The sequence below is a fragment of the Haloarcula argentinensis DSM 12282 genome (genome assembly GCA_000336895.1).
GTDB classification, from domain to species: Archaea; Halobacteriota; Halobacteria; order Halobacteriales; family Haloarculaceae; genus Haloarcula; species Haloarcula argentinensis.
Genome location: AOLX01000023.1, coordinates 1 through 56516 on the forward strand (window position 1 = coordinate 1; position 56516 = coordinate 56516).

A 56516-nucleotide genomic window follows, 5' to 3' on the forward strand; every position below is an offset into this window, starting at 1 on the left:
GTGTATAAGAGACAGCTCCTCGACAACGAGCGAGTAGTCGCCGGATTCGGGGAGCACTGCCGGTGCGGTCGCGCTGGCTTCGATCGGCTCGCTCTCTTCTGGCAGGATGCCACAGCCGGCCAGCACGGCCGTACAGGCGACGACAAAACCGCGGCGTGTCGGGGGCGTCATTTCCAGAACCGCTTGGCAAGCCGCGACAGCACTCCTTCCTCGGGCTGGGTCACGTCTTCCCAGAGGACGAACGCTTCGACCACGTCGGCAGCTTCGCCGGCGACAGCCTTCTGTGCGTCCGGAACGACGACGCCCAGATTGACCTCGTAGTGACCGTAGTAGCCGTACTTCAGCAGTGTGCGCTCGCGCTGGCCCTCAACGAACGATCGAACCTCGTCGGGTAGCTCGTCGGCGACGAGGACGAACGTGAAGTCAGTTCGGTAGTGCTCTTCGTTCGGCGTGACCCGTTTGTCGGCCAGGTCGTGGCCGAGTTCGACCAGCCGCTTCAGTTCGCCGACCGTCGGCCGGTCGACGCGGCGGGCGTAGAGGTACTCCTCGGACTCGTGGTCGCCGTAGGACAGCGCCGGGTGGAAGAACTGCTTCTGGTTGAGGACCCGCATCTCGCCGTAGAGGTCCCAGCGCTCGCCCCGGAGCTGGTGATCCCGCTCCAGCGTGTAGTTGTACATCAGGCGGTCGCTCACCCGGTCGAAGTAGGGATCATCTGTCCAGTGTGGCACCTCCTCGACAATGTCGTCGGGCAACTCAGATTTCGGGACCGCCCCAGTGACGGGGTCCTCCCAGTCATCCGCGCTGTAGTCCGGCGGCTCCTCGCCCGACGTGGACTTGGATTCCTCGCTCATCGTCGTGAGTTCTGTGGGCGTTCAGCTCGTACTGCTCGTCTGCCGCGGTAAGTCATATCATGGCGATGCCGTGTCGGCGTCTTAAGCCCGTCGGTCAGCCGACGGTCGTTCACGGGCCGTACACGAGCGCCGCGGCAGGTTTTTGATGCTGGCTTCCAAATAATCACTAACAATTATGAGTGAAGAAACTGAGGCCTGCGGGCGCTGCTCGATGACTGTCGTCGTCGACGCTGTCGACGAAACCGAAGGCGAGAAACCTCACGACCCGTTCGGCGATGACCGCATCGAGGTCGACCAGCGCGACATCGAGCGCGTCTCGCCCGAGGTCTGGATGGGCCGGCTCTCGACCAGAGTGAACGAGGCCGTCAGTCGCTACGTCTGGGGTCGCTGACCGATCAGAGCACCGCGTCGATAATCCAGAAGAGGCCGTAGCTCAGCCCGAACGCCAGTGCGAGCGACCCGACCCAGGCCAGCACCGTCTTGCCCATCTTCTCCCGGCTGACTTCGCCGCCGCCCGCGGCTGCGCCGGAACCGACGATAGCGGAGACGATGATCTCGTTGAACGACACCGGAATGCCGAAGAAGACGGCCGCTTGCGCGATGATGAAGCTCGGAATCAATGCGCCGATGGAGCGCCGCGGCCCGAGCGAGGAGTAGTCCTGTGCCAGCGCCTTTATCATCCGCGGTGCGCCCGTCCAGGACCCAATGAGGAGGCCGAGGCCGCCGAACAACAGAACGCCGGTGATGGGGATGGCCGCCGTCGGCCCCTCCCCGAGCAGGGGGACCAGCGGTCCCAGCGCCAGCCCGACCTGGCTCCCGCCGGCGGAGAAAGCCACGAGCCCGCCCATCACCAGCAAGAAGTGCCGCTGCCCGGCGGCTGCATCCGCTCTGATATCTAGATACAGCAGTCCACCCGCGATTACGCCCGCGAGTAGCGTCACGACTGCCATCGACGGGAGTACCGGCGTCCCGGCCGCTCGGGCGACGGCGCGGGCGACAGACGCCTGCTCACTGCCCGGTGCCAGTAGTACGAACTCGATGTTCGCCAGGATCACACCGACCAGCCCGCCCAGCAGCGGCACAAGCCGTTCCTCGGTCGTGGCCTCGTGCCGGAGCGACCACGCCGTCCCGAAGGCGATACCCCCGCCGACGAAGGGCGTCAGGACCCACAGCGAGACGATTTCGATGTACTTGGCCGTCGCCGGCTGGCCGCCTATCGCCAGTCCGACGCCGACCACCGCACCGGTGACTGTGAACGCCGTCGCGATGGGGTAGCCAGTGAAGATTCCGACGGCGACCAGCACCGCCGCAGTGAGGAGGGCGACGATAGCGGCGATCGCCGAGAGGCCGCCGCCGCTCGGGAACAGGACGAGTTCGCTCCCGACAGCTTCTGTGACGTTGGCTCCCTGCAGGACCGCGCCGGCCAGTCCGAGGATGCCGACAAAGAACCCGGCGCGCATCACCGAGATCGCATTCGCACCGACGGCCGGCGCGAACGGAGTGGACCCGGACGACCCGGCACCGATAGCCCAGGCCATGAACAGACTCGCGGCTGACGCGACAACAAGCGTCGCAATCGTACTCGTCGCGACCATCTGTCACGGCGTTTGCCCCGCCCTGCAATGAGCCTACCGTTCGCGCGCCTTTGTAAGGCCGATTCTCGACTTGGGCGCGGGCGTCACGGGCAAACGTTCAGGTGCCAGTGCGTAGTTCAATCTCGTATGTCCGCCACTGAAGAGAGTGTCCGCGTCTGGCTGGTCGAACGAACCTACTCCGACGACGAGCAGAACCTCATCATCCTCACGTACGCGACGCCCGACGGCGAACAGTACTTCCGCAAGGAGCGTGCCCTGACCTCGTTTTCCGACGTGCGAGAGACCACGGCCGCCGTCGATGCTGACCCGGACAACTTCGGGTCCGTCGACGACCCGGACCTGCAGGCACAGTACGAGGCTGAGGTGACACGGATGGCCGAAAAACACGATCCCGACGACGCTATCTGACCGTCTGTACGGCCGCGCTCGTGGTTAGTTAGTCTTCGCGTGGCGACGCTGGAAGCCGATGCCGCTCGCACGGCGGCGAGCTTAGTTCGTCTTCGCGTCGGTCTCTTCGCCCGGCTCCGTCGCGTCCACACCCTCGGCGGCCTCCACGGCTTCGGTGACCTTCTCGGTATCGACGTGCCAGCGGTCGACAGCCTGCTCGAAGTCGGCAAGCTTGTTCGAGACGCGCATCTTCAGGTCGTCGTCGTTGACGTTGACCTCGAAGACGTACTCGGGGCGGTCGCCGTCACCGACGCGGCGGAGGTTCGCGCTGATGAGGTCGTTGTCGAAGTAGTACGGGGCGATCTGGGTCATCACGTTGCGGTAGACGGTGTCCTCGACCTTCCGCAGGGCCTTCCGGCTGGCGGAGTCGGCCGCGCGGGCGACGTAGTCGACGGACTCGCTCCAGCGCTCCATCGCCTCGTCCGGTTCGTCGAGGTTCTCGTAGGACTCGCTGAGTTTCTCGCCAGCGGTCTGGAGGTCCTCGTCCGGCCCCTTGCCGGCCTGTTCCCCCTTGCCCTCGTCGACGCTCGCCTGGTCAGCGGTTTTCTCGTTGACGTCCTCGTCCAGTCGCTCGTGGCTCTTCGGTCGCCACTCGTCGAACTCACTGAGGGCGTCCTCGTCGACGGCTTCGTCCGAAGCGATGTCTTTCAGCGCCTGTGTGATGCGCTCGCCGTGCTCGACGATGTCGACCCAGCCGCCTTTCGTCTTGAATCCTGAAACGCTCTCTTCGATGTCTGCCATGGTATAATAGATCGGTCTATGACAGCCGCGGGACCTGCTGCAGTGGGCTGTCCATCTGTACACAGCGGATTGCTGCTCAGTGGGGTTAAACGTTTCCGCCATGACGACAGACGTGATACTCTCCCGCCAGTCTCCTCTCGGCCCTCGGTATCAACACGTAGACGACGTATTTCTACTGCATAGTGGCCTGCTTGTTCGCCCCACTTCGCTCAACACCGAACGGCCGCTTATAAGGATTGCACGCGAATAGTAGTTTGATGTCATCCGCACTATTCGTCGTAAGCGAACACGGGTACTGGGGCGAAGAATGTATCGAGCCGCTGACGACCCTCACAGACGCTGGCCTGGATATCACGGTAGCGACACCGACCGGCGAGCCGCCGGTGCTTGACGAGCGCTCCGTCGACCCCGAAGAAGTCGGCGAAGACCTCTCGGAGCACGTTCGAGAGGTCCACGAGACCGACGAGCGCCTGAACAACCCGATCCCACTGGCACAGGCCGACGCCGAGGACTACGACACCGTCGTATTCCCCGGCGGCCACGGCGCGGAGTGGGACGTCACGCAGGATGTCCACGCCCGTGAACTGCTGCGCGAGAGCGTCGCCGGCGACGACGGCAAGGCGCTCGTCGTCTGTCACACAGTCGGGATTCTGGCCTTCACCCGCAATAGGGACGGCGAGTTCCTCGCCGACGGCCGCTCGGTCACCGGTTTCCCGAACGCCTGGGAAGAAGGCATCGTCGACGAGAACGACCTGCTCCCTGACGGCCGCAAGCTCCCGTACTGGGTCGAAGATGAAGTGAGGGCCGTCGGTGCGGATTGGGACGCCGAACTCGATGCCGACACCAGCGTCACGATCGACGGTGACCTGATCACGGCTCGTGGCCCACCGTCGTCGGCTGCGGCCGCTCGGACGCTGCTCGACGAACTCGGTATCGAGACGTCGGCGTGACGACCGGACGCCCGCCGATCGCCGCAACTTATCAATTCAGCTGAATTCCTCGGAAGCGAGCACGTCCGGCCCGGATCCGTTTTCCCACGCAGTCGCCGTCTCGGGGAATACAGTGGCATACGCTATCGCACGATATAGTCAAATAACGACTGTGTACTAGCTAACCTTCTTGAAGCCTCCGTGCAACGTAGACATACGTATGACTAACAACTCCACGCGCAGGCGGTTCCTCAAGACAGCAGGCGTTGCAGGTGTCGCAGCTCTCGCCGGTTGTGGCGGCGGCGACGGCGGCGATGGCGGCGACGGCGAGACGACTGAAGGCGACGGCGAAATGACCGAAGGAGAGATGACCGAAGGAGAGATGACCGAAGGAGAGATGACTGAAGGCGAGACGGAGACTCGCCTCTCCTGGCACGCCGGCGGCACCGGTGGCACCTACTTCCCGCTCTCGAACGAGTTCAAGACGGTCGTAGAGGACAACACTGACTTCACGCTGAACGTCCAGTCGACCGGTGCGAGCGTCGAAAACGTCGGCAACCTCGCCAGCGGCGACGCCGACTTCGCGCTCATCCAGAACGACATCGCCTCGTTCGCGAAGAACGGTGAAGGGATCGATGCGTTCCAGGACAACGCCATCGAGAACCTCCGTGGCGTTGCGACCCTGTACCCGGAGACCATCACGGTCGTCACCCTCGCGGACACGGGCATCACGCAGCTCTCTGACCTCGAAGGGGCGACGATCAACACCGGCGACCTCGGGAGCGGGACCCAGGTCAACGCGCTCCAGATTCTGGAGTCAGTTGGCGTCTCCGATTACAACGAGCAGAACGCCTCGTTCTCCCAGGCTGCCGACCAGCTCCGGAACGGCGACATCGACGCCGCATTCGTCGTCGGTGGCTGGCCGGTCGGCGCTATTGAGGACCTCGCGAACACCAACGACCTCGTCATCGTCCCGATCTCCGGCGACAACCGTGCCGCAGCGAAGGAGGATGCCTCCTGGTTCGCTGACGACACCATCCCCGCCGACACCTACACCGGCGTCGACGAGGCCGTCGAAACAATCGCTGTGCAGGCAATGATCGCGACGAACGCCGAACAGCCCGAGGGGACGGTCGAGTCGGTCACCGGCGCTATCTTCGACAACGTTGACGACCTCTCGATCAAGACGGACTTCATCAGCGCGGACTCCGCACAGGACGGGATGTCCATCGAACTCCATCCCGGCGCAGCGGCATACTTCGACGCGTAACGTCGTCGGCTGACGCTATCCGTATCGTTAACTAACCACCTTCTATTACTCACCAACGGGAATGAGACGACGATACGTTGCCATCGCGGTGCTCGTTGCCCTCCTCCTCATCGGGACAGTAGCAGCGCTCCCCGGCGGACGTGCATTGGTCGTTGAAGACGTCGAGACCGGTGAGCAGTATCTAACGGCTCCGGTCGAAGACGGCACGATCGTCGCGCTGGAATATATGCACAGTGTCGAAAAAACGCGAGTCTACGACGAGTACACGGTCCGCGGTGACCACCTCGAAATGACTCGCATGGAGTTTGAATCGTTCGGCTGGGGGCTTCCAAGCCGGGCCAACGTCACCCGCGAGGACGGGATGTACGTGTTCGACCCGCCAGGCAACTACACGCGTATGACAGTCTCTCCCGGTGATGTTGCAGGACATAAACTTCACGTCGGAGCCGAAACCTACGATTTGGTAGCCCGCACCAACGGCCGCTCGGTCCACCTCTACGTGACCCAGCGCTCGGCGTTCGGTGCTGCGACAGACCAGCTCAACACATGACTGAAAGCACACGATCTGACGACGGTGGGGAGGCCGTATCGGACGAGGAAGTTGATGAAGTACTGCAGGAGATCGAGCGGAAACGCTCGCTGACAGGCTGGGCCGTTGTCCTCGTCGCGCTCATCGGCATCTCGTTTTCGGGGTTTCAGATGTGGATCGCGGCGAAAGGATTTGTCCTCTCGCTCTCGCTCCCCGGTGTCGGTGATGTCGTGTTCGCGTCACTGCAAGACCTCCAGATCCGTGCCGTTCACGTCGCCTTCGGCCTCATTTTGACATTCTTGCTGTATCCTAGCAGCACCGGCGATGGCCCGCTTTCCCGGCGTTGCATTGTGCTCGGGTCGCTGGTGGATCAAAAACTCGGTGAGGAGCATCCGGTGTCTCGTGTCGTTCACGCTATCGGGAATGCTCTCGCCTGGGCGTTCCTCGACGCCGAGATGGACCGTGTGACGCCTTCGGATTTCGTTTTCATGATCCTGTCAACGCTGTCGGCCGCGTACTTCATCACTGACTTCGACGAGATCCGTCGAATGCGCGCACTGGGCCTTGAGAGCGGCCGTCCCATTCAGGAAGTGTTCACTTTCTTGGAGCCGATAGCGGGCCTGCTCGGACCACTCGCTGACACCTCCTACGCATTCGTACTGGGTGTGGTCGGCATCTTGCTTGTCCTTGAAGCAACCCGTCGGGCGATCAGTCTCTGGCTGATGTTTATCGTCGCCGCCTTCGTTGTCTACGCCCGTTTCGGTGTCCTCATCCCGCAGGACGCCGCCTACGTCGGCGTACTTTCCATCCCGGAACTGTCCTGGCCCTCTATCATCCAGAACCTCTGGTACAACACGGAAAACGGGGTGTTCGGGGTTCCGGTCAGCGTCTCCGTGCAGTTCATCTACATCTTCATCCTGTTTGGCGCGTTCCTCGAAATGTCCGGCGCGGGGCAGTGGTTCATTGACCTCGCGTACGGCGCGACGGGCACGCGGAAGGGTGGCCCGGCGAAGGCGTCCATCCTCGCCAGCGGATTTATGGGGACCATCTCCGGGTCCTCCATCGCGAACACGGTGACGACGGGCGCGTTCACGATTCCGCTGATGAAGCGGTCGGGCTACTCGCCTGAGTTCTCCGGCGGTGTCGAGGCATCTGCCTCCTCGGGCGGTCAGATTCTCCCACCGGTGATGGGGGCCGCTGCGTTCCTCATCGTCCAGTACACGGGGACGTCGTTCGCTGACGTCATCGTTGCCGCGACGATTCCCGCTATTGTGTTCTTCTTCGGCGTCTGGGTGATGGTCCACTTCGAGGCGGTCAAGGAGAACATCGGTGGTCTTGACCCCTCCGAACTGGTCGACATCCGCAGCCACTTCCGTAGCGGCTGGTTCTACCTCGTCCCGATCGGGCTGTTGCTGTACTACCTCATCGTCGAGCGGTTGTCGGTTGCCCGCTCGGCGTGGTTCACGCTCATCGCCATCGGGGCGCTCATCACGCTCGTCGCGGCCTACAGCGATGAGACGCGTGCTCGACTCGGTGCGGTTTTCGGTGTGTTGTTCGGTGCATCGTTCCTCTCCCAGTATCTGTTCGGTGCCGGCGTTCTGAGTGCGCTGGCCGGCGACGGAACGGGGTCTCAGACCGTCGTCGGCGCGTTCTCGGCCACCGTCGGCGATCTCGGCACGCTGATCATCCTCGCCGGTGTCCTCACGTTGATTACCCGGCCCCGGCTCGACTCGCCGATACTGTCGTTCGATAGCGCCGTCGACGACACTGCCGAGACGACTGCCGACGCCGTTGGCCGGCCGGACCTGGCCTCGAACGGGCTGTACAGGCTCGGCGTCTTCCTCGGGAAATCTATGGAGAGCGGAGCCAGAACCGCGGTTCCGGTCGTCATCGCCGTCGCCGCCGCCGGTATCATTCCGGGCGTCATCAGCGTCTCAGGTCTCGGCCCGAACCTCGTCTCGCTTATCACGACCGTCGCCGGCGGCTCGCTGGTCTTGCTGTTGCTCGTCACTGCGTTCTCCTCGATTATCCTCGGGATGGGGATGCCGACGACGGTGACCTACATCATCCTCGTCTCACTGCTCGCGCCGGCGCTGACCGAGTTCGGCGTCCCGCTGCTCGCGGCGCACCTGTTTATCCTCTACTTCGGCGTCATCGCCGACATCACGCCGCCGGTCGCCGTGGCTGCCTACGCCGCTTCCGGCGTCGCGAAGTCCGACGCTTTCGAGACCGGTATCGAGGCGTTCTCCCTGTCGCTCAACAAGGCTATCGTGCCGTTCGCGTTCGTTGTCACGCCGGGTATTATCCTGTTGCGGCGCGTTCCCGAGGCCGACCTCGATGTCGGCAATCAGTACCGTGTTATCCAGCCGGCCGACCTGCTGGACCTCGGCTACTCTATTCCCGAGATCCTGATCCCCGTCATCGGCGTCTTCCTTGGCGTCGTCGCGCTGGCCGCGACGGTTATTGGGTTCGCGTACGCGCCGGTCTCCCGAAGCGAGCGCGCGGCGTTTGCGTTCAGTTCGCTACTCCTGATGGCACCCGGTCTTGCGGTGTCCGGTGTGTACGACCTCCTCGGACTCGTCGGTATCGCCGGTGGTGAGGTGACGGTGCTGCTCGACGTTGTGCTCCGCGGTGTCGGCCTGGCTTTGTTCCTCTTCCTCATGGCCAAGAACCGCCAGCGCGGCGGTGACCCTGCGGTACGGTCAAGCACGGCTGAGCCGGCGTGAGTGAGAACCGTTTAACCCATCGGGGGTCAACGGGCACGATATGCCAATTGAGCAGCGCGGCGACGCCTCCGTCGTCACGCACGCGCTGGCGCGAGACGAACTGACACGCATACGAAACGTCGAGACTGAACAGGTCGCGTTCCGGAAGGGGCTGGTCCGCCTCGGCCGTATCTGTGGCTACGAGATCATCGACGGCCGGATGGAGACCGAATATACGGAAATCCAGACGCCGCTGACCACGACGATGGGCGAGCGCGTCAAAGGACTCGAAGACGTGGTCATCGTCAACGTCCTTCGCGCTGCGACGCCGTTTGTCGAGGGACTGCTCAAAGCGTTCCCCCGCGCCAGACAGGGCGTCATCTCCGCCAGCCGCGACGAGGACGCCGGGATGAACGACGACGGCGAGTTCCCAATCTCGGTCGAGTACGTCAAACTGCCCGAAATCACCGAGGACGACACCGTCATCATCGCGGACCCGATGCTTGCGACCGGGTCGACGATGGCTACGGTACTGGACTACATCACCTCAGAGAAGACGGAGCCGGAGAACTTGCTTGTCTTGGCCGCGGTTTCCGCACCCGAGGGGATCGTCCGGGTCTCGGAGGCGCAGCCGGATGCTGACATCATCAGCGTCGCTATTGACGACGAACTCGACGAGGACGGGTTCATCGTTCCGGGGCTCGGCGACGCCGGCGACCGCGCCTTCCGGACGACGTAAGCCGTCCCGGCCCGCTCGACCTGTCGACGGAGGGACGAAATATTTTTATATCCGGGCCGAATCAGCCGATGATGTCGCGATTTTCCATCCTTCCACAGCTGCTGTACCCCCTTGCTTCACCTGGAAACCGAGAGACGGCGGCATATTTTCCGTCCAGTTGAAACGAGAACGACGGCCGTGAACCGCCACGCGGGACTGGACGTGGTTCCTGTTGGGCAGTGGCGGACCGGGAGGCTTTCCTGCTGACGGGACAGCAACCCAGTATGGTTCGACGCCGATACCGGGTCGCGGACACCGCCCAGCAACTCGTCGGCGGGTTCCTGCTCGCGGGACCGTTCGTCGTGACCGAGGAGGTGTGGGTGCTGGCCGAGAACATGTCCTGGTATCACGCGGTTCTCGTCGTGGGTATCGTGTTCGCTATCGGTTACGGGGCGCTGTACAAGGCTGACGCGGGCCGGGACGTGGACACTGAGGCGGAGGTGGCCGGTATCCCGATCCGGTTCGTCTCGCTGATGGGTGTCGCGTTCGGGTCGGTCGCCATCCTCGCGGTGGCGCTGACCGCCCCTGACACGTTCCTCATCAACGGTGGCATTCTCCCGGACCCGACGCCGATGGCCGTCTTCCTGACGACACTGAAGGCCATCACTGTCGGTGCTATCTTCAGCGTCGTCGGGGCTGCGACGGCAGACAGCGTATTCTGACCGTGACCCGCACACTTAATTGGGTGCCACCCTCCTTGATGTGCATATGGAGTACACGCTGGCTATCGACAACGCGCCGGAGACTGTTCCGGGTGGCACAGGGATACTGCTCCTGCACCCGAGTACCGGCGAAACGGACCGACTGGACACGGATTTCCTTGCGACCGACACGGACTCGATGCTCGTCATCTCGACCCGGACCACTGCTCGGGAGGTCAAGCAGAAACTGGAGTACTACGAGGTCGACGAGTCGAAGGCGACCATCCTCGACACGCTGTCGGTTGAGCGCGGCTATACCCGCCGCCAATCCGAAAGCGTCCGATACGTCTCCGCGCCGGACGACCTCTCCGGTATTGTCTCGGAGGCCGAGACGTTCCTGCAGGAACACGACGGGAAACTCCGCGTGACCTTCGACTCGCTGACGGAACTCATCTACTACGCTGACGAGGACGGCGCGCTCTCGGCCGTCGAAGACATCCTCGACCTGCTAGACGAGTACGACGCCGTCGGGATGTTCCACCTCGCCGACGAGGTCCACGACGAGGAGACGGTCGCGGCGTTCCGGGAACTCTTCGACGGTGTCATCGAACTGTCTGAGGACGGAACCATCACCAGTACCTTCGAGGCGTAGCCCGACACACTCTGTCCGGAATCCACCGCTCCTTCGACCGATTTGTGGTAGCCGATCGACACTACTTCCCCAATCGAGTACCCTGATGGCATTTCGCTCTTTCGAACGAAATGGCGTTTTCACCGGGTAGCGACGCCAACGCCCCGCATGAGATCTCTTACCAAACCAATAACAATTAAGAGGGTATAACCCACATACAGGGTTGTATGCCGGAATGCCAGAACTGCGGTAATTTTGTAACGGCTGACTACGCGCGTGTGTTCACGCCGAACGGGGTCGAAAAGCCCAGAGTCTGTCCGCAGTGCGAAGACAAGATTCGCGACGGGGCAGACGTCCGTGAGGCCCGGTCCACACGTCGCGGATAGAACCGGTCAGGAACTGCCGCCCTGTGACCTGACGGTTGCGGGGACGTTTTCCTCGCCGGCTACACTCGCTACCAACCGCTGTTTTCCCGGTATTCTCGTTTCATCTATACCAGCGCGTCCGTGAGGCGTGTGCGTGCTTCCTCGAACACCGCATCAGCACGGTCTGGGTCGCGGGCTTCGGCGGTAATCCGAACGAGCGGCTGTGTGCCGCTGGCCCGCAGGAGGAACCACGCGTCGCCGAGGTCGACGCGGACGCCGTCGAGCGTCGTCACGTCGTCGTAGGCATCGGTCACAGTCTCCCGAACGCGGTCCATCACCGCTCCCTTCTCGTCAGTTTCGACGCTGTCTCGGCGGATGGGGTACTCCGGCACGTCGGCGGCGCGGTCGTCTAGCGGGCGCTCGCTGTCCAGCGCCGCAGCGGTGCAGGCCGCCAGCGGACCGTCCGGGCACAGCGTTCGCTCGGGCCAGATCCACGCACCGCTTGGTTCGCCACCGAAAACGACCTCGTCCTCGCTCGCGGCCTCGGCGACGTACACGTCCCCAACCGGGGTGTACTCGATAGAGACGTCGATGTCGTTGAGGTGGTCTTCGACGGCGAGGCTCGTATCGACCGGGACGGCGACCCGCTCGCCCGGTGATGCCGCGGCACGGGCGAACATGGCCAGCAACACGTCGCCGGAGAGGAAGGTCCCGTCGGCCGCAACCGCCCGCATCCGGTCGGCGTCGCCGTCGTGGGCGATGCCGAGGTCGGCGTCGGACTCGGCCACCAGCGTCGAAAGCGACTCGCAGTGCTCGGCTTTCGGCTCCGAGGGTCGACCGGGGAACGCACCGTCGGGCTGGCCGTTGAGCGTCTCGACGGCACAGCCCAGTTCGGTGAGGGCGTCGACACTGACCCGGCCCGCGCCGTTGCCGAGGTCGACGACGACGTGGCTATCGAGGTCTGTCCCGCCGACTTCCGCGACTAGCGCGTCGACGTGGCGCTGGCTGACATCCCGGGACGCTAGGCTACCGCTCTCGTCCCACGTCGCTGGCTCGAACGCATCCTCGTCTAGTCGCTGTTCGATTGTCGCCCGCAGGTCCGAATCGAAGGCTTGTCCGCTGGGCTGCCAGAGCTTGATGCCGTTGTCTTCCGGGGGGTTGTGACTCGCCGTCACTGCGACGCCGGCGTCGGCGTCCTGCCACGCCACTGCTCGTCCGATCGTCGGCGTCGCCGCGCCGCCGAGGTCGACCACGTCGACGCCGCTCTCCCGGAGGCCGGCTACCAGCGCCGCCTGCAGGTACTCGCCGCTCGTTCGCGGGTCCCGGCCGACGACGACTCGCTCGCAGTCGATGCCAAGCGCCCGGCCCACCGAGAGCGCCAACTCGGCTGTGACCGTCTCACCGACGGGCCCCCGAATCCCGCTCGTTCCGAACTGTGTCATTACTGCTTTCTGGGTCGGGCCGCCCCTAAAATCCATCCGGCATCGGACAGGTGTTGTCGGCCGATGGTTCCGACACCGCGCCGCTACCCCGTCGGCGACCACTCACAGGCCGTCCCGGTCGTCAGGTCTGCGTCGTCGATGTGCGCTGACAGGCAGCCGTAGTTGCAGAACTGCGCCGTCGGTTTCCCGTCCGGCGTCTCGCTGAGGAAAACGGGCTCGTGGGCCTCCACCGGACAGCCGCAGTACGTGCACTCTGCCATACGGGCGCTTGCGGACGGGAGAACAAACGTTTTGTCCGCGTCTGTCGACCCACCGCACATGAAACAGGGTGGCTCCGACGCGGCGAAACAGGCAGCGGGTGAATCGGCGGCCGAAGCGGTCGAGGATGGTATGATCGTCGGCCTCGGAACGGGGTCGACGGCGGCTCATGCTATCCGCGCTATCGGCCAAGCGGTCGACGCCGGACTCGATGTCGTCGGCGTCCCCACGTCGTTTCAGTCCCGCCAGCTGGCCCGGGACTGTGGCATCCCGCTGGCGGACCTCGAGGATGTGTCGGTCGACCTTGCCATCGACGGGGCCGACGAGGTGGCCGGCGGCAATCTCATCAAGGGTGGCGGCGCGGCGCACGCCCGGGAGAAGATCGTCGACGCGAGTGCTGACCGCTTCCTCGTCGTCGCTGATCCGACGAAAGAGACGGACGTGCTCTCACACCCTGTCCCCGTCGAAGTGCTCCCGATGGCCCGCTCGACGGTCGCCGCATCAGTCGAGAGTCTGGGCGGCGATCCGGCACTCCGCCGTGCAGAGCGCAAGGACGGCCCCGTCGTCACCGACAACGGGAACCTCGTGCTCGACTGTAACTTCGGGCCTATCGACGACCCCGCCGCGCTCGCCAGCGATCTCGCCGCGCTGCCCGGTGTCGTCGAGCACGGGCTGTTCGTCGATATGGCCGACGAAATCCACGTCGGCACTCCTGACGGCGTCACCGTTCGACCGCTGTTGGAATAGCTGTCGCTGGCCGGCTTGCGTCAAAAAAATATACTGCCTGAAACGACCTTACAGGTCGCGCGGCTGGACCGTCTTCCGGTCGTTCTCGTCAGCTCGTCGGGCTGCGTCCTGAAGCAGCTCCTCGACTTCCTCGTCGAGTGCGTCGTAGAAGTCGGACGCTACGTTCATGTCGTTGAGCTCTTCCTTAACGGCGGCTTTGACGATTAGGTCTGCCATACAGACGAGGTATCGACGGGGGTTACTTATATACTTTCTCCAATTAGTTCGCTCTCGACCCTATTACCGGCAGTTTGAGGCGTTATACGACACATAACCCCATATAAATCCGTGATTGTGTCCGAATGAATCCGTCAGTATACGCCCTTCGGCCTGACTCAGACGGCTACTGTCGCGTTACTCTGGCCGAGCGTCGCTCACGCGCGCTCCCACAGGTCCAACCCTGATGCGGCAATACGCCTGTCCCGGACCGACGGATAGGAGTGGTCGTATCCCTGAATGAGTCCTATGCGCGATATACTCGATTCGGTTGCGGCGGGCGACCTCTCTCCGGCGGAGGCCGAGGCGGCGCTTGCGGGCTATGCGACCAGCGGGGCCGGTCGGTTCGACGCTGCTCGGGAGGACCGCGCCGGCGTTCCCGAAGCCGTCCTCGCGGACGGGAAGACCCCGGCGGAAGTGGCGGATCTGGCGGCGACAGCTATCGAAACGACAGACCGGGCTATCGTGACGCGGCTCGACACGTCCACTGCAACGGCCGTTCAGGAACAACTGGACGAGACCGCCCCGGATGCGACAGTTCGCTGGGACGACCGCTCGAACTGGCTGGTGGCGACAACGCCCGCGTTCGAACGTCCCTCGCTGGATGCATCAGTGGGTATCGTCACCGCCGGGACATCCGACGCCGTCCCAGCCGGTGAGGCCGCGCTCATCGTCGAGGAGATGGGTGCCAGCGTAACCCGTATAGACGATGTCGGTGTTGCGAGCCTCGCCCGGACGATAGACGCGGTCGATGGCTTCCGAGACCAGGATGTGCTCATCGTCGCGGCGGGCCGTGAGGGTGCGCTCCCGACGGTTGTCGCCGGTCTCGTGGATGTACCAATCATCGGTCTGCCCGTCTCGACCGGCTACGGCCACGGCGGCGAGGGTGAGGCAGCCCTTTTGGGGCTACTCCAGTCCTGCACAGCCCTCTCTGTCGTGAATATCGATGCTGGCTTCACTGCCGGAACGCAGGCCGGCCTAATCGCCAGACAGCTCGACGATGCACGGGAATAGCAACCTTCCACGACCACGGGCATACCCAAGTATTTGGGTAAAGAGCTATGAGAACAACGCGCGTACGCGTATACGTCGGCGGTGGTGTCGCCGACGAACACGATGCCTGAATGTGATCATTGCGGCGCGCACGTCTCAGACCAGTTCGCCCGAGTGTTCGCGGATGAACGTGGACACATCCGGGCGTGTCCCAACTGCTCGGCAAACGCTGGCATTGCCGAGGTATCGAGAGAGCGCGCCCAACAAGTGTGAGGCCCACTGGGCCACCAGCATCGTGCGATGACTACCGCGCGGAGCCCTTACCACGTGTACGTCCTCCGTTGTAGCGACAACACGTTTTACACTGGCTACACGACCGATGTGGAACGCCGCGTCCGCGAGCACGACGCCGGCGACGGCGCAAAGTACACTCGCGGCCGAACCCCGGTCGAACTCATCCACGTCGAGTCATTCGAGTCACAGTCCGACGCGATGAGTCGTGAGTACGAGATCAAGCAGTACTCCAGAGCGGAGAAGGAACGGCTCGTCGAATCTAGCGACGCCGAAGCGGAGTTCGATATCTGAACTGCCGCTTGCCGCTCGCCGTTGATACCGGCAACATGACAGCTTGCCGATGAGGCGTGACTTTTTGTCTGGGGGCTGAGAACCGCGAGATATGGACAACGACGCGGATGTCGACGCAGGTGCAATCGCCTTCGGGACGGACGGCTGGCGGGCGACGCTGGACGTGTTCACGAAGCCGCGGGTCCGGATGGTCGGCCAGGCCGTCGCCACGACGCTCGCCGAGCGCGGGGCGAGCGGGACCGTCGCGATCGGGTACGACGCTCGCGAGAGTTCGCCCGGGTTCGCCGACGAACTCGCACACGTCCTACGCGCGAACGGTTTCGACGTACTCTTGCCGGACCGGGACACGCCAACACCGATCCTCGCCTGGACAGTAAAAGACCGCGGGCTGGCTGGCGCGCTCCAGATCACAGCCAGCCACAATCCGCCGGAGTACAACGGCGTGAAGTTCATCCCTGGCGACGGGTCGCCGGCGCTGCCCGACTGGACGGCCGCCTTCGAGGAGAACCTCGCCGTCCTCGACCCACTGCCCGAAGACGAGTGGGGCGAGCGAACCGAAGAAGACCTCATCAGCCCGTTCCACGACCACGCGCTGGATTTCGTTGACACCGACCTCGATGGCCTGTCAGTCGCCTACGACGCGCTGTACGGCAGCGGTCGCGGCGTTACCGACGCCCTGCTCGAAGCGGCCGGGGCCGACGTGACCTGTCTCAACTGTGAACAGGACCCGGAATTCGGCGGTGGATCGCCCGAACCGTCGGCGGAGAACGCCGAGGGACTCGTCGGCGAAGTCAGCGAGGGCGACGCCGCGCTGGGAATCATCAACGACGGCGACGCCGACCGTATCGGCGTCGTCACGCCCGACCGCGGCTATCTGGACCCCAACCTGTTCTTTGCCGCGATGTACGACTTCCTGCTGGAGGACGAGGCGGGCGATGTCGTTCGGACGGTCTCGACCTCTAGCATCGTCGACCGGGTCGCTGAGGCCCACGGGCAGGATGTCCACGAGGTCGCCGTCGGCTTCAAGTGGGTCGCCGAGGCGATGGCCGACCACGACGCCCTGTTCGGCGGCGAGGAATCCGGTGGCTTCGGCCTGCCGGACCACCTGCGGAACAAGGACGGCGTGCTGGTGGCGCTGGTCGCCGCCGCCGCCGAGCGCGAGGAACCGCTTGACGCTCGTGTCGACCGACTGCTGGACGAACACGGCGAAATCCACCAGGACCGGATCAGCGTCGACTGTCCGGACGACCGGAAGGAGCCGGTCCTCGACGATCTCGAAACCGCACTGCCAGACGCGCTGGCGGGGGTCGCTGTCGACGGTATCAACACGGTCGACGGGTTCAAGATCCGACTCGAAGACGGGACGTGGGTGCTGGTCCGCCCCTCGGGCACGGAGCCGAAGCTCCGCGTCTACGCCGAAGCGTCGAGTGCGGAACGCGTCGAGGAACTACTGGAAGCGGGTCGGGAGCTGGTCGAACCGCTGGTCTGACAGAAGCCAAATCTTTTCGCCGGCGTTATTCAACTGCTATCATATGTGCGAGCCCTCCTCCGCAGTCGTCGCTAAGTCCCTGACAAAGCGCTACGGAACCACAACGGCTGTTAACGAACTCGACCTCAGCATCGAACACGGCGACATATACGGTTTCCTCGGTCCAAACGGCGCCGGGAAGACAACCACCATGCGCATCTTCACCGGCCTCATCGAACCCAGCGGCGGCGAGGCACGCGTCGCGGGCGTCCCCTGTGTGGACCGACGTGCCCTAGTCGAGCACATCGGTCTCATGCCGGAGACGCCACCACTGTACGACCAACTGACCGGGCGCGAGCAGTTGCAGTTCGCGGCCGACCTGCGGAACGTCCCCTGGGATGCCGTCGTTGACACCGCGCTGTCGCTGTGTGCGTCGCTCGGTCTCCGTGCAGACTTGGACCGCCGCATCGACGGCTACTCCAAGGGGATGAGACAGAAACTATCGTTCATTCAGTCCGTCCAGCACGACCCAGCCGTTGTCTTTCTCGACGAGCCCACTTCCGGATTAGATCCCCGGGCAGCGAAGACACTCCGGGAACTGATCACTGACCTCGCGGACGGGGACACGACAGTTCTCATTTCAACGCATATTCTGCCAGTCGTCGAAGACATCGCCGACATGGTCGGGGTCCTCCACGACGGCCAGTTGGCGGCCGAGGGGTCGCCGGCAGAGCTGCGTTCGGCCGCGGAACGCACCGAGGGTGACGGTGCCGACCTGGAAGACGCGTTCCTGGCACTGACCACCGACGGCGACACCGCCTGGGTCTGACGATGTCTGGCCGCGCTCAGCCGCCGAGCGAACGCGGTGACCGGCACCTCCGGCATGACATACGCGATGCCTGGGTCGTCGTCCGGACCGAACTTCGCGCCCGCGTCCGCCAGACACTGGAGACGCCCCGACAGCTCATCAGCGTCGCGATGCTGCTCCTGCTGGCCGGCATCCTTCTCCCGCTGCTATGTTCCGATGTGGCGCTATCCTATGGTGCATCGCTGACGAGCGGATCGCCGCCGGTCGGACGGACCGGGCTGCTCGTCACCGCAGCCATGGGTGCCGGGCTGTATCTCGGCTTCTCGACCGCGACCCAGCAGCTCCAGCTCGGAACGCTAAGCCCGCTCGTCAGAACCGCAGTTCCGCCGCGAGCTGTCGTCTTCGGGCGGCTTACGAGTGAGCTCACCCAGGCGATAGTGTTCGTTATCCTGCCCGTGGTGTTGTTGCTGCCGGCTGTCGTCATTGGTGCCTGGAACCCCATCCCGGCGGTTCTGTTGATACTGGCGCTCGTGCCTCCGTTACTTTCGTCGGCGTTTGCTGGCCGTCTGCTGGGCGAGGGGCTCACGTTCGCAAACCGGTGGCTCGGCGTCGGCATTTGGACCAAGGGAGTGGTGCTTCTCACCACCACTGCAGCGGCGTATCTCGGGCTGCAGATGTGGCTAGGATCCGTGCTTCCGGACTCCTCTATGACGGCGACAGAGGCCGGCCTGCAGACGATTGTCCCCGGCGCGCCCCTGCAGGCGTACGCGAGTGTCGTCCTCGAGCCCTTTGGCGCACAGGCACGGCCGCTGGGACTCGTCGTCGGGGCCGTGCTGGTCGCCGCTGTCCCGCTCAGTCTCGCCGCGACTGTGCGGTTCGAATCGTGGCTTCTCCAGCGCGAACCCGAAGCGGACCGCGACGAAACCGCACACGCCGACGAGAGTCGACCCGTAGCCGCGCCGTTTCGCGCCACGACATCGGCCCGGGTCGCTTGGCGGTACCTGCTCCGGACTCGCCGCGACCCCGCGATGCTGGCCCACCTGTTCCCGGTCTTTGTCGGCAGCCTGGGTATCCTGTCGACGGCTGTTACAGACCCAGATACGGTCCTGTGGTTGGCACCGGGGACGGCCGTCATCGTCGGGGCCGCCCTCGCTGGCGGTGCGTACTGTCTGAACCCGCTGGGTGACGACCGCGACCAGTTACCGCTCGTGCTGACCAGCACCGGGTCGACCACGATGTTGCTCCGCGGTCGAGCACTTGCTGGCCTCACGCTCGGGATGCTGTTTGCCTGGGGTCTCGCCGTGCCACTCGAACTGGCCGATGGCTCCGGCACCCACACCGTCGCCCTGGCTCTCTTTGCTCCCGTCCTGCTTCTGGCCGGCGCTGGGACGGCACTCGGGATGGGCGCATTGTCACCGAAATTTAAACGGAATGAGTACCTCAACGTCGAGCGAGCCCACCCCTCGCTGATCGTCTCGATTGGCTATATGTTTGGGGCGATACCTGTCGGCATCACCGGACTGGTGTTGTTTCCCGCCGCGGTTGGCGACCCGTCAGCTGTCAATCTTACGGCAGTTAGCATCTATATCCTCGTCATCGGAGCTATCAGTTGGGGCGGCTACGCCGCCGCTGTCCGTCGGCTCGACCGGCTGACGCTCGACGACATCTGAGAACCAGTGCGGCTGGGTCCGAAGTCGCAACTACGGACTTACTCGCCGGCGCTGACGACGTACGTGCCAGCCACGCGGTCGCCGAGGCGCTGTGCGTCGTCGCTCACGAACATGACGGCCGCTTCGACGAGGAGCCAACCGGCCATGAGAACGAGCGCGAAAATGAACCCGAACCCGCCGAGAATACCACCGAGCAGGAGCATGATCGGGAACGGGGCAAGCAGCACTGCCGTTCGGACCAGGCGGTCCCGTTGGGACGGTGGCGTGCCGTTCTCGTCGACGACTGCGACGTTCTGTGACCGTTTCCCGACCGTCTCGTTGGTCTCGGCGTAGTAGCCGAAGTAGTAGACGAGTACCGCGCCGATGGCGAGCCACAGGACCAAATTGATGACGATACCCAGGAGTCCCGCGGCCAGCATCGACCCGCCGCCCATCGCACCCGGATCCCCGGGCGAGGTGGCGGCCATCGCGCCGACCGAGAGGACCGTGTTGAGAACGAACGTGACGAGCCACAGGCCGAACGCGACGGCGCTCAGGATGGCGAAATCGATGAGGTATGCGACGACTCGGTCGCCCCTCGCGTCGACTGCGTTTTCAGCGACAGTTGCTGCCATTGTCTTAAAATCGTTCTCGAAACCATCTAAAAAATGTTACGACGCTGTGAGAACAGTCCCGGTCTCTCTGCGGAGTTGCCATTCCTACTCACGCTTGCCACGATAGCGGCCTGGGTTGTCCAGTGGCTCGGTGTCGAACCCCAGCGCCTCGTAGAACGGCCGAACGTCAGCGTCGAACTCGGCGGTGAGCCGGTCCCGTCGGCCGAGCGCGGCCTCGACGAGCGCCGTCCCGATGCCCTGGCCGCGGCGACGCCGACGGACAGCGACGGCCTCGATGTGGATCCCGTCGAGTACGAGTGCACCAAGAACGCGCCCATCCGTCTCATTGTCACCGGACATTGCGACGAGCGTGCTACCGTCTTCAGCACCCGCTCGCACGGTTTCTACGGCTATAGAGAGGACCGCCCCGTCGAGGACGTTCATTACGGCAGGTACTTCGTCGGCCTTCGCTGTACGGATGTGCATGGCTGTGTTAGAGGGCGCTGCTCGGCGGTTCAGCCGCCTTTGATGAGCCTGACGACCCGAACGTGGTCGTGCTCGACTGGCTGGTCCGTCGGCATGTGTTCGCCGTCGACGAGGACTGACACCTCGTGGGGGCTCAGGTCGACCGGTGCGAGCAGGTCGCCGTAGGTCGCGTCCGCATCCACCTCCAGTTCGTGGGTGTCTTCGCCGGCGATCTCGACGGTGACGTGCATACCCAGCCGTACTCCGCCGACGCACCTGAGACTGTCGACTCTCGCGGGGTTTAAGACCGGCCCACACCTCCAATCGTCCATGAGTGAGGCCGAGTCCGAGTCGCGGGCGGGACGCGAGGAGGTCTGGATCGAGAAGTACCGCCCGCAGACGCTCGACGACGTGATGGGCCACGAGAACATCGTCGGGCGGCTCAAGAGCTACGTCTCGCGTAACGACCTGAGCCACATGCTGTTTTCGGGCCCCGCGGGGACAGGGAAGACCACGTGTGCGACGGCTATCGCCCGCGAACTGTACGGCGATGACTGGCGCGAGCACTTCCTTGAGCTGAACGCCTCCGACGAGCGTGGTATCGACGTGGTCCGGGACCGCATCAAGAATTTCGCCCGGACGAGCTTCGGCGGCGTCGAGTACCGTATCATCTTCCTCGACGAGGCCGATGCCCTGACAAGCGACGCTCAGTCGGCCCTGCGCCGGACGATGGAGCAGTTCTCGAACAACGTCCGCTTTATCCTCTCGTGTAACTACTCCAGCCAGATCATCGACCCGATCCAGTCCCGCTGTGCGGTCTTCCGGTTCTCGCCGCTGGCCGACGACGCTGTGGCCGAGGAAATCCGAAACATCGCTGCCGAAGAAGACATTGAACTGACCGAAGACGGACTCGATGCGCTCGTCTACGCCGCCGACGGGGACATGCGGAAAGCCATCAACGGCCTGCAAGCCGCGTCTGTCAGCGGCGACACGGTCGACGAATCAGCGGTGTACGCGATCACTTCGACGGCCCGCCCGGAAGAGATTCGGACGATGGTTCAGTCGGCGCTGGACGGCGACTTCACCGCCTCGCGGGCGACCCTCGATAGACTGCTGACTGAGGAAGGCATCGCTGGCGGTGACATCATCGATCAACTGCACCGCTCCATCTGGGAGTTCGATATCGGCGACGACGCAGCCGTCCGGGTGCTCGAACGCATCGGCGAAACCGATTATCGGATCACCCGCGGCGCGAACGAGCGTGTCCAACTGGAAGCGATGCTGGCCTCGCTCGCACAGGACGAGTAACGCTCTCATACCGCGCCACCTCAATTTTTCACACCTGATAACTGGCAGGTGAGGTTTATGATGAAAGCGTCCTAAGAATATCAACAACTGAAATGAAACGTTTACGACCATCTACGGAGGGGACGGGTGATGACCGCGGACAGGTCGGGATCGGGACACTCATCGTGTTTATCGCGATGGTGCTGGTCGCGGCAATCGCAGCGGGCGTGCTCATCAACACTGCGGGGTTCCTGCAGAGTTCCGCGCAGGCGACGGGCCAGCAGTCCAGCGATTCGACGACGAACCGAATCCAGGTAGTGGGTATCACCGGGGACCACTTCACTGGCGACAACGAGGTCGGCGTGGTTGATATTGTTGTCAGGCGGGCACCAGGGGCAAGCAACGTCGATCTAGACAAGACAACGATCCAGTGGATCGGCCCGAGCGGATCGTACTACCAGCTTGCGGCTGGCGGCGCAGACGGCAACCCCGATGGTCGGTTCGCCATCTCCACCGTACAGGACAATGACGGCTCCCAGCCGGTACTGAACGATGTCGAAGACCGGTTCAGAATCACGCTCGATCTGGGTGGTGACGACAGTGTTGGTGCCGTGCCGTTCGGCGAACCCTTGCCTGAAGGCGAGACCGCGACACTGCGTATTACTTCGCCAGCGGGCGGGATGACGACCGAGGAAGTCGTCGTGCCGAAGACCCTCTCCGGGGAATCCTCAGTTACGCTCTGACGGTCAGGCAAACCGCCGGCCCCTTCGGAACAGTTTTAGGCGAACGTGGGCCAACTGAACACCAATGAGCGACCTCGACGAGGCCTACCAACTCGACTACTTCGAAGAGGAAGGCTTCCACAGACAGGAGTGTGTCTCCTGTGGCGACATGTTCTGGTCCCGCATCGAGCGCGAGACCTGCGGCGAACCGCCGTGTGCGGAGTACGACTTCATCGACAACCCCGGCTTCGACGAGTCCCACTCGCTGACGGAGATGCGCGAGGCGTTCCTCTCCTTTTTCGAGGACCGTGACCACGACCGCATCGATCCGTATCCGGTCGCGGCCAACCGCTGGCGCGACGACGTCCTTCTCACGCAGGCGTCGATTTACGACTTCCAACCGTTGGTCACCTCGGGGACGACGCCGCCGCCGGCGAACCCGCTGTGTATTAGTCAGCCCTGCATCCGGATGCAGGACATCGACAACGTCGGCAAGACGGGCCGGCACACGATGGCCTTCGAGATGATGGCCCACCACGCGTTCAACGCGCGTGAGGACATCGAAGATCCCGAGCAGTACGCCTACGAGGGCGAGGTGTACTGGAAGGACGAGACGGTCCAGTACTGTGACGAACTGTTCGAGGAGATGGGGGCGAACTTGGACGAAATCGTCTACATCGAGGACCCGTGGGTCGGCGGCGGCAACGCTGGCCCGGCTATCGAGGTCATCTACCGGGGGGCCGAACTCGCCACGCTCGTCTTCATGTCCATGGAGCAGGACCCAGAGGGCGAATACGAGATGAAAGACGGCAACCGGTACTCGCCGATGGACACCTACATCGTCGACACCGGCTACGGGCTGGAACGCTGGACCTGGATGAGCCAGGGGACGCCGACGGTGTACGAGGCCGTCTACCCCGACATGATCGCATTCCTCAAGGACAACGCCGGCATCGAACTCACTGACGAGGAGGAGCGAATCGTCCACGAGGCCGCGAAGCTCGCGGGCCGGATGGACATCGACGAGGCCGAAGACATCGAGGCCGAACGCGACACCATCGCCGCCGAGGTCGGCGTCGAGGTCGAGGAGATGCGGGACCTGATGGCACCACTGGAGGACATCTACGCCATCGCCGACCACTGCCGGACGCTCGCGTACATGCTCGGCGACGGTATCGTCCCCTCGAACGTCGGGACGGGCTATCTGGCCCGGATGGTGCTGCGCCGAACGAAGCGGTTGGTCGACGGTGTCGGCGTCGACGCGCCGCTCGACGAACTCGTCGACATGCAGGCCGAGCGCCTCGACTACGAGAACCGCGACACTATCCGCGACATCGTCCGCACCGAGGTCGAGAAGTACCGCGAGACGCTGGACCGGGGTGGCCGGCGCGTCCGTCAGCTGGCCGACGAGTACGCAGAGAAGGGCGAACCGATTCCGACCGCGGAACTGGTCGAGCTGTACGACTCCCACGGCATCCAGCCGGACATGGTCGAGGAGATCGCCGCCGAGAAAGGCGTCGCGGTCGACGTACCCGACGACTTCTACGCGGTCGTCGCCCAGCGCCACGGCGGCGACGACACCGCCACTGAGGAGTCACAGACGCCCTACGAGGACCGGCTCGACGAACTGCCCGAGACCGACCGGCTCTACTACGAGGACCAGCAGCGGACCGAGTTCGAGGCCGTCGTCCTGGAGGTGTTCGACCGCGATGACGGGGCCTACGACGTGGTGCTCGACCAGACCATGTTCTACCCCGAGGGCGGTGGGCAGCCGCCGGACGAGGGGACGCTGTCGACCGACGACGTCTCTGCCGAGGTATCCGACGTCCAGCAGTACGGCGACGTCATCGTCCACACCTGCGACGACGACCCCGGCAAGGGCGAGTTCGTCCGCGGGCAGGTCGACGCCACCCGCCGCCAGCGGCTGATGCAACACCACACGGCGACACACATCGTCATCCACAGCGCCCGGCAGGTACTCGGCGAGCACGTCAGACAGGCTGGTGCCCAGAAGGGCACCGACTCAGCCCGCATCGACATCCGTCACTACGAGTCGGTGAGCCGCGAGGAGGTCAAAGAGATCGAACGCCTCGCGAACGACATCATACAGGACAACATCGCCGTCTCCCAGGAGTGGCCCGACCGCAACGAGGCCGAGGAACGGTACGGTTTCGACCTCTATCAGGGCGGGATTCCGGCCGGTGAGCAGATCCGGCTCATCACCGTCGGCGACGACGTGCAGGCCTGCGGTGGTACCCACGTCGCCCGCACCGGTGACATCGGGGCTGTCAAGCTCCTGAACACCGAGCGGATTCAGGACGGCGTCATCCGGCTGACGTTCGCGGCGGGTAACGCCGCCATCGAGGCCACCCAGCGCACCGAGGACGCGCTCACCGAGGCCGCGGACATCCTCGATGTCGCGCCCGATGCCGTCCCGGAGACCGCCGAGCGGTTCTTCGACGAGTGGAAGGCCCGCGGCAAGGAGATCGAACAGCTCAAAGAGCAACTCGCCGAGGCTCGCGCCAGCGGTGGTGGTGATAACGAGGAGGTCGAGGTCGGTGAGGCGACCGCCGTCGTCGGGCGTATCGACGCCGACATGGACGAACTCCGCGCACAGGCGAACGCTATCGTCGAGCAAGGCAACATCGCGGTGCTTGGCTCAGGGCTGGACGGCGCGCAGTTCGTCGTCTCTGTGCCCGACGGTGTCGACGTCGACGCCGGTGAAGTCGTCGGCGAACTCGCCCGTCGCGTCGGCGGCGGCGGTGGCGGCCCGCCGGACTTCGCACAGGGCGGTGGCCCCGACGCGGACGCGCTGGACGACGCATTGGACGACGCGCCGGAGATCCTCCGAACTGTCGCAAACGCCTGAACCGTCCCTGCTTTCTCTCGCCGCTGGTCTTGTTTCCCGCGCCGTTGCTTCGCACAGTTGTCCGATTACGGATCGACGTTCTGCCCGAACGATTCGAATGCACCTAATGGATACAATTACATTTAGTTGTATTAGGTATATCTGGATGGGTTTCCAAAAGTATTTTTAGTAACTGCCCATCTATAGCAGATATGAGCGGAAACCGTGACATCGCACACATTCAGTCCCACACCGAATACGTACGGTCACAACGGACGTGTCGGCGGTGTGGGAGCAGTATTCCCGCTGCCAGCGGTCGTGCCCCCGACGAACTGTGTGAAAACTGCAGTGTTACCCACGCTACCTGACTCATGAGTGCTACCACGTCACCCCTGTCGGACACTGATCTGGACGAAACGCCGGAGTTCGAACTGGACTGCCTGTACGACGACCCCGAGAACCCATCGGAACTGACTATCTTCCCTTCGGACTGTCAGCAGTCCGTGACGGAGTGGGTTACCGCGGACCGTTCGGCGACCGTCTCGCTTGAGGAACTGCGCTGAGCGGCACGCGTCGCCCGGCTATCCGCCCTGACACAGTCTTCTGGCGTCCTGCATTGCCTCGTTAGTCTCGCAGACGAGTGTCAGGTGATCGCCGTTCGCGAGGCGGAAATCGCTGTCGGGGACTCTGTCTGTGCCGTTGCGGCTCACCATTGCGACCAGACAGCCGTCCGGGAGCTTGTCGGCGGTCTCCTCTATCGTCCGGTCGACCAGCGAGTCGTTGCTGAGTTCGACTTCCAGTACGTCCCCTGTTCGGCCGGAGTCCGACAGCCAGTGGGCCAGCGCTGGTCGCTCGACCGCGTCATCGATTGCGTCGGCGACGGCGAAGCCGGCGGAGATGGTCTCGACGTCGAGATCCTCGAAGGCCTCGACGTTGTCCGGCTGGTTCGCTCTGGCGACCACGGTGTCGACGTCGAACCGGGTCGTCGCCAGCTGTGCCACGAGCAAGTTCACGTCGTCGTCTGCGGTCGCAGCGACGACGACGGATGCCCGATTCGCCCCTGCTTCTTCGAGGACGGTCGCGTTCGTCGCGTCTCCGTGAACGACGCGGTGGCCGTCGGCCCGGGTCCGCTCGACGGTGTCCTCGTCGCTGTCGATGAGGACGACCTCCTCGCCGCGTGACTCGTACCGTACTGCCAGTTCCCGGCCGACACGACCGCCACCGACGATGAGTGTTTGCATAGGAAGGATATCAAGCGCTTGCGCGAAGTGACGGGCCAGCCCGCCTTGAAACATGACGGTCGCGAAGATGACGAGAAAGACGGTCCCGACGAGAACCGTCGCGGCTTCGGGGTTCTCGGGACGCAGTTCGATGGCAAACAGCGTGGCGACGCTGGCCGGGACGATACCGCGCGGCCCCATCCCGCCAACGAACATCCGCTCTCGAACTGTCAGTCGGCCACCCAGCGTCGAGAGGAACACGCCAAGCGGGCGGACGAGCGCAGCGACGATGATGACGACGACGAGCCCGCCGACCCCGAGCGCACGCAGGTTGCCGAGTGAGAGCTGTGCCGCCAGCACGATGAACACGAACGAGAGCACAAACAGCGTAATACCGCCTTTGAACCCAGCAACCTCCTCTTTGTGGGGGATCTCGGCGTTCCCCAGTACGATACCGGCAACGGCGGCGGCTGCAATACCAGCCTCAGAGAGCCACATACTCCCGAGCGCGTACGCCAGCAGTGCCGCGGTCAGGACCACGACCCGGGCATTCTGAAGGGCATTGTCCGCAGACAGGTGCCACCGCTTGAGCAGTAGTGCGGTGCCGCCGCCGACGGCGATGCCGACGACGTGGCCGACGGCCAATCGGGCGACGAACGCTTCAATGACGACCACCGGCGAGGACTGGCTCGCGATGACGAACTCGAACGTCGCCACCGCGAGGATGGCGGCGGTCACGTCGTTGATGATCCCCTCGGTCTCCAGCGCCGCGGCGACCCGGTCCCGCACTGGAACCACCTGCATGATTGGCGTGATGACCGTCGGCCCGGTGGCGATAAGCAGGCTCCCGACGAGGACGGCGACCGGCCACGTCGTCCCGAACACGACTTTGACGGCGACGGCGGTTCCGACAAGCGAGACGAACGCGCCGATTGTCACCAGCCCAAGCGCCTCTCTGGACGCTTCACGGACTCGATCGACAGTGAGGTGGAACGCCCCTTCGAACACGATGATGCCGACGCTGAGGCCGACGATAGCCTGCAACCCGGCCTGCCCGAATATCGCGGGGTCGACAATATCGAGCGCCTGCGGGCCGACAAGAACGCCGGCGACCAGTAGGAACGCGACGCTCGGGATCTGGAGCCAGTCGGCGACCAGTTGTGCGGCGACCCCCAGACTCACGACCAACACGACGGCGCCGATAAGTGATTCTGCTCCGGACACAGGACTGACGGTCCTTCGACAGCCAGCGCTAAAGACCTATTCACCGAAAGAGACACACCATCGGCGAAGGAATCGACAGCCAATGCCGACCGCACGCAATTGTGACGTGTCTCTCTACTACGAAGCCGACGGCGACGGCCCGACCGTCGTGTTCATCAACGACGTGGGGTACGGCGCATGGCTCTGGGGCTGGCACTACGACGCCGTCGCCGGCCCCCACGAAACGGTGGTGTGGGACCTCCGCGGGACCGGCCGGTCGGACACACCCGCGGGACCGTACGATGTGGGAATGCTGGCGGCCGACCTCGAAGCCGTGCTGGCCGACCACGGCGTCGGGAGTGCTCACTTCGTCGGGGCCGGCCTCGGCGGGATGGTCGCGCTCAAGTATGCCCACCAGTACAGCCGTGCCCGCTCGCTGACGCTGTACTGTACGGCCGGGTCTGGCGATGCGATTGATCGGGACGCACTCGACGCGCTCACGCTCGATGCTCCGTCGTCGCTCGACGGCGCGTTCTCGCCGGCGTTCCGTGCGCACGACCCGGACCTCATGGAGCAGATCGCAAGCTGGCGCGCCGACGAGGACGCGACTGGAGAGGCCCGTGATGCACAGGCCAACGCGATGACGTCCTTCGACGCGCCGCCGCTGTACGAGATCACCCAGCCCGCCGAGGTGTACTACGGGCTGGACGATCCGGTCGTGTCGCCGGAGGCCGCACAGTCGTTGGCGGCCGATCTGCCCCGTGGAACCGAAGAGGCCGTCGAGGGCCGACACTGCTGTTTCATCGAGCATGCACCGGCGGTGACCGACCGATTGCTGGCGCTGCTGGACGAGCAGACCGAGTGAGCGGACACAATCCACAAATACGCGGCCTGATACGTGCTAAGTATGACTGACCGGACGGCAGCCGTCACGCGGACGACGGCCGAGACAGAGATCGAGGTTACGCTTGACGTCGACGGCGACGGCGACAGCACCATCGACACCGGCATCGGCTTCTTCGACCACATGCTCGACTCGTTCTCGACGCACGGGCTGTTCGACCTGACCGTGCAGTGTGACGGCGATCTGGACATCGACGATCACCACACTGTCGAAGATGTCGCCATCACGCTGGGCGAGGCGTTCACCGAGGCGCTGGACGACAAGCGCGGAATCCGGCGGTTCGCTGACCGCAAGGTCCCGCTTGACGAGGCCGTTGCGAGCGTCGTCGTCGATATCTCCGGCCGGCCGTACTTCGAGTTCGACGGCGAGTTCTCACAGGCCTCGGTCGGCGGGATGACCAGCCACATGGCCCAGCATTTCTGTCGCTCGCTGTCGATGAACGCCGGGCTGACGCTGCACTGCGGCGTCGACGGCGAGAACGCCCACCACGAAATCGAGGCGCTGTTCAAGGGGCTTGCCCGGGCGCTTGACGATGCGACCCGGATCGACGAGCGCCGTTCCGACGTGGCGAGTACGAAAGGCGAGCTATAGACGACTGCAACGCGGGCCCGCCCCTGTTTCAACTGCTGCCGGCACCGATTAGTGGCCTCACGTCTACCACTCCGTATGTTCGACGAGATTATGCAGAAATTTGAGGACTCTCCCGGCCAGCAGGATGTCATCCGGTTGCTGCTGGAACGAGGGTTCTCCGTCAACGAGGACGGCCGCGTCGTCTCGGGCGGCATCGAGATCCCGAATACGGGGATTGCCCGCGAGGCCGACGTCGACCGCCGGGTGGTCAACGCCACAACAGACGCGATTCTCGACGACGACGACCTCCGGCGCATCTTCCGCAACATCTCCTCCGTGCCGAGCCTGCTCGACCTCGCACCGGTGCTCGATCTGCACGCGGTGACCGTCACCGTCCGGGCCGCCGACGAGTCCGGCATCGTCTCGACTGTCACATCTGCCATCGCCGACCACGGTATCTCTATCCGGCAGGTCCTGAGCGAGGACCCAGAGTTTACTGACGAGCCGAAGCTGTACGTCATCACTGACGAGGAACTCCCGGGCGACCTCATCAACGAAATCCGTCGCCTGGCGTTCGTCCGGACTATCGAATTGGCATAATGCCGGCAACGCTCACTGTCGAGACGCCCACCGGCGAGACCCACGAACTCACCGCCGAGCGTGGGGCTGTCCTCCGAGACGTACTTCTCGATGTCGGCCTCTCGCCACACGGTCGCTACGCCGAGCGGGTCAACTGTGGCGGCCGCGGCATCTGTGCCACCTGCGGCGTCCGCTTCGCCGAACCGCCCGACCCCGACCACTGGCACGACGACCTCGCCGACCGTTTTGGCTACCCCCGGCTCTCCTGTCAGCTCCGGGTCCGGGACGGGATGCGGGTCAAACTGCTGGACAAGCGGGTCTGGGGGTCGCGCCAGTCCGGCGACGGCACGGAGTGACTCGATGCCGTACGCAGGGAGCGAACGACAAACGCTATTCCGCCGCCGGGCGTATTCCGTGCCGTGACGGACAGCTATCGGACCGTTCCGGGCCGCGGCGAGGCGCGCTTCGAGGTGCGGGGCTCGGAGTTCATCGGCCACGTCGCCCCGGTGACCACCGTTGAGGACGCCGAGGCGTTTATCGACGCCATCAGCGAGGAGTACGCCGACGCGACTCACAACGTCCCCGCCTACCGCGTCCGATCCGATCCCTTTCGGGAGTACGCCAGCGACGACGGCGAACCGAGCGGCAGCGCCGGCGATCCAGCACTGAACGTCCTCCAGCAGCGTGACATTGAGAACATTGTCGCCGTCGTCACGCGGTACTACGGCGGGACGAACCTCGGCGTCGGCGGCTTAGCCAGTGCCTACTCCCGAGCGGTGAAAGAAGGCGTCGACGACGCCGGCATCGTCGAGGAGGTCCCTCACGAACAGTTCACCGTGACCGTCGCCTACGACGACTCGGGCAGCGTTCGGAGCCTGCTCGAATCCGTGGGTGTGGAATTCGAGGCTGACTACGAGGCTGAGGTCGTCTTCGAGGTTCGAGTCCCCACTACGGAGGGCAGCGACCTGCGGGATCGGATCAGGAGTGCGACCAGCGGGCGGGCCGCTATCGAACTGGCGTAAGCCTCGCTACTCGTAGGTCGGCAGCCGCGCCGACTGCGCCGAGCCGTCGATAAAGGGCAGGTCGACCTGCTGGGCGCTGACCGGCTCGCCGTCGATGCGGATTTTCAACGCTGCTTCGGGCCGTTCCCAGCTGAGATTCGCCAGTGCAATCGGGGCTTCTCGCATCGGACTCTGCGTGGCGCGGGTCACGTCGCCGACGTGCTCGTCGCCGGCGAACACCGCGGCACCGGGGTCAGGGCATGCCTCGACGGCGAGGCCGACCAATCGCTGCGTGGGGTGGCCGCGGTTCTCGATGCGGGAGACGACCTCCTGACCGACGTAACACCCTTTCTCGAAGTCCAGGGCGTTTCGGAGGCCCAGATCGTTCGGGAGCGCCCCCTCGATCTCGGTGTCGAACAGCGGCGTCCCGGCTTCGAGCGTCAGCGTCTCCCAGGTCTGGTAGCCGAAGGGGACGGCGTTGAGCCCGCGGTTGACCAGCGTATCGAAGACCGGTTCGGCGTCGTCGGCGCTACAGACCACGTCGTAGCTCTCCTCGCCAGTGAGGTCGTCCGTCCGGATGACGGAGACGCCTGCGTCGCCGAGTTCGCCCCGCTCGAAGGTCAGCGGTGCCGGCGGGGTGCCGGTCTGGTGGAGGACGCTGGCGATTTTCTCTGTCGCTTTCGGCCCGTGGACGCCGAAGACGGCGAAGTCGTCGGTCGCCACCTCGAACTCGACGTCCTGAATGAAGGTCTTGTCCGCCCACTCTCCGGCCAGTTCCTCGGCTTTCTGGGGCGGTGTGAACACGAGCAGGCGCTCGCCGGCGTTGTACACGTACATGTCCGTGTCGACGCGGCCGTTGGGGTCGAGCAAGAGCGCGTAACAGCCCGCACCGTCCTCGTCCGGGACGCGGTTCGAGACGGCGTTGTCGACATAGTCGACGCGGTCCTCGCCGGTGACGACGATGACGCCGTAGCCGTACTCCATCGCGCCGACGACGTTCCGAACCGCGCGGTGGGTCCGCTCCGGTCGCCCGTAGTTGTCGACGACCCGCCGACCACCGACCTCTCTGAACGTCGCTCCGTGGGCCTCGTGAACGGACTCGAGAACAGTCATTGTACAGGTGTGCGGCCTTCGCGGGGAAAAACGTCCCGTTAGCGCCGTCGGCGTGCGAGGACGGCTACTGCGAGCAGTGCGGCCATCGTCAGAGCGACGGTGAAGCCCGGACCGCTGCCGTCGGTTGTTTCGGTCTCCGTCTGTTCCGGCATCGGGGCCGTCCCTCCTGTCGTCGATTCTTCACCCGGTCTGAACGCGGTAATGTTCGTCGTCGTGGTGAGGTCTCCGGCTGTTGCGGTGAACGTGACGTTGCCGGCTGTAGGGACCGGTGCCGTTATCTCGCCGTCCGCGTCAGTCTGTCCGACCTCGGTCCCGTTCCGGGTCACTGTCGCGTTCGCCACCGCCTCGTCGTACTCGTCAGTGACCGTGAGCCGGACATTCGCGTCGACGACGACCTGTCTGTTGTCCGGCGTGAGCGTAATCTCCGGGGTGCGCCGGATGTCCACGTCGATGGACGTTTCGTCTTCAGACACGCTGACGCGTCTCTCGACCGTTTCGTATCCTTCCTTGGTCACTGTGACGTCGTAGCGGTCGTTGACCGGCACGCTGACCGACGCCGTCCCGTCGGAGAGCGTCGGTACGGTGCCGTCGAATCCGCTGCCTGATTGGACCCGGACGCTTGCGTCCCGGATCGGTCTGGAGTCGTTGAAGTGGTCGTCGACGACCTCGGCCTGCAGCAGGACCGACCCCTCGCTGATCCGGACCGTCGTCGCCGCCTCGCCGGTGACAGACACGGCGGTCAGGTTTCGGTAGAACCCCGGCTTGGTGACGATGACGCTGTACTCACCTTCCTCGACAGGCTGTGTCGTGACGGTCCCGTCACTGCCTGCGTTCCTGTCGACCACGTAGTTCCCGTCCCGATACAGCCGGATGCGAGCGTTCTCTGCCGGCTGGCCGTCCGCCGTCACCGCGTTGACTGTGGCCGTCGCTGACTCCGAGACCGCTACCTCGATGGACTCCGCCTCGGCATCTTCGACGACGTAGGGGACGTTCCGGACGTACTCGTCGTCATTTATCTGGAGCATGACGTCCGCTCCCTCGGGAACATCGATAAGTGCCTGCCCGTTTGCCCGCGTCGTCTCATTGGACGGCCCGCCTGCGCCGTCGTCCCACGTCGCCGAGATATCGATCCCGCTGAGCGGGTCACCGTCTTGATCGACGACGGTGACGGAGAGCGTCACCTGCGACTGTGCGCCAGCTGTTCCCGCCACTACTCCGGCCCCTACCAGTAGTGTCAGCACTACAGTTGTTAACATGGTACGGTGACCGAGCATACCTGATTAATAAAAGAGTGGACGTAAATCAGTACTGCCGGTAGGGACTCCCTACGGCCGTCTAGACTGCTGTGAATCGACGAGCCGCTCGACTTCGGACGGTTCGAGCGGCGTCAACGGTCCGGACAGTGTTCGAGAGAGCGCTGCCGCCGCAACACCGTGGAGCAGCGCTTCGTCCGTGTCGGCACCGGCGGCCAGTTGCTGGAGCGTCGCACCGATGAAGGCCTCGTGTTGTCCCGATTCGTCCACTGCCGACGTCTCGATGGCATCCTGCTCGTGAATGACGCCGTCGTGGTAGGCCACCGCACCGTACTCGCTCCGCGTGAGAATCACGCGGGTGAGATCGTACTCCGTTGCGAGTGTGTGCACGACTTCGCGCGGACTCCCTGTCGTATCAAACACCTCGGAAACCTGCTCTTCGGCGGCAAAGAGGGTATCGACGGCCGGCAGCAGGTCCGAAAGCGCGTCCTGGGCATCCTCGGCGTCCCACAGCCCGGGATGGAAATCGAGATCGAATGCCCGCATCCCTGCGGCCGCTCTGAGCAATGCCCCTGTCGTGTCGGCGGCTGTGTCAGACAGTGAGAGGGTTGCGCCCGAAGTGAACACCACGTCCGCGTTCTGTATCTCGCCCATCGGCAGCTCGCCGGGGGTCAGCGTCGCCATCGCGGTGTTGCTGCGGTCCTGTAGCAGCCGCTCGGCACGGGGTGGGTCCGCGTCCTCGTGGAACGTGAGCCCCTGTCGTCCGGCGTCCGGGTCTGCCCAGACAACGTCCGTCTCCAGCCCGAACTCGTGGAGCTCCGCGACGACGCGCCGCCCCAGTGGTGTGTCCGGAACCTTCGATAGCCACCGTGCGTCAGCCCCGAGTCGGCCGGCCGTCGCCGCGACACCGCTCGCGGTCCCGTCGACGCGAATCGTCGCCTCGCGGGCCGTTTCGAACCGCTGTCCGTCTGGGGGTGCAAATCTGAGAGCGGTCTCGCCGAACGTTACGAGTGACATACCGCGTGCATCGGGGGACGGAGGTTTAGTTTAATCGGCTGTATCGACTGCTGTGCCGGGGACGGGCCGTCTTCCCTCGCTATCGTCGCCGACCGCCGTGTCCGGGATAATCACGCTCGAACCGGTCTTCGAGCTCTTGCCGGTCGATGTGAATGATCGTCGGTCGCCCGTGGGGGCACGCGTAGGGGTTCTCACATTCGTCCAGCGCAGTGAGCAACTCCCTGACAGAGCCCTCAGTGAGTGACGTATTCCCGGTCACAGAGGGGTAACACGCCAGGTCGCCGAGCAGTTCGTCAGCCGCTGCCTCCACCGTCGCCGCCGCTTCGTCGTCGCCGGCGACAAACGCACCCAGTACATCCCTGACGATGTCGGGACCGGCCGCATCGGCGATGACGCCCGGGAGAGTTCGGACCTCGACGCTTCGCTCACCCGTCCGCGCCGTGTGGAACCCCAGACTCGCCAGCGCGTCGCTGCGCCGGTCGAACACCTCAGCTTCGCGGGCGGTCAGTTCCAGTTCGACCGGGGTAGCAAGTGCCTGTGTCGTCGTTTCGCCTTCGAACTTGGCCTTGAGCCGTTCGTAGTTGACCCGCTCGTCGGCTGCGTGCTGGTCGACCAGTACGAGGCCGTCGTCCGTCTCCGCGACGACGTAGGTGTCGGCTAACTGTCCGAGAATCCGCATCGAGGGCAGCGATTCGTGGGTCGCGTCCGGTTCGTCGCCGAGACGTGCCTGCTCCTGACCGCCGGTGAACTTCCGTTCCCCGCGCTCCGTCTCTGCCTGGCCCGCCGCGGATGCGTCGGTGCGTTCACCGGCGCTATCTCCACCCGAAACGCTACCCCTTGTCTGTCGCGCCTCGGATTCGCCCGGCGCGTCGTCTTTCGCCTCGGCCGGGGAGGCCCGTTTCGTGTCGACTGATTGATCTGATGGGGTCGTGTCAGTGGACCGGTGACCCGTTGTCTCGGTCTGGGAACCACTAGGTCGCTCTGTGGGATCAGTATCCGACCCCTGTACTGTCGTATCAGCACTGCTCTCCGCTGTTGTGCCGTCCGTCCGCGCTGACGCTGCTGTTTCGTCCGTGGTGTCCCGGCCGTCCGGACGCGACGGCTGTCGCTCGCTGTCGCTCGCTTCGTCCGACTCCGGCGTTATCTCTGTCTGCTCAGGTGCCGACCGACCGCGTGGTGCTGTCGAGCGCAGCAGCCCTTCCCGTAACAGCGCATCTTCGACTGCAGTCCGGACCTGCTCGCGAACGCCCTCGTCGTCGGCGAAGCGGACCTCCATTTTCCGGGGATGGACGTTCACGTCCACGTCGCCCGCGGGCACGTCCAGAAAGAGGACGGCGAAGGGGTAGCGGTCCGGCGCGATTTGGGTGCCGTAGGCATCGATGACGGCGTCGCGAACGGTACCGGCCCTGACGTAGCGACCGTTGACGTACGTCGAGAGGTACTCGCGGCCGGCGCGGTTCGTCTCAGGATGGGAGACGAGGCCGTGGACGCCGTCAAGCGGTCCGTCTGGGAAACTGTCTGTCTCGTCGCCCTCCGCGTTCCCTTCCGAACCCGCACCGACCGAAATCATCGACTCGGCCACTTCCCGGCCGTAGACGGACATTACCGTCTCGCGCAGGTCGCCCTGGCCGGTCGTCGAGAACGTCTCGCGGTCGCCGTGGGTCAGCGAGACCGCCACGTCCGGGTTAGCCAGCGCGTAACTGGCGACGACGGTGTTGACGTGTGCGAACTCCGTCGACTCCTGTTTGAGGTACTTCCGGCGGGCCGGGACATTATAAAAGAGGTCTTCGACCGCTATCGTCGTCCCCTCCGGACAGCCCGCGGGGCCGACCGACGTGACGTCGCCGCCTTCGAGCACCAGTTCGGTTCCCACGTCGCCGCCGCGGGGCCTGGTCCGGATCGTCAGCCGCGACACTGCGCCGATCGCGTGCAAGGCCTCGCCGCGGAACCCGAGCGTTCCCACGCCCCCTTCCAGATCCGCGATGTCGCGGATCTTCGAGGTCGTGTGTTTCTCGACGGCCGTCTCGACGGCCTCGCGGTCCATCCCGACACCGTCGTCCGTGACGCGAATCCCGTCGGTACCCCCTGCCTCTACGACAACCTCGACCCGGTTCGCGTCGGCGTCGATGGCGTTCTCGACCAGTTCCTTGACGACGGAGGCCGGCCGCTCGACCACCTCGCCGGCCGCGATGCGTTCGACGGTCCGGTCGTCGAGTCGCTGGATATCGGTCATACGTGCCTCCGCATGTGATTGCCACCGGCTAACGGGCGAAGCGACTTGATACTGTCTGCCCTCGTCGCGCCTATCAGTCTGATCATGAAAATAGTTAACACAAAACAGTCCTGACCCTCGCATGGTGACGACCCATGTGCCACCACAGAGAACGCTCTTGGACCGAAGCGACGGCGGACGACGAGGCAACTGACGAGGACGAGGAGGAACTGCCATCCTTCCTCAACGAGGAGGCGACCGAAACCGAGGTGCTGACCGACGGCGGCGACGAGGCGTAGCAGGGTTTCCCCTCGGCAGCGGTGTTGGCAAACCAGCTTTTTTATCGTGTGAGTACCGCAGACCTGCAAGTTAGTCGTGTGTGAGTATCGCAAACCCGATAGCTAAAGTACGCTCGCCGTCAGTCGCCACTATCCTGTGGATATCGACATGGAACAATACGACCAACTCTACCGGCTCTACAAGAGCGTAGACACGACGACGCTGCGCGGCTATCAGGAGTTCGTCGACCTGTTTCCCCCGCTCAGCTCGACCGTCGCGCTGGAACAGTGGGAAACCGCCAGTGACCGCCTCGACGCCCTCAAATCGGATATCACTGCCGAGTTTCCCGGGACCGGCGAGACCTACGCAGAAATCGCGGCCCGGCTGACCCGTGACGAGGCCTTTACCGCGCTCGACCTCTACTCGAAGTACGACCGGTCGGTGAACGTGCTCGTGCTGGACGTCGACGAGACGCTCCGGTCGGCCGGCGACACCGACAACGAAATCCCCCGCGATACGCTGTATCTCCTGACGCAGTTCCACGAAGCGGGCGTCCCCATCGTCGTCTGTACCGGCCAGACTCTGGAGAACGTCAAGGGGTTCATGATACAGGGGCTGGGCAACGACCTCGTTTCCTCCGGACAGATGAGCATCGTCTACGAGTCCGGTAACGGCGTGTTCACGCCCAAACACAGCGAGGACACCAAGCGACTTCTCTACGAACGCCTCGACAATGCGGTCGTGGACGTGTTCGAGACCGTCCGCCGGCGGGTCCTCTCGGAGGCTCCCGAGGCTGTCGGCAAGCGCTGTCACCTCCAGGGCAACGAATTCAACGTCACGCTGAAACCCAACGCCGAGGTCGGCAGCGACAACGCCGTCGAAATCATCGACGAGTCCCTGCGCTACCTCTGTGGGTTGGTCGGTGACGCCATCGCCACACAGGTGGACGACGCGGTTGACGACCCCGCAGGCTACGCGCGGGCCTACTTCAGCCGCGACCCGGAGATCCTCGACGTCTTGGAGGCGGGCGACCTCTCGACCGACGCCGACATCGACGACGCGCCCACGGCGTTCCGCGACATCCTCGAACGCGTCGATCTGGGCTACTACGAGGGCGACGCGGCCGAACTCGTGAGTCTCGAACTGGACAAGTCTGCCGGCGTCGAGGAGGCTTTCGACGTGCTGGGCATCGACGACCCGTTCGCACTCGTGATGGGCGATAGCAAGAGCGATCTGCGGGTGATGCGCTGGGTCGACAAGAATGACGCCGGTATCGCCGCCGCACCCGCCCATTCCTCGCCCGACGTACTCGATCACGTCAGTTCGCGAGACGATCTGGTGTACGAGGCCGGGGACGCTAGCACGGTCCTGCGGACGATCTACGGTATCAGCCTCGTCGAGCAACTGGACGAGCAGGGCGAGTGAGCTACGACTCCCCGCTTTTTGATGGTCTCGACCGATTGAGTCCCACGGGCTACCCACCCAACAATTAGGCGTCTCCCCGCCGAACTGCTACCATGAGTCTCGATAACGTGTTCGGGCAGGTGCCGGACCCGCAGTCGTACTCCTTCCCGGACTACTCGCTCTCGCAGGGCGACCCCGTCAAACCCATCGCGCTGACCGACGACGAACTGACGGCGCTGCTCGACCTGTACGACGCCTTCAGTGCCGTGGACCCGACGGGTATGGATTCGAACCCCTTCCTGCGGGCGACGAGCGAGTTCCTCCAGCAGACGCTCGGTGCGCCGCTCACACGGCCTGATGAGCAACTGAACGACGATATCGCCGGTCTGCTCAACGACTTTTCGGACGACATCGGTGGGCAGTCGATGGGCGTCGTCGACGCGACGCCGGCCCATCACCGGACGCTGTACTTCTTCCTGACAAGCTGTAAAGCGTATCACATGGCCCCGCATCTGCGGTTCGACCCCGACCCGGCCGCCGTCGAGACGCTGTACGCGGTGTACAAACGAGTGACCGATCAGGCGTTCTACCTCAAGCGGCCGAAGAGCGTGCTCGAGTGACTGCCGGCGCATGCCCGGCGGACGCTCCGGTCCGTTTATCGGGGAGCGAGGTAAACTGCCGCCAATGACAACCGACCAGCCCGAGATTCCGGCCGTGTGTGAGGAGTGCGGGACGCGGACATCGGTCGCCTTCGAGGATGTCGAGGACGCCGTCGCGCGCCACAACGAGCAGCTTCACGACGGCGAACCGGTCGCTGAGGTCGACCCCGACGTACTGGAAGAACTCGCCGATCGTCTGGCAAAGGACATCGGCTTGCTGGAATAGTCCGCTGTCCAGCGTCAGCCGTCCAGCGGGAGCCGCTCGTAGGCCTCTCGATCAGCGCCGGCGGCAAGCGTTCGCGGCCGCAGCCGGCAGACGTTCTTCACGGTTCGCGGGCCGAGCACGCGGGGCGAGACGAACCGCGGTCGCCCCGGCTCAGTTCCAGGGCCGTCACCCAGTGCGAGCACCGCGCCGTTGAGGTCGGCGAGCGGGATACACGCCAGGTCGCCGTTTGCCGATTCGAACTGGACGTGGGTCGTATCGCCGGGCATCGACGCCGCCTCTAACAGTTCGAACACGGCAATACCGGTGTACTCCCGTTCGATACGGTCGCCGGAGGCACACTCGAACGCGACCGGTCCGGAGATGACATCGAACGGGAGTCGCTCGGGAGCCACGTCCCAAGGGAGCAATATCGGGTCAGCCCCGTCGATGCGGACCGTCGGCCGCTCCTCCGGTGTCTGCGTCATAGGTATTCTTTCCGCCTGAGGATCTTCAGCGGTTCGGGATGGCCGTGATTTGCAACCCACATCCGACTCTCACTCCCGGGAGTGGAGCGAGTACGCGATAAAGAGAACGCCGACGAACTGGAAGGCGCGAGTGACGAGTGTCAGCGGTTGCTGGAACTGACTGGAGAGCAGGTCCTGACGAAGGAGGACCGAGCCGGTGAACGCGACGACGAAGGCCACCGCAGTGAGGCAGAACAGCCCGACAGAGAGGTACTGCATTGCACGGCTATTATGTCGCCGATACCCTCGGTAGGCCTGGTAGCCGACGTACCCACCCAGTACTGTCGAGCCAAACGCCAGGGCGGTGATGAGCCAGTTCATGAGCGTCTCGATGGCGACCATATCAGAGATTCTCCCACATCTTTGTGAATCGGTCCGCAGTGTCCTGTTCGTCCTGTCCCGGGAACGCCGGCGGTTCGGTCCGCTCGATTTCGGTTTCGAAGTCACCGTCAGCAAGCGCCAGCGAGAACTCCGAGAGCGTGGCAGCGAACACGCTGTAGTCGTTGCCGCCCGTCTCTATCTGGGTCTGCTCCTCGATGAGGCCGTACTCCTGAAGCCACTCGACCCGTCTGTACACGGTCGGTTGTGACATCTCACACTGGTCGGCGAGCTGTTTCGCGGACATGGGTTTGACACTCGTTGCTGCGAGGATGTCCCGGGCGTACTCGTCACTGAGCAGGTCGAGGATGTCGCCCACGGCCGGGTCCTCACTCACGTACTGGACCAACGCCCCGTCCCTGAATAAAAGGTCCTGTCAGTTTCCGAGTCAGAAGTCAGCCACGTCAGAGAATGGGGCAGTGTCAGCGGAGACCGGCGCGGGCAGGGCATTGCCTTCGGGCGAAGGTGGGGCGAGGGAGGGGACCAGTTCACGGGCGGCTTGGCCCACATTCCTTCCCAGAGTGGCACTCCGGGGAACCTTGGGGCAGTGTGGTGGACAGACAGCGGCCATCGCCGGAGGGCGCTGGTGGCACGGTGTTGTTAGGGCCGCTGCACTCGAATTGAGGAGGGGTTCCATAATATAACGTGCAGTCGAACTTCTGGCCCAGAAAACGGCGGCTTGATATGCCAGCGTTGGCGTTCACTCGCCGCTGGGACAGCCGATCGACTGGCCAACGATGACGAGTCGGTCCGCGGACACGCCTCTACCACGAATCTTGTACCGGTAGCGCTCGCAGTTCCACGACACTGATGTTGTCAGCCCATAGCTGACCTGCGCCGGTTGCCCGTCGATTGTTATCCCCTCGCTGGCGTTCTCTTCGTCAGCCAGCCGGTCGTACTTGGCAACAGTGATCAGACTGGTTCGGTTCATGTAGCGGAGGCCGACGCTGTGGACCCGTCCCCGTGTCTGGGTCGCATAGGTCAGTTCGTACCCCGGCGGGATGTCGGGCTTCGGAACCTGAATCTCGGTGTCGGCTTCGAGCGCCCCGACCGATTCGTAGGTCTGTTGGTCCGGCGTCTCTGGGACCCTGACAGTCGTGTTGTCGGGGAAGTTGGGGGTAAACACGTCCTCGGACACGCCGGTGTCGTAGGTGACGTCCGTGTACGTCGTCGTCACGACTGTTCGCTCATCGTCGGCTGTCCACGCAGTGCGCTTTTTCACCGGGAAGAACTGCTCTGTATCCACCCAGACCGTCTGCTCGTAGGCCGCTGTGTCGTCTTTCGGTGCCACGTGAATGACGTAGGCTTCACGCCCGTCGATTGATTCAGTACCGTGGTAGCTGACGGTCATCGTGCCGGCAGAGACGGTCGGCCGCTGCTCGCCGCGGGGAACAACGGGCAACGGCTCAACCGACGGTGAGTCGGCCGTCGTGTCGGTTGCCGTCTCCATGTTGAGATTCGCAAACAGACGCTGCAGCCGCTCACCCTGGTCTGAATCAGTTCTGCTGAGAGAGATACGTGTGGCGTTCGTGCGGCGCTGGTCGTACAGCCACAGCATCGATCCGTTCGACACCCGATGGTCGTATCGCTCGACAGTGCTGTTGACGACCGCCAGCCGTTTCTTCTGGGTTCCTGGCTGGAGCGCGGCGTCGTAGGTCGTCCGGCTCGCAACTGTCCCGTTCCGGGTAATCGTCGTCGTCTGTGTCGCGTTCACACCGTCTATCGACTGGTAGCGTTGCTGTACGTCCGCATCGATCTGGGGCCGATCGGCGGTCCCGGTACTCGCGAACGCAAGCGACCAGATCGAAACAGCCAGTACACCAACAACGACTACCGTCGCGATGGTAAGAACCAGTCGTTCCGATGTGAGGTGTCGAGTGACCATATCTCGGGCTATCGGGCGCAGGGGACTGTCTGGCTACGTTTGATCTGTCTGGGCGACAATATTATGTAGCACATAACTGGCAGCGCAGGTAAAACCTCCTATCCGATCGTTCCGGAACGCTGACTGCCGTGTCCTCCGGGAAGTCGGGAGAAAACACGTCCTTGGAAACACCGGTGTCGTACGTGACGTTCGCATACCTCGTCGTCACGACTGTGTGGTTCTCATCTGCCGTCCAGGCAGTCCGCTGCTTGGCCGGGAAAAACCGCTGTGTGTCGACCCAGACTGTTTGCTCGTATGCTTTCGTCTCGTTTCTCGGCGTCACATGGACGACGTACGCTTCGCGGCCGTCAACCGGTTCCGTGCCCCGGTAGCTGACGGTCATCCCCTCGGTAGGGTTGACCGGACGCCGCTCGCCTCGAGGGACAACGGGTAGTGGTTCAACTGACCGGGGAGCCGCTGTCGAGTCATCGAGTTTCGTGAAGAGGCGCTGTAACCGCTCACCTCTGCCGGACTCCGCCTCGGAGTGGGGGATTCGTGTTACACTTCCACGACTGTCGTTGTACAGCCACAGCACTGACCCGTCCGAGATCCGCACATCATTCGCCTGTGACGTACTGTTTATGAGTACGAGCCGTTTCTTCTGGGTCCCTGGTTGGAGCGTCACGTCGTAGGTTGTTCTGCTCGTAATTGTCCCGTTCTGTGAAATTATCGTCGTCTGGGTCGCGCTGACGCCGTCTATCGACTCGTAGCGTTGCTGTACGTCCCCGCCAATCTGGGGCTGGTCGGCGGCGCTGTCACTCGCGAACACGAGCGACCATGTCGCAACGGCTAGCACACCAACGACGACCACTGTCGCAATGGTGGGGACCAACCGTTCCGATGAGAGATATCGAGTGACCATGTGTTAGGTGCAGGCCAAGGGACCCTCCGACGCTGTGGCACAGCCCGAGTGAGAGTGTTACCTATCACATAACCGGCATCTCAAGTAAAACCTCCTGTCTACCGCCGTCAGTAGTCGCCGAGTACGCCGAGTCGTCTGGCCCGCCGAGTCGTGTACTGAAACACGACGTACCCCAGCAGTACGTAGCCGGCTGGGACACCGACGAGGAGCCCCAAGTCGACGGCGGAGAACTGCCAGAGCCGGGTCCCGTCGACCATCGCCCGCTGGAGAAGCGCGCTTCCGTGGGCCAGTGGCAGGACCCGCGTCCAGCCGAGTTCGAACACGGGCGCGGAGATGAGGACGATGAACCCGAACTGGAGCAGATTGAGCCAGTTCCCGATGCGCTTGTACAGCACCGCGACGCCGCCGGCAGCGAACCCAAGCCCCAGCACGGAAGCGATAGTCAGGGACGCGACGACGACGACAGTAAGGACGTTCAACTGGAGCGTCGTGCCGGTAATCGCAAGCATCACTGCCAACACCACTGTCGAGGTGATGAACGTCCGGACGACTTTTGCGACGCCCTTGCAGAACGCGACCGGCGCGAAGCCGAAGGGCGTCATGACGTGCCGTTCGAGCGTTCCCCACTGTGCCTCGCTCCCGATATCGTTCGAGATTGACTGGTACGCGCCGACGGACAGCGACCACAAGAAGTAGCCGACGATGATACCCTCGATAGAGTCCGTTATCGCCTGTCCGGCAAGCATCCGACCGCCGTAGAACAGCAGGCCGAAGAAGAACACCGAGATGACGATGCCGCCGACGGCGTTGGCCGGATAGCGGACGAAGATGAGGTACTCGCGGTACAGCACCGCTCGCGCGAGGTCGAGATAGCCTGCCTGCATGGCGGCACTGACAGTCTGGGCATCCGCACTGTCACTGTCGTCCGCGTGCGTATCAGCGCTCGCAGTCATCTGCCTGATTCTGCCCCCATCATCGTTCCTGTCCCGTAATTTCGACGAACACGTCCTCCAGATCCGGTTCGACCGTCCCGACGCCAGTAAGCGTCACGCCGTGGTCCCGGCACAGGGCCAGCAGGCGATAGAACCCGTCGCTGTCGGTCGCTACCTCGACGCGCCGACCTCGCTCGACGGTCGTCACGTCGGCCACCTCGAAGCGCTCTCGGATCGTCGCGAGCAGGTCGTCGGTGATGTCTGGGCTGGTGACGGCGAACGTGTTCGCGGTGAACTGGTCGAGTACGGCCGCCACGCTGTCGTCTGCGATGATCTCTCCGTTGTTCATGATGATGACCCGATCGCAGACGTCCTCGATGACGTCCATGTCGTGGCTGCTGACGACGGCCGTGAGGTCGCGCTCGTCGACGATGCGGCGCAGTTCCCGCCGCAGCGTCAGCGAGCTTTCCACGTCCAGTCCCAGCGTCGGTTCGTCGAGAAACACCAGATCGGACTCGCTGGCCAGCACACTCGCCAGCGACACCTTCTGTTTCATCCCACGGGAGAGGTCCCGGACCGCCTCGTCGGTCTTCTCAAGGAGATCGAGTTTCGCCAGCAGGCGCTCGTGTCGGTCGGCGACGGCATCCGGCTTGACACCCTTGATGGTCGAGAAATAGCGCAGGTTCTCCCTGACAGTCAGCCGCCAGTAGTCGTTTCGAGCCCCTTCGAGCATCCCGTCGACGTGACGGTAGGCCGCTCGCGGGTGCTCGCTCATGTCGATACCCTGTATCCGAACACGCCCGGAATCAGGCAACACCAGCCCGAGAATTGATTTTATTGTCGTCGTCTTGCCCGCGCCGTTGGGTCCCAGCAGGCCGACGACCGTGCCCTGCTCGATACGAAACGACACGTCGTTGACGGCCGTCACCGCGTCCGCACCGCTGCCGAACTGCTTCGACAGCCCCTCGACGGCGAGTGCGGGCGTTGCTCCGTCCCTCGGCGCAGCCGACTGCTTGGTGGTCCGCGAGCCCTGCCGCGGAGGGCGCTGGGATGACATTACCATCACTGAGGGCTTCAGAACCAAAAGGCCAGCCACGCCCCGCGGTGGTCTGCTGGTGTTACTGGCCTATACCCCTGTTTCTCGTGTCTTCTCAGGTGGCGTTGTTTATCAACTAGGATTACAGTACAGTGGCAGACACGCCATCACAGTTCGATATCGAGCCAGTGAGTATTCAAAGGTGTATCGAGTGGGCCTGCCAGCCGACACCCAGCAGAGGTTCAGTATCTCCAAAGAGTTCGCGTACAGTGCTGAGGCCATGGAGACGGCGAGAGTCACTACAAGAGTTGGTCCCCGACTGGTCGCGATGAGCCGCTCCTTGTCTGAGTTGGGGCCCAGTCGGATCAAGCGGAGCGGTTACGATATCTCGACTCCCGAGCAGATTAGTTACTGCAAATGATACGTTGACGGATACATATATCATAGAATCATCCGGTGAGTGTCATACAGTTCCACAAACGCCGGGAATCCGCTTACAGATGTCCACTCAGTCATCCGCTCTGGCGAGGTCAAACGCGGCACCCCAGCCCGGTACGATTTCGGGGTGACCTCACGCGTCGGATGTGGCGGTTCTTTCCACTCGATTCAGCTTTTTGATTAATTATCTGGGTGAGAGGAATACCGTGTCAAGGTATTGTCTGTGGATTAGGGGGAATCTGTATTACTGAACCTCTGTTCACCCATCTCTCCGGTGGTAACTTCTTCGGAGGTAGTGAATTCTTCGACGAGCGAACGCAGGTCACTGGCTTGTTGAGAGAGCCCCTGAATATTATTGGTTACCTCGGTGACTGACGCCGCTTGCTCTTCGGCAGAGGCCGCAGCGTTTTCTGACTCCGCAGTCGTCTCCTCGCTTATCGAACCAACCTCTTCAACCATTGCGACGACTTCCTCGCTTGAGGTGGCCTGTTCAGCTGTCACATCGCTAATGGATTGTACACCATCATTTGCGGATTCGACTTGTCTGGCAATATCGGCCAGCGAATCAGTCGCTTCTTCAACTGTTGTGTGTCCATCTTCAATCTGAGTCCCAATTTCCTGCATATCGGTAACAGTCTTGTCAGTAACTGATTGCACGTCGGCGATGATTGAGCTGATATCGTCTGTCGCCTCCTGAGTTTCTTCTGCGAGTTGCTTGACTTCATTAGCGACGACGGCGAATCCTTCTCCGTCAGTTTCGTCATTACCGCCACCAGCACGGGCCGCCTCTATATTCGCGTTGAGTGCAAGCATGTTGGTCTGCTCGGCGATATCGTCGATAAATGTCACAACCTCGTTGATTCGATCTACCTCTTCAGCAAGTTCTTCTACCTGCTCTATCGTTGCCGCTGTCTGTTGCTCAATATTTGCCATCTGTTCCGACGCCTTTTCACCGCTTTCTCGACCAGCCACAGCCGTTTCAGCCGCTTCTTCGGACTGCATTGCAACCTCATCCGCCGAGGAAGAGATTTCTTCAATGGTCGCCGACATATCTGTCATCTCATCTGTAACTTGCAGGATATTCTCGTTTTGATTTTCTGCTCCAGTCGCAATCTCTTGGACAGCTTCGCTTACCTGCTCACTCGCCGCCTTGATTTCAGCGGCGCTTGCAGAGATCTCTTCTGTAGAGCCATCGACGTTGTTGGCAAATGACTCGATCTTGACGATTGTCCGTTCAAGCTCTGCAACCATATCGTTGAACGCCTCCGCAATATCACCCATCGCGTCGGTGTCCGTGTCTTCGTCAAGTCGTTGTGTCAGGTCACCGTCAGCGGCTTGCCCCATCACTTCACCAAATTCTTCTGCACGGCGTTCAAGCGACGTTGCCAGATCCTCAGCTTCAGCTTGTGCCTGCTGAGCGTCCTCTCGTGCTTCGGTGATGTCCGAAATGAACCCTTCCAAGTCGGCTTGCATCCCGTCTAGGGATTCGCCGAGACGGCCTGGTACGTCTTCTTCTAGAACATCGGCGTCGAATCGTTGCTCTGAGAGCGCGTCAGCTTGGTCTGCGACCACTTCGAGATACGCCTTGATATCTCTGAATGCGGTTCGCACCTGTCCAACTTCATCAATACGACCTGCATCGGTCACTGGCTCATCTAAATTCCCTCTGGCAACAGCTGTTGCTTGGTCTGTAAGCTCTCGCATTGACTGGATAGGACCACGGTTCACTAACCAGCCCAAAAGAAGCAAGCCACCAATCGATACTCCAACGAGTGCAACAACATTGGTCGTGACTTTCTGTTGGATTGCAAGCGCTGACGATTTGGGGACTCGCTTAACAGCAACCCAATCAGTCCCTCCGCCGACAGGGGCAAACGCGACAAGCGAATCAGGAGTGATTACCGTTCCTTTACTTTGTTGGCCAATTGCAGACAGAATTTCTTCCGAACCCCGTGCACTGTACGGTGAAAGTAATGCCGACTCGTTCAGACCAAACACTACGTCGGTCGTCCCAGCAGCAACAACTACAGTTTCCGTGCCATTAATCGAGTTCCGAAACCGCTCAGCCCGTTCGCTTGTGTGCGTGACTAGCACCACCGCTCGGTCTGAATTCGGGACGGGAGAGATGAACGCTATAGCTGTTTTCCCGTCGTCATCTCTGTATACCCATGAGCGCGATACTTCATCTGCATTGTTGAACGACAAATCCTCATATGCAGTCTCCATTGGCCAGACGATGCTGGTTTCTTGTATGCCCGCTCCTTCAACTTCTGAGTCTGTGCTTGCAATAATCGTGCCACTTTCCCGCTCAATGTAGTGAAGTGCAGTGACATCCGCTGACAGGTCGGCCTCCCTATCAAGTAGCGTCTCCCGGGCACTGGTTTCGTTGCTGGCAAACCCACGGTGCTCAGATAGCGACCTCGTGTTCTGTTGTTGTGTAGTGAGCCACTGTTCTAAGCTATCTCCCTCCATTTCCGCGTTTGTTAGGAGGTTCTGTTGTTGCTGCTCTGTCACATCGTTAGAAACCTGTGCTTGTGTTATCCCTCCAATAGAACCAACGACTATTAGAATGAGCAGTGCTGATAGCGCGAATTTTCTTGTATAGCTCTTACGTATTGCTTTAGGAAGGTGATTTTCAAGATTCATACTTGGAGATGGGTTCTGTTTTCGCTTTTAGCACTCATGATAGATGGGTGTAGAGCAGGATTTCTAATGGTTAAAACTGCTGGCGAGATTATTTTTGTTGATACTCATGAAGGACATAAGAGCAGATGATGTATTAGCAAGGGCAGAATTCACTATCTAAGGCGGTACCGAGGTAATATCCGCAGACAATATAAGGAAATCATAGCGTAGTCGATGAACTTGCGGACCCGGACGGTTGCGGCGGGTTCGCCTGCATCGTCGCCAATTCTCTTAGCGAGTCAGACCAACTGTTCTGTGACGTGGGAATAGGGTTTGCACAATCACTGCACTCTCGTTTCAAATCCTTTGATTTCATGAATCGAACCATCGACGTCACCTGATTGCCTGTGTGCAATCAGGCAGGTTCGAGACCCGTCACCTCGAACCGCGCGCCGCCGGCCTCGCTCTCGGTGGCCGTGATCGTCCACCCGTGCACCTCGGCGAGGCGCTGAACGATTTTGAGTCCGAACCCCGTCCCGTTCTCGCCGGTCGAGTACCCCTCTTCGAACACCTGCTCGCGGTCGTCCTCCGGGATGCCCGGCCCGTCGTCGGCGACATAGAAACCGTGTCGGTCCGCGTCCTCAACGATCCCGACTCGCACAGTTATGCTCTCTCCGTCGTGTTCCGCGGTGTGGCCGGACGGTGTCTGAGCGTCCGCGGACCCGTGTTCCACACTGTTGCGAACAAGGTTCGATAACAGCCGACGGAGTTTCGCCGTGTCTGCCCGAATCTGGCGGTCGTCCTCGACGACAAGCGTCGCCCGTGGTCCCTCGACGGTCTGCCAGCAGTCCTCGACGATGTCTGCGAGCGTGACGGATTCGATGTCGGTCGCCGTTTCGCCGGCGCGTGCGAAGGTCAAGAGGTCGTCTATCAGCGCTCGCATTCGCTCGTGGGCGCGCGACACTTTGTCGAGTGCGTCGCTGTCACATTCTGTTCTGGCCAGTTCCAGGTTCCCCTCCGCGACCGCCAGCGGGTTCCGGAGGTCGTGGCTGACGATGCTTGTAAACTCATCGAGGCGCTCGTTCTTTCGCTCCAGTTGCCGTTCGTACGCCCTGCGCTGGGAGATGTCCCGGCCGATACCCACTGTCCCGGCTGTCGTTCCGTCAGCGTCGGTCAGCCGGGTTCCGGCAAACTCGTACGGGACCCGTTCCCCATCGGCGGTCAGAATCTCTGCTTCGACAGTTACCCGGCCGCTAGTTTGCGTCTCAGCTATCGCTGCACCGATTGTTTCGTGCTCGTCACCCGGGAAGAACTCGGAGACGGACATCTCGTCGATCTCTTCGTCGCTGTATCCCGTGACTTCGGGGATGCGCTCGTTCCACCGCCGAAGGCTACCGTCCGTGTCGATGACGTAGAACAGGTCGTCAAGCGTATCGAGCGCCTGATCGATGAACTCGCGTTCCTCGCGGAGCTGGCGGTCACGGTCGAGGCGGTTAAGGGCCGCTGTCGCGTGGACCGAGAGCGTCCGCGCGAGTGTGACGTCCGTGTCATCGAACGCACCCGTCTCGCACGATCCGATGAGGAGGACACCGTGGTCCCCGAGCGGGAGGATGATCTCGCTGCGGATATCTGTCTCCGGATTGTACCGGCCCGGGATCGACGTGATATCGTCGTGGACCCGCGCTTCGCCGGTCTCGAAAGCCTGCCACGCGAGCGATTCCCCGGCCTCGAACGCCGGTGGCGTGCCGAGGAGTTCCTCGACTCGTGCGGTCCAGGCGACCGGATACAGGCTGTCGCCGTCGGCGAAGTGGACGCCGTTAGCCGGCATATTGAGAATGGCTCTGGCGGTGTCCACTGTGATCTGCGCAACCGCATCCTCAGTCGTGGCCCGCATGAACGCCCTGGCGGTGGAGTGTAGCTCCTCGATAGCACGTTCGCGCCGCGTGTTCTGTACGTGTTTGATGTCATCGACTGTCCGCTCGACGGCGTCGACGACGGTGTGTGCGAGTCGTGCGTACGGCTCGGCACCGCCGTCGACCCGGAGATAATCGGTGACACCGGCGGAAATCGCGTCGCTGGCGGCTGCTTCGTTCCCCTCGCTGGTGAACAGGATGAACGGAAGGTCCGGCGATCGCTTGCGGACCGCGTCGAGGAACTCGACGCCGGTCTGTTCCGGCAGGTCGTAGCCGGCGACGACACAGTCGAACGCTTCACTGTCGAGCCGTTCGATGCCGTCGGCAACGTTTGTCGCTGTCTCGACCGTGATGCCACAGTGCTCCTGTTCCAGAGCACTCGTGGCTGCTTCGACGACAGCCGGGTCGTCGTCGACGTGGAGAACGCGGATCCGGTCGGGCATTGGCTGCTAGCAGTGACAACTCCCGTATACACCTTCCGCCGTGAGTATCTCCGTTGAAAATCGGGTCGCGTCCGCTACTCGTCGTCCAGTTCGGCCTGCCACTCCTGTACTTTCGCCATCAGCTCGACCGGCGGCGTCTCGTTGACGTCTAATTCCGTCAGCTCCGACAGGACAGCCTCGGTCTCCGGGTCGAGCGACGCTGTTGCCTCGTCGCCCTCGGAGGCCTCAGCCACGGACTCGCTGGGCGCGTGTTCGGGGTCACCGTCGGTCGCAACCGGCCCAGCAGTCGAACCGGTCGACGTGCCCGCCGACTGGGCCGCGCCGTCCCTGAACTGCCCCGAATCCAGGTCGAAGACGGCCTGTGTCGTCCCGCCGTCGTCCCGCTCGCTACCTCGAATCTCGATAGCCTTGTCGTCGCGTAGCCGGTCGAGTACCTCCTGTGAGCGGTCGACGACCGGTTCGGGGACGCCGGCGAGGTCGGCGACGTGGACGCCGTAGGAGCGGTCGGTCGGCCCGTTCCGGACCGTTCGCAGGAACGTCACGTCGCCGTCGCCCTCCGCGGAGCGGGGCTCGCCGTCGACCGCGACGTGGACGTTCTCGACGGTCGGCAGCTCCTCGCCCAGCGCGGTCAACTCATGGTAGTGGGTCGCAAACAGCGTCTTCGACTGGATGGCGTTGACGATGTACTCCGTCGCTGCCCACGCGATTGAGATACCGTCAAAGGTAGCCGTCCCGCGACCCACCTCGTCCAGTATCACGAGTGATTCGTCGGTGGCCGAGTGGAGGATGTTCGACAGCTCCTGCATCTCGACCATGAACGTCGAGCGGCCCTGTGCCAGTTCGTCCAGCGCGCCGACGCGGGTAAAGATACCGTCGACCATCCCAACCGTCGCTGACCGCGCTGGGACGAAACTGCCCACCTGAGCAAGCAGCGTGATGAGCGCGACCTGGCGCATGTATGTCGACTTCCCGCTCATGTTCGGCCCGGTGACGATGAGGAACTGCCGGTCGTCGTCCATGTAGAGGTCGTTCGGGACGAACTCCGTGGTCTGCTCGACGACCGGGTGGCGGCCGGCCTCGATGGACAGTTCGTTGCCGTCGACGACTGCCGGCCGGGTCCAGTCGTTCTCGACGGCGTGGACCGCGAGCGACGCGAAGGTATCCAGTTCCGCCAGCGTCCGGCCCACGTCCTGCAGCAGCGTCGCGCGCTGGGCCACGCGCCCCCGGAGTTTCTGGAAGCGCTCGTACTCCATGTCGTGGCGGCGCTCCTCAAGCCGCAACACGTCCCGTTCCTTCTCGTCGAGTTCCGGCGTCGTGTACCGCTTGGAGTTTTTCAGCGTCTTGATGTGCTGGTACTTCTCGGGAACGGCGTCGGTCTCGCTCTTGCCGACCTGGATGTAGTAGCCGTCGGTCTTGTTCCGGTCGACCGAGAGGTGGGTGATGCCGGTCCGCTCCTTCTCACGGTCCGGCAGCGTCTCTAGCCACTCCAGCGCGGCTTCGTGTTCGTCGATGATCTCGTCGAGATCGTCGTCGTACCCTCGTTTGAACAGGCCGCCCTGGCGGACCGTCCCCGGTGGGTCTGCGACCAGCGCGCTGTCCAGTTCCGCGGCCAGCGCGTCGGCAGCCTCGCGGTCGGCTCCGTCGAGGGCGTCGGCAAGCGGCGATTCGGCCAGTCGCTCGGTCTCAGTCACGGCGTCCGCGACCCGTCCGAGTAGCGCCAGTGTCTCCTGCACTGCGCGCAGGTCCCGCGCGTCGGCACTCCCCGACGTGGCCCGCGCGGCCAGCCGTTCGAGGTCGTAGGCGTCCGACAGCGTCTCCCGGATCCGCTCGCGGGCCATCGCCGCCTCCGACAGCGCCGCCACGCAGGACTGCCGGCGCTGGAGTTCGGTCCGGTTTCGCCGTGGTCGCTGGAGCCACTGCTGGAGCAGTCGCCCCCCGGCGGCCGTGACCGTGTGGTCGATCGTGTCGAACAGCGAGCCCGAGCTGTCGCCCTGCATCGTCTCGGTGAGTTCGAGGTTCCGCTGGGTCGTCGCGTCGAGGTCGACGTGGTCGCGTTCGCCGTACGCTTGCAGGCGCGTGACCGCCGCCAGCGTCCCGACGCCGGTGTTCTCGACGTAGGACAGCACCGCGCCGGCGGCCCGTAGTGCCACGTCCTGCTCGCCGATGCCGACGCTGTCGACCGTCTCGCTCCCGAACTGTTCGCGGACGGTGTGGCTCGCTCGACCCGGCTCGAACGACGCCGAATCGTGGAGCGTCAGCGCCGCGTCAGTCCGCTCGCGCAGGCGGTCCAGGAACGCGTCGTCGTTCCGGAGCTCCGGGCCGGGTAGAATCTCGGCTGGCCCGAACGTGTACAGTTCGGTCAGTGCCTCGCCCGCGTCGGCATCGTCCAGTTGCGTGACCTGAAACTGGCCCGTGGTCACGTCCGTCGCGGCGATACCGTAGGTGTCGCTGCTGTCCCGGCTGGTCTCCCGAACCACCGCGGCGAGGTACTGCGCCGACTCGTCGCCGGTTTCCAGATGGGTGCCGGGCGTGACGACCCGCGTTATTTCGCGAGCGTGGCCGTTTTCCGTCTCGTGCTGGTCGGCGATAGCGACCCGGTAGCCCCGTTCGACCAGCGCGGAGACGTACGGCGTCAGGTCGTCGACTGGAACCCCCGCCATCGGGTACGACGAGCCGTGCGAGGATTTCTGGCTCACCTTCAGGTCGAGTTCGTTGGCGACGATCTCGGCGTCCTCGGCGAAAAATTCGTAGAAGTCGCCACACTGCATCGCCAGCAAGTCCGCGTCGGTTCCCTCCTTGAGCGTGAGGAACTCCCCGACGATTCCCGTCGCCTCTGTCATACACGTCCGTGTGGCCGTCCGCGGCGTAAGGATTGCGGGTCGGGAGAGCGTGGTCGCGGCCGCCGGGCGTGGCCAGTGAAGGGGCCACAGGCCATAGAGCCGGGTATGGACGCGACAGAGGCCATCGAGGCGTACTACGCGGCGCTCCGAGCCGGCGAGCCGCTCGGCCCCTTTTTCGCCGATGACGCAGACCGCTCGGTGGTCAAGTTCGGCATCTCTGAACAGCTGCTCGGGACCGACGCTGTCAGGACCGGACTGCGGGAACAGACCGAGATGACGGCCGACTGGACTGTCGAGAGCCATGCACTCCGGGTGACAGAACCCGAGGGCTACGCGTGGTTCAGCGACGACGTGACACTGTGCTGGACCAGCGTAGCGGACGATATCCGCTACGAGTACGACACGCGCTGGAGCGGGACGCTGGTGGCTACAGACGGTGCCAACGAGTGGCAGTTCGTCGGGATGCACGTCAGCACCGCCGACGAGCTAGCTGAGTAGGCGGCCGCTAATCGCCGCCGAGGGTGGCGAAGACGAACTCGCTGTCGCTCCCCAGCGGGTCCGTCGCAGTAACTGTCTCCGTCTCGGTGAAGCCGGCGTCTGCCAGCTGGTCAAGCGTCGCCCGCCGACCCGGCGCTGAGAAGAACATCGACCCGCCCATCCAGCCGCGACGCACGGTCTCGAACTGGCCGCTCGGCAGCGTCATCAACACGGTGCCGCCCGGCCGGAGCACACGGGCGAACTCCCGGTAGACGGCCGGGTGCTGGTCCCGCGAGACGTGAAAGACGGCGTGATAGGCCGTGATCGCGTCCACGCTGTCGGTCGCGATCGGGAGTGTCGTCATATCACCCTGCACGAGCCGACTGTCCGGCACCGTCTCGGTGGCGAGGCTCAGGCCCACACGGGAGAAGTCCAGGCCGACGCTGTTCGGCGGAAGGTTCGCAAGCGTCCGCGCGCCGTCGCCACAGCCCACGTCGAGCACTGTCGGCGCTTCGGGGAGCCGTTCGAGCAAGTCATCGAGCAGGGCTGCGTCCGACCCGGTCGGGTCGCGCCGCTCGGCGTAGGTTTCGGAGACGCTGTCCCACGCACGGCGCACCTCGTTGCGGTCCATGTCTACACTATGTGTGCGAGCCGGATAGGCGTTCAGCTACCTCTCTACAGCCACCTCCCTATTTCGACTGCAACGCGGTATTCCGATGGTGTTCACTGATTCATTGACCAACTGGTATGCAATCTAGGTGAACTTTTATTACTTATCCGGGGGAGGGACGAATCGATGTTTGAAGAAAGATCACAGCCCAAATCTAAACCGAGCCGCAGACAGTTCCTCGGTGGGGTCGGTTCGCTGCTGGCCGCGTCGGCGTTCTCGGTTTCCGTCTCCGACGACGCTGCCGCACAGGTGACAGACGGCGACGACTCGGCCACACAGACCGTCTCGCCACCCAACGCGGCAGTAACACTCACTGTCGATGTCAGCGACGGTGTGGCAACATACGAGATTGCACACGACGGGACGACCCTCATCGAGGAGTCAGAACTGGGCTTCGAATTCCAGAATCAGGACACGTTCCGCTCGGGTCTGGCAGTCACCGGGAGCGAGCGAACCGAGGTCGATACCACTTGGACGCCGGTCTGGGACCGCTACGACGAGATTGAGGAGCGGTACACGGAACTCCGGCTGGGGGTTGTGGAATCGACCGGGGCAGAGCGGTTCGGGACGCTCGTCTTCCGGGTGTTCGACGACGGCGTCGGCTTCCGGTTCGTCTTCGGGGAGCCGTTCGGCGACCAGTTCGTACTCACGTCTGAGCGGACCGAGTACAACTTCGCCGGGGACCACACCTCGTGGTGGATTCCCAACGACTACAACAACTTCGAGGTGGAATACGAGGAGACGTCGCTGAGCGAGGTCGCCGGCAAACTGGACGGCACCGGCTTTGATGGCATCCACACGCCGATGACGATGCGGACCGACGACGGCCGCTACCTTGCCGTCCACGAGGCTGACCTCACGGACTACGCCTCGCTCGCGCTCACGCCATCGGACGCCGGCGACACGACCTTCGAGTCGACGCTCGCACCGCTACCCGACGGGACGAAGGTATCAGCCTCGGCCCCGCACGTTACCCCGTGGCGAACGGTACAGATCGGGACCAGCGCCGGCGACCTCGTCGAGTCGAACCTCGTCGTCAATCTCAACGAGGACTACGACGAGGCGGTGTTCACGCAGGGCGTCGACTGGATCGAGCCCCAGAAGTTCATTGGCGTCTGGTGGCTGATGATTACCGGTCGAGCGCAGTGGGAGTATCAAGGTCCACAGACCGGCAACCACGGCGCACAGACCGGGCGCGCCACGCAGTACATGGACTTCGCCAGCGAGCACGACATCCCCGGCGTCCTCGTCGAGGGCTGGAACGAGGGCTGGTCGAGCTATCCGGGCGATGGCAGCAGTTTCGATTTCTCCACACCGTATCCGGACTTCGATCTGGCGGCAGTGACCGACTACGGCGCGAGCCTCGACCCGCCGACCCAGATGACGATGCACAACGAGACGGCCGGGGACTTCCGGAACTACGAATCACAGCTCGACGAGGCATTTTCGTTGTACGACGAGCTGGGTATTCGAACAATCAAGAACGGCTACGTCTCCGACAGCGGTGACCTTGCGGGCGAGAGTTATAGCCACCACAACCAGATACTGGTCAACCACCACACGCTGGTCGCCGAGACGGCGGCGGCCAATCGACAGATGCTCGATATACACGAGCCGATTCATCCGACCGGCCGCCGGCGAACCTACCCGAACCTGATGACCCGCGAGGGCGTCAAGGGCCAGGAGTACGACGCCTTCGGCGACGTGAGCCCCGAACACCACGTCACGTTCCCTTTCACGCGGATGCTGGGCGGGCCGGTGGAGTACACGCCGGGCATCTTCGACATGGACTCTGGGTCGGGCGGCATCGAGACCACCCGTGCCAAGCAACTGGCGATGTACCCGACGTACTTCAGCGGCCTCCAGATGGCCGCCGACCTGCCCAGTTCCTATCTGGCCGACCAGCCGTCGACGACCGCTGTCGGCGAGGTCGCGCAGGCCGAATGGGGGGACCTCGACGGGTTCTCGACGGCCGCCCGCTGGGCCAACGCCCAGGGCGAGCAGTACGTCGCCATCGACCCCAACAGCGCCGCGCCCGGCGCGACCGTCTCCTGGACCGTCGAGGACGCCAGCGAGGGAGAGTACGACCTCCACTTCCGGTACGCCAGCGACGCCGAGGAGAACGCCGTCGGTCCGGATACTGACCGCACCGCAACGGTGCTGGTCGACGGCAGCGAGGCCGGCCAGCTAACGTTCCCGCCCACCGAGTACT

Annotated in this window: 57 protein-coding genes (1 of these 57 running past the window's edge); 32 read left to right on the forward strand and 25 right to left on the reverse strand. The window is 63.5% G+C overall.

Going from position 1 to position 56516, the window contains the following annotated elements:
* Positions 1–167: 167 nt before the first annotated feature.
* A complete protein-coding gene (locus C443_RS13070) occupies positions 168–851 on the reverse strand; it encodes a hypothetical protein (protein WP_005536932.1) in 684 nt (227 codons plus the stop codon).
* A 175-nt stretch (positions 852–1026) separates the two neighbouring features.
* Here C443_RS13070 and C443_RS13075 point away from each other — a divergent pair, with 175 nt between their 5' ends.
* Positions 1027–1242, forward strand: a complete 216-nt coding sequence (locus C443_RS13075; protein ID WP_049944055.1) for a hypothetical protein — start codon at positions 1027–1029, stop codon at positions 1240–1242.
* A gap of 4 nt (positions 1243–1246) precedes the next feature.
* Here the strand turns inward: C443_RS13075 and C443_RS13080 are convergent, their stop codons facing one another.
* A complete protein-coding gene (locus tag C443_RS13080; protein ID WP_005536935.1) occupies positions 1247–2446 on the reverse strand; it encodes an inorganic phosphate transporter in 1200 nt (399 codons plus the stop codon).
* Between the two features lie 126 nt (positions 2447–2572).
* On the opposite strand from C443_RS13080, the gene C443_RS13085 reads away from it, so the two are divergent.
* The gene (locus C443_RS13085) at positions 2573–2854 is read left to right on the forward strand and encodes a hypothetical protein (RefSeq protein WP_005536939.1); all 282 of its coding nucleotides are present in this window, start codon (positions 2573–2575) and stop codon (positions 2852–2854) included.
* 81 nt (positions 2855–2935) lie between these two features.
* On the opposite strand, the gene C443_RS13090 is transcribed toward C443_RS13085, so the two are convergent.
* Positions 2936–3634 (reverse strand): DUF5828 family protein, encoded by a 699-nt coding sequence (locus C443_RS13090; protein ID WP_005536940.1) that lies wholly within the window; start codon positions 3632–3634, stop codon positions 2936–2938.
* 257 nt (positions 3635–3891) lie between these two features.
* Between C443_RS13090 and C443_RS13095 the strand changes: the two genes are divergently transcribed.
* From C443_RS13095 to C443_RS22470, 8 genes are all read left to right on the forward strand, one after another.
* Positions 3892–4584 carry a type 1 glutamine amidotransferase domain-containing protein gene (locus C443_RS13095; protein WP_005536943.1) on the forward strand — a complete coding sequence of 231 codons (693 nt, stop codon included), beginning with the start codon at positions 3892–3894 and terminating at the stop codon, positions 4582–4584.
* A gap of 199 nt (positions 4585–4783) precedes the next feature.
* On the forward strand, positions 4784–5833 hold the full coding sequence (locus tag C443_RS13100; protein ID WP_005536944.1) for a TAXI family TRAP transporter solute-binding subunit: 1050 nt from the start codon (positions 4784–4786) through the stop codon (positions 5831–5833).
* 61 nt (positions 5834–5894) lie between these two features.
* Positions 5895–6383, forward strand: a complete 489-nt coding sequence (locus C443_RS13105; RefSeq protein WP_005536946.1) for a DUF1850 domain-containing protein — start codon at positions 5895–5897, stop codon at positions 6381–6383.
* Positions 6380–9088, forward strand: coding sequence for a TRAP transporter permease (locus C443_RS13110; protein ID WP_005536948.1), 2709 nt, complete (start codon positions 6380–6382; stop codon positions 9086–9088). The genes C443_RS13105 and C443_RS13110 overlap by 4 nt, the downstream gene beginning before the upstream one ends.
* Positions 9089–9128: 40 nt before the next feature.
* Positions 9129–9806, forward strand: coding sequence for a uracil phosphoribosyltransferase (gene upp / locus C443_RS13115; RefSeq protein ID WP_005536950.1), 678 nt, complete (start codon positions 9129–9131; stop codon positions 9804–9806).
* 263 nt (positions 9807–10069) lie between these two features.
* A complete protein-coding gene (locus C443_RS13120) occupies positions 10070–10507 on the forward strand; it encodes a DUF2391 family protein (protein ID WP_005536952.1) in 438 nt (145 codons plus the stop codon).
* A 46-nt stretch (positions 10508–10553) separates the two neighbouring features.
* On the forward strand, positions 10554–11138 hold the full coding sequence (locus tag C443_RS13125) for a DUF7090 family protein (RefSeq protein ID WP_005536954.1): 585 nt from the start codon (positions 10554–10556) through the stop codon (positions 11136–11138).
* A 206-nt stretch (positions 11139–11344) separates the two neighbouring features.
* Complete coding sequence (locus C443_RS22470) at positions 11345–11503, forward strand: DUF7563 family protein (protein ID WP_044952319.1); 159 nt, start codon at positions 11345–11347, stop codon at positions 11501–11503.
* Positions 11504–11607: 104 nt separating this feature from the next.
* Here the strand turns inward: C443_RS22470 and glmM are convergent, their stop codons facing one another.
* Together glmM and C443_RS13135 are read right to left on the reverse strand one after the other, a co-directional pair.
* Positions 11608–12924 carry a phosphoglucosamine mutase gene (gene glmM / locus C443_RS13130; RefSeq protein ID WP_005536955.1) on the reverse strand — a complete coding sequence of 439 codons (1317 nt, stop codon included), beginning with the start codon at positions 12922–12924 and terminating at the stop codon, positions 11608–11610.
* 83 nt (positions 12925–13007) lie between these two features.
* A complete protein-coding gene (locus C443_RS13135) occupies positions 13008–13184 on the reverse strand; it encodes a hypothetical protein (RefSeq protein WP_229727287.1) in 177 nt (58 codons plus the stop codon).
* Between the two features lie 58 nt (positions 13185–13242).
* Between C443_RS13135 and rpiA the strand changes: the two genes are divergently transcribed.
* Positions 13243–13929: a ribose-5-phosphate isomerase RpiA gene (gene rpiA, locus C443_RS13140; RefSeq protein ID WP_005536958.1), complete on the forward strand. Its 687-nt coding sequence runs from the start codon at positions 13243–13245 to the stop codon at positions 13927–13929.
* Between the two features lie 48 nt (positions 13930–13977).
* Here the strand turns inward: rpiA and C443_RS13145 are convergent, their stop codons facing one another.
* On the reverse strand, positions 13978–14145 hold the full coding sequence (locus C443_RS13145; RefSeq protein ID WP_004517708.1) for a hypothetical protein: 168 nt from the start codon (positions 14143–14145) through the stop codon (positions 13978–13980).
* Between the two features lie 288 nt (positions 14146–14433).
* Here C443_RS13145 and larB point away from each other — a divergent pair, with 288 nt between their 5' ends.
* The 6 genes from larB (at position 14434) to C443_RS13170 (ending at position 19708) form a co-directional block, all read left to right on the forward strand.
* Complete coding sequence (larB, locus tag C443_RS13150; protein WP_005536959.1) at positions 14434–15198, forward strand: nickel pincer cofactor biosynthesis protein LarB; 765 nt, start codon at positions 14434–14436, stop codon at positions 15196–15198.
* A gap of 102 nt (positions 15199–15300) precedes the next feature.
* Entirely contained in the window at positions 15301–15450 is a 150-nt protein-coding gene (locus C443_RS22475; protein WP_420182198.1) for a DUF7563 family protein, read from the forward strand.
* A 27-nt stretch (positions 15451–15477) separates the two neighbouring features.
* Entirely contained in the window at positions 15478–15762 is a 285-nt protein-coding gene (locus C443_RS13155; RefSeq protein WP_005536960.1) for a GIY-YIG nuclease family protein, read from the forward strand.
* A gap of 91 nt (positions 15763–15853) precedes the next feature.
* Positions 15854–17251: a phosphoglucomutase/phosphomannomutase family protein gene (locus tag C443_RS13160; protein WP_005536961.1), complete on the forward strand. Its 1398-nt coding sequence runs from the start codon at positions 15854–15856 to the stop codon at positions 17249–17251.
* Positions 17252–17294: 43 nt separating this feature from the next.
* Entirely contained in the window at positions 17295–18059 is a 765-nt protein-coding gene (locus tag C443_RS13165) for an ABC transporter ATP-binding protein (protein ID WP_005536962.1), read from the forward strand.
* Between the two features lie 2 nt (positions 18060–18061).
* Entirely contained in the window at positions 18062–19708 is a 1647-nt protein-coding gene (locus tag C443_RS13170) for a hypothetical protein (protein WP_005536963.1), read from the forward strand.
* Positions 19709–19746: 38 nt separating this feature from the next.
* On the opposite strand, the gene C443_RS13175 is transcribed toward C443_RS13170, so the two are convergent.
* From C443_RS13175 to samp2, 3 genes are all read right to left on the reverse strand, one after another.
* Positions 19747–20322: an RDD family protein gene (locus C443_RS13175; protein WP_005536965.1), complete on the reverse strand. Its 576-nt coding sequence runs from the start codon at positions 20320–20322 to the stop codon at positions 19747–19749.
* Positions 20323–20406: 84 nt separating this feature from the next.
* Positions 20407–20787 carry a GNAT family N-acetyltransferase gene (locus C443_RS13180; protein WP_005536966.1) on the reverse strand — a complete coding sequence of 127 codons (381 nt, stop codon included), beginning with the start codon at positions 20785–20787 and terminating at the stop codon, positions 20407–20409.
* 29 nt (positions 20788–20816) lie between these two features.
* Positions 20817–21017, reverse strand: a complete 201-nt coding sequence (samp2, locus tag C443_RS13185) for a ubiquitin-like small modifier protein SAMP2 (RefSeq protein ID WP_005536968.1) — start codon at positions 21015–21017, stop codon at positions 20817–20819.
* 79 nt (positions 21018–21096) lie between these two features.
* Here samp2 and C443_RS13190 point away from each other — a divergent pair, with 79 nt between their 5' ends.
* The 4 genes from C443_RS13190 (at position 21097) to C443_RS13205 (ending at position 26186) form a co-directional block, all read left to right on the forward strand.
* Complete coding sequence (locus tag C443_RS13190) at positions 21097–22074, forward strand: replication factor C small subunit (RefSeq protein WP_005536969.1); 978 nt, start codon at positions 21097–21099, stop codon at positions 22072–22074.
* Positions 22075–22166: 92 nt separating this feature from the next.
* Entirely contained in the window at positions 22167–22796 is a 630-nt protein-coding gene (locus tag C443_RS13195) for an archaellin/type IV pilin N-terminal domain-containing protein (RefSeq protein ID WP_005536971.1), read from the forward strand.
* 64 nt (positions 22797–22860) lie between these two features.
* Complete coding sequence (alaS, locus tag C443_RS13200; protein WP_005536972.1) at positions 22861–25644, forward strand: alanine--tRNA ligase; 2784 nt, start codon at positions 22861–22863, stop codon at positions 25642–25644.
* 350 nt (positions 25645–25994) lie between these two features.
* Positions 25995–26186, forward strand: coding sequence for a DUF7511 domain-containing protein (locus C443_RS13205; RefSeq protein ID WP_005536973.1), 192 nt, complete (start codon positions 25995–25997; stop codon positions 26184–26186).
* 18 nt (positions 26187–26204) lie between these two features.
* On the opposite strand, the gene C443_RS13210 is transcribed toward C443_RS13205, so the two are convergent.
* Complete coding sequence (locus tag C443_RS13210; RefSeq protein WP_005536974.1) at positions 26205–28067, reverse strand: cation:proton antiporter domain-containing protein; 1863 nt, start codon at positions 28065–28067, stop codon at positions 26205–26207.
* A gap of 82 nt (positions 28068–28149) precedes the next feature.
* On the opposite strand from C443_RS13210, the gene C443_RS13215 reads away from it, so the two are divergent.
* The 5 genes from C443_RS13215 (at position 28150) to C443_RS13235 (ending at position 31121) form a co-directional block, all read left to right on the forward strand.
* A complete protein-coding gene (locus tag C443_RS13215; RefSeq protein WP_005536975.1) occupies positions 28150–28911 on the forward strand; it encodes an alpha/beta fold hydrolase in 762 nt (253 codons plus the stop codon).
* 42 nt (positions 28912–28953) lie between these two features.
* Positions 28954–29541 carry an imidazoleglycerol-phosphate dehydratase HisB gene (gene hisB, locus C443_RS13220; RefSeq protein WP_005536976.1) on the forward strand — a complete coding sequence of 196 codons (588 nt, stop codon included), beginning with the start codon at positions 28954–28956 and terminating at the stop codon, positions 29539–29541.
* Between the two features lie 75 nt (positions 29542–29616).
* Positions 29617–30120, forward strand: a complete 504-nt coding sequence (locus tag C443_RS13225) for an ACT domain-containing protein (RefSeq protein ID WP_005536977.1) — start codon at positions 29617–29619, stop codon at positions 30118–30120.
* Positions 30120–30455, forward strand: a complete 336-nt coding sequence (locus C443_RS13230; protein WP_005536978.1) for a 2Fe-2S iron-sulfur cluster-binding protein — start codon at positions 30120–30122, stop codon at positions 30453–30455. The genes C443_RS13225 and C443_RS13230 overlap by 1 nt, the downstream gene beginning before the upstream one ends.
* 63 nt (positions 30456–30518) lie before the next feature.
* Positions 30519–31121, forward strand: coding sequence for an IMPACT family protein (locus tag C443_RS13235; RefSeq protein ID WP_005536979.1), 603 nt, complete (start codon positions 30519–30521; stop codon positions 31119–31121).
* Between the two features lie 6 nt (positions 31122–31127).
* Here the strand turns inward: C443_RS13235 and ygfZ are convergent, their stop codons facing one another.
* The 4 genes from ygfZ to mutL all read right to left on the reverse strand — a co-directional run bounded on the left by ygfZ (position 31128) and on the right by mutL (position 36716).
* Positions 31128–32213, reverse strand: coding sequence for a CAF17-like 4Fe-4S cluster assembly/insertion protein YgfZ (gene ygfZ / locus C443_RS13240; protein ID WP_005536980.1), 1086 nt, complete (start codon positions 32211–32213; stop codon positions 31128–31130).
* A gap of 38 nt (positions 32214–32251) precedes the next feature.
* Entirely contained in the window at positions 32252–33424 is a 1173-nt protein-coding gene (locus C443_RS13245; protein ID WP_005536981.1) for a carboxypeptidase regulatory-like domain-containing protein, read from the reverse strand.
* Between the two features lie 114 nt (positions 33425–33538).
* Positions 33539–34483, reverse strand: coding sequence for a sugar kinase (locus C443_RS13250; RefSeq protein WP_005536983.1), 945 nt, complete (start codon positions 34481–34483; stop codon positions 33539–33541).
* A gap of 79 nt (positions 34484–34562) precedes the next feature.
* Entirely contained in the window at positions 34563–36716 is a 2154-nt protein-coding gene (gene mutL, locus C443_RS13255) for a DNA mismatch repair endonuclease MutL (RefSeq protein ID WP_005536985.1), read from the reverse strand.
* A 134-nt stretch (positions 36717–36850) separates the two neighbouring features.
* Here mutL and C443_RS21765 point away from each other — a divergent pair, with 134 nt between their 5' ends.
* The 4 genes from C443_RS21765 (at position 36851) to C443_RS13270 (ending at position 39263) form a co-directional block, all read left to right on the forward strand.
* A complete protein-coding gene (locus C443_RS21765; RefSeq protein WP_004590504.1) occupies positions 36851–36994 on the forward strand; it encodes a hypothetical protein in 144 nt (47 codons plus the stop codon).
* Positions 36995–37130: 136 nt separating this feature from the next.
* Entirely contained in the window at positions 37131–38399 is a 1269-nt protein-coding gene (locus C443_RS13260) for an HAD family hydrolase (protein ID WP_005536987.1), read from the forward strand.
* A 92-nt stretch (positions 38400–38491) separates the two neighbouring features.
* On the forward strand, positions 38492–38998 hold the full coding sequence (locus tag C443_RS13265; protein WP_005536988.1) for a hypothetical protein: 507 nt from the start codon (positions 38492–38494) through the stop codon (positions 38996–38998).
* A 64-nt stretch (positions 38999–39062) separates the two neighbouring features.
* Positions 39063–39263, forward strand: coding sequence for a hypothetical protein (locus C443_RS13270; protein ID WP_005536989.1), 201 nt, complete (start codon positions 39063–39065; stop codon positions 39261–39263).
* Between the two features lie 14 nt (positions 39264–39277).
* Here C443_RS13270 and C443_RS13275 read toward each other — a convergent pair whose 3' ends face one another.
* From C443_RS13275 to mutS, 10 genes are all read right to left on the reverse strand, one after another.
* Complete coding sequence (locus tag C443_RS13275) at positions 39278–39727, reverse strand: hypothetical protein (RefSeq protein ID WP_005536990.1); 450 nt, start codon at positions 39725–39727, stop codon at positions 39278–39280.
* A gap of 69 nt (positions 39728–39796) precedes the next feature.
* Complete coding sequence (locus C443_RS13280; RefSeq protein WP_005536991.1) at positions 39797–40108, reverse strand: DUF7521 family protein; 312 nt, start codon at positions 40106–40108, stop codon at positions 39797–39799.
* 1 nt (position 40109) lies between these two features.
* The gene (locus C443_RS13285) at positions 40110–40481 is read right to left on the reverse strand and encodes an ArsR/SmtB family transcription factor (protein ID WP_044952077.1); all 372 of its coding nucleotides are present in this window, start codon (positions 40479–40481) and stop codon (positions 40110–40112) included.
* Positions 40482–40844: 363 nt separating this feature from the next.
* Positions 40845–42029, reverse strand: coding sequence for a LolA family protein (locus C443_RS13290; protein WP_005536994.1), 1185 nt, complete (start codon positions 42027–42029; stop codon positions 40845–40847).
* 61 nt (positions 42030–42090) lie between these two features.
* Positions 42091–42930 carry a LolA family protein gene (locus tag C443_RS13295; protein ID WP_005536996.1) on the reverse strand — a complete coding sequence of 280 codons (840 nt, stop codon included), beginning with the start codon at positions 42928–42930 and terminating at the stop codon, positions 42091–42093.
* A 107-nt stretch (positions 42931–43037) separates the two neighbouring features.
* On the reverse strand, positions 43038–43883 hold the full coding sequence (locus C443_RS13300; RefSeq protein ID WP_005536998.1) for a hypothetical protein: 846 nt from the start codon (positions 43881–43883) through the stop codon (positions 43038–43040).
* 19 nt (positions 43884–43902) lie between these two features.
* Entirely contained in the window at positions 43903–44919 is a 1017-nt protein-coding gene (locus C443_RS13305) for an ABC transporter ATP-binding protein (protein ID WP_005536999.1), read from the reverse strand.
* A 645-nt stretch (positions 44920–45564) separates the two neighbouring features.
* Positions 45565–47982: a methyl-accepting chemotaxis protein gene (locus C443_RS20820; protein ID WP_080505483.1), complete on the reverse strand. Its 2418-nt coding sequence runs from the start codon at positions 47980–47982 to the stop codon at positions 45565–45567.
* A gap of 394 nt (positions 47983–48376) precedes the next feature.
* Positions 48377–50317 (reverse strand): hybrid sensor histidine kinase/response regulator, encoded by a 1941-nt coding sequence (locus C443_RS13320; RefSeq protein WP_005537005.1) that lies wholly within the window; start codon positions 50315–50317, stop codon positions 48377–48379.
* Positions 50318–50391: 74 nt separating this feature from the next.
* Entirely contained in the window at positions 50392–53157 is a 2766-nt protein-coding gene (mutS, locus tag C443_RS13325) for a DNA mismatch repair protein MutS (RefSeq protein WP_005537006.1), read from the reverse strand.
* 105 nt (positions 53158–53262) lie between these two features.
* On the opposite strand from mutS, the gene C443_RS13330 reads away from it, so the two are divergent.
* Positions 53263–53655 (forward strand): nuclear transport factor 2 family protein, encoded by a 393-nt coding sequence (locus C443_RS13330; RefSeq protein WP_005537008.1) that lies wholly within the window; start codon positions 53263–53265, stop codon positions 53653–53655.
* 7 nt (positions 53656–53662) lie between these two features.
* Here C443_RS13330 and C443_RS13335 read toward each other — a convergent pair whose 3' ends face one another.
* Positions 53663–54265 (reverse strand): class I SAM-dependent methyltransferase, encoded by a 603-nt coding sequence (locus C443_RS13335; RefSeq protein WP_005537009.1) that lies wholly within the window; start codon positions 54263–54265, stop codon positions 53663–53665.
* Positions 54266–54430: 165 nt separating this feature from the next.
* Here C443_RS13335 and C443_RS13340 point away from each other — a divergent pair, with 165 nt between their 5' ends.
* On the forward strand, positions 54431–56516 hold the 5' portion of the coding sequence (locus tag C443_RS13340) for a glycoside hydrolase family 97 catalytic domain-containing protein (protein ID WP_005537010.1). The gene runs 1688 nt beyond the window's last position; only the first 2086 of its 3774 coding nucleotides appear in the window; the start codon lies at positions 54431–54433; its stop codon lies beyond the right edge, outside the window.

What these genes read in the sequence shown, in the direction of transcription:
- C443_RS13070 (WP_005536932.1), bottom strand. Translation starts at nt 851, where the DNA reads ATGAGCGAGGAATCCAAGTCCACGTCGGGCGAGGAGCCGCCGGACTAC.
- C443_RS13075 (WP_049944055.1), top strand. Translation starts at nt 1,027, where the DNA reads ATGAGTGAAGAAACTGAGGCCTGCGGGCGCTGCTCGATGACTGTCGTC.
- C443_RS13080 (WP_005536935.1), bottom strand. Translation starts at nt 2,446, where the DNA reads ATGGTCGCGACGAGTACGATTGCGACGCTTGTTGTCGCGTCAGCCGCG.
- C443_RS13085 (WP_005536939.1), top strand. Translation starts at nt 2,573, where the DNA reads ATGTCCGCCACTGAAGAGAGTGTCCGCGTCTGGCTGGTCGAACGAACC.
- C443_RS13090 (WP_005536940.1), bottom strand. Translation starts at nt 3,634, where the DNA reads ATGGCAGACATCGAAGAGAGCGTTTCAGGATTCAAGACGAAAGGCGGC.
- C443_RS13095 (WP_005536943.1), top strand. Translation starts at nt 3,892, where the DNA reads ATGTCATCCGCACTATTCGTCGTAAGCGAACACGGGTACTGGGGCGAA.
- C443_RS13100 (WP_005536944.1), top strand. Translation starts at nt 4,784, where the DNA reads ATGACTAACAACTCCACGCGCAGGCGGTTCCTCAAGACAGCAGGCGTT.
- C443_RS13105 (WP_005536946.1), top strand. Translation starts at nt 5,895, where the DNA reads ATGAGACGACGATACGTTGCCATCGCGGTGCTCGTTGCCCTCCTCCTC.
- C443_RS13110 (WP_005536948.1), top strand. Translation starts at nt 6,380, where the DNA reads ATGACTGAAAGCACACGATCTGACGACGGTGGGGAGGCCGTATCGGAC.
- upp (WP_005536950.1), top strand. Translation starts at nt 9,129, where the DNA reads ATGCCAATTGAGCAGCGCGGCGACGCCTCCGTCGTCACGCACGCGCTG.
- C443_RS13120 (WP_005536952.1), top strand. Translation starts at nt 10,070, where the DNA reads ATGGTTCGACGCCGATACCGGGTCGCGGACACCGCCCAGCAACTCGTC.
- C443_RS13125 (WP_005536954.1), top strand. Translation starts at nt 10,554, where the DNA reads ATGGAGTACACGCTGGCTATCGACAACGCGCCGGAGACTGTTCCGGGT.
- C443_RS22470 (WP_044952319.1), top strand. Translation starts at nt 11,345, where the DNA reads ATGCCGGAATGCCAGAACTGCGGTAATTTTGTAACGGCTGACTACGCG.
- glmM (WP_005536955.1), bottom strand. Translation starts at nt 12,924, where the DNA reads ATGACACAGTTCGGAACGAGCGGGATTCGGGGGCCCGTCGGTGAGACG.
- C443_RS13135 (WP_229727287.1), bottom strand. Translation starts at nt 13,184, where the DNA reads ATGGCAGAGTGCACGTACTGCGGCTGTCCGGTGGAGGCCCACGAGCCC.
- rpiA (WP_005536958.1), top strand. Translation starts at nt 13,243, where the DNA reads ATGAAACAGGGTGGCTCCGACGCGGCGAAACAGGCAGCGGGTGAATCG.
- C443_RS13145 (WP_004517708.1), bottom strand. Translation starts at nt 14,145, where the DNA reads ATGGCAGACCTAATCGTCAAAGCCGCCGTTAAGGAAGAGCTCAACGAC.
- larB (WP_005536959.1), top strand. Translation starts at nt 14,434, where the DNA reads ATGCGCGATATACTCGATTCGGTTGCGGCGGGCGACCTCTCTCCGGCG.
- C443_RS22475 (WP_420182198.1), top strand. Translation starts at nt 15,301, where the DNA reads ATGCCTGAATGTGATCATTGCGGCGCGCACGTCTCAGACCAGTTCGCC.
- C443_RS13155 (WP_005536960.1), top strand. Translation starts at nt 15,478, where the DNA reads ATGACTACCGCGCGGAGCCCTTACCACGTGTACGTCCTCCGTTGTAGC.
- C443_RS13160 (WP_005536961.1), top strand. Translation starts at nt 15,854, where the DNA reads ATGGACAACGACGCGGATGTCGACGCAGGTGCAATCGCCTTCGGGACG.
- C443_RS13165 (WP_005536962.1), top strand. Translation starts at nt 17,295, where the DNA reads ATGTGCGAGCCCTCCTCCGCAGTCGTCGCTAAGTCCCTGACAAAGCGC.
- C443_RS13170 (WP_005536963.1), top strand. Translation starts at nt 18,062, where the DNA reads ATGTCTGGCCGCGCTCAGCCGCCGAGCGAACGCGGTGACCGGCACCTC.
- C443_RS13175 (WP_005536965.1), bottom strand. Translation starts at nt 20,322, where the DNA reads ATGGCAGCAACTGTCGCTGAAAACGCAGTCGACGCGAGGGGCGACCGA.
- C443_RS13180 (WP_005536966.1), bottom strand. Translation starts at nt 20,787, where the DNA reads ATGCACATCCGTACAGCGAAGGCCGACGAAGTACCTGCCGTAATGAAC.
- samp2 (WP_005536968.1), bottom strand. Translation starts at nt 21,017, where the DNA reads ATGCACGTCACCGTCGAGATCGCCGGCGAAGACACCCACGAACTGGAG.
- C443_RS13190 (WP_005536969.1), top strand. Translation starts at nt 21,097, where the DNA reads ATGAGTGAGGCCGAGTCCGAGTCGCGGGCGGGACGCGAGGAGGTCTGG.
- C443_RS13195 (WP_005536971.1), top strand. Translation starts at nt 22,167, where the DNA reads ATGAAACGTTTACGACCATCTACGGAGGGGACGGGTGATGACCGCGGA.
- alaS (WP_005536972.1), top strand. Translation starts at nt 22,861, where the DNA reads ATGAGCGACCTCGACGAGGCCTACCAACTCGACTACTTCGAAGAGGAA.
- C443_RS13205 (WP_005536973.1), top strand. Translation starts at nt 25,995, where the DNA reads ATGAGTGCTACCACGTCACCCCTGTCGGACACTGATCTGGACGAAACG.
- C443_RS13215 (WP_005536975.1), top strand. Translation starts at nt 28,150, where the DNA reads ATGCCGACCGCACGCAATTGTGACGTGTCTCTCTACTACGAAGCCGAC.
- hisB (WP_005536976.1), top strand. Translation starts at nt 28,954, where the DNA reads ATGACTGACCGGACGGCAGCCGTCACGCGGACGACGGCCGAGACAGAG.
- C443_RS13225 (WP_005536977.1), top strand. Translation starts at nt 29,617, where the DNA reads ATGTTCGACGAGATTATGCAGAAATTTGAGGACTCTCCCGGCCAGCAG.
- C443_RS13230 (WP_005536978.1), top strand. Translation starts at nt 30,120, where the DNA reads ATGCCGGCAACGCTCACTGTCGAGACGCCCACCGGCGAGACCCACGAA.
- ygfZ (WP_005536980.1), bottom strand. Translation starts at nt 32,213, where the DNA reads ATGACTGTTCTCGAGTCCGTTCACGAGGCCCACGGAGCGACGTTCAGA.
- C443_RS13250 (WP_005536983.1), bottom strand. Translation starts at nt 34,483, where the DNA reads ATGTCACTCGTAACGTTCGGCGAGACCGCTCTCAGATTTGCACCCCCA.
- mutL (WP_005536985.1), bottom strand. Translation starts at nt 36,716, where the DNA reads ATGACCGATATCCAGCGACTCGACGACCGGACCGTCGAACGCATCGCG.
- C443_RS21765 (WP_004590504.1), top strand. Translation starts at nt 36,851, where the DNA reads ATGTGCCACCACAGAGAACGCTCTTGGACCGAAGCGACGGCGGACGAC.
- C443_RS13265 (WP_005536988.1), top strand. Translation starts at nt 38,492, where the DNA reads ATGAGTCTCGATAACGTGTTCGGGCAGGTGCCGGACCCGCAGTCGTAC.
- C443_RS13270 (WP_005536989.1), top strand. Translation starts at nt 39,063, where the DNA reads ATGACAACCGACCAGCCCGAGATTCCGGCCGTGTGTGAGGAGTGCGGG.
- C443_RS13275 (WP_005536990.1), bottom strand. Translation starts at nt 39,727, where the DNA reads ATGACGCAGACACCGGAGGAGCGGCCGACGGTCCGCATCGACGGGGCT.
- C443_RS13280 (WP_005536991.1), bottom strand. Translation starts at nt 40,108, where the DNA reads ATGGTCGCCATCGAGACGCTCATGAACTGGCTCATCACCGCCCTGGCG.
- C443_RS13290 (WP_005536994.1), bottom strand. Translation starts at nt 42,029, where the DNA reads ATGGTCACTCGACACCTCACATCGGAACGACTGGTTCTTACCATCGCG.
- C443_RS13295 (WP_005536996.1), bottom strand. Translation starts at nt 42,930, where the DNA reads ATGGTCACTCGATATCTCTCATCGGAACGGTTGGTCCCCACCATTGCG.
- C443_RS13300 (WP_005536998.1), bottom strand. Translation starts at nt 43,883, where the DNA reads ATGACTGCGAGCGCTGATACGCACGCGGACGACAGTGACAGTGCGGAT.
- C443_RS13305 (WP_005536999.1), bottom strand. Translation starts at nt 44,919, where the DNA reads ATGTCATCCCAGCGCCCTCCGCGGCAGGGCTCGCGGACCACCAAGCAG.
- C443_RS20820 (WP_080505483.1), bottom strand. Translation starts at nt 47,982, where the DNA reads ATGAATCTTGAAAATCACCTTCCTAAAGCAATACGTAAGAGCTATACA.
- C443_RS13320 (WP_005537005.1), bottom strand. Translation starts at nt 50,317, where the DNA reads ATGCCCGACCGGATCCGCGTTCTCCACGTCGACGACGACCCGGCTGTC.
- mutS (WP_005537006.1), bottom strand. Translation starts at nt 53,157, where the DNA reads ATGACAGAGGCGACGGGAATCGTCGGGGAGTTCCTCACGCTCAAGGAG.
- C443_RS13330 (WP_005537008.1), top strand. Translation starts at nt 53,263, where the DNA reads ATGGACGCGACAGAGGCCATCGAGGCGTACTACGCGGCGCTCCGAGCC.
- C443_RS13335 (WP_005537009.1), bottom strand. Translation starts at nt 54,265, where the DNA reads ATGGACCGCAACGAGGTGCGCCGTGCGTGGGACAGCGTCTCCGAAACC.